Consider the following 57,671-nt stretch of genomic DNA (forward strand, 5'->3'; position numbering starts at 1 on the left):
GCCCAGGGTTGCGCCTGCCCGAATTCGGCCATGGCAAGACCCGGAAAACACCCTGCTTTGCCCATATCGCCGCCGCGATCAGGGGCGACAAAGCAAGGGTAGCGAGTTGAAGCTGATACCAAACTCCGGCGGTGCGGTTGTTTTGCCCCCACCCAGCCTGCACCGCCGGAAAACTCGCTGCAGCATCAGGCCCCCGTCCCGCGCCACTGGCAAGGGACGGGGGCTTACTTGCTTGCGCGGTCATGCCCCAGAACGCACGCGCCGCCCAGCCCGCGCCACCACATTCAGCGAAACGCGAACAAATCCGCGTCTGCATCCGGCTTGCCCGCGATCCGTGCCGCAATGATCTGCGCCGCGATCATCGAATAGGTGATTCCGTTGCCGCCAAAGCCCATGACGGAAAACACCCGCTCCATCCCCGGCACGGCGTCGATGATCGGCAGACCGTCGGTGGTGTTGCCAAAGGGCGCGGCCCAGGTATAGGCGGGCGTGCCGATGCGGATGCCGCAGACCTGCTCCAGCTTGGCGGCGATGCGGGCCATGTTCGCCGTCATCTTTGCCGGGTCTTTGAACGCCTCTGCGTCACCCTCATCCTCGCCGCCTGCGATGATGCGGCCATCGGGCGTGGTGCGGAAGTAAAGATAGGGCTCGGCCGCCTCCCACACCAGCATGTCATCCAGCCAGCCGGGCCGCGCCATGCCGGGATCCGAGGCCAGCGCCCATGTGGATATGATGCGATGCGCCCGCGACTGCATCTGCGGCAGAAATTCATATCCGGTGCAGAACACCACATGGCGGGCGGTAAAGATCTGGCCCCGGCGGGTGGCCAGCGCCACCCCTCCGGCCATTTCGGCCATATCCGTCACCTCGGCGGGCGATACCACCGTGGCACCGCGCGCCTGCGCCACCGCCAGCAACCCCGCCGTCAGTTGCGGCGGATTGGCCGAGGCCGAGGCGGATGACAGAATCGCACCCGTCCGGTCGATGCCGAAACGCGCCCGCAAGTCCGCCGCGTTCAGATACTCGCCCGCGATGCCCGCCGCAGTCCGCGCCTCCATTTCAACCTGCATGGCGCGCTGGCCCATCTCGTTGCCGGTCAGGTAAAGCGCCTGCTTGGGCTGCATCTGGCATTTCAGCTTCAGCCCCTTTGCCAGCGCCACCAGGTCATCCACCGCCCGCACCGAACGCCGCCAGGCGCGTTCGGCCTTGTCCAGCCCGATCTGGCGGGCCAGTTGGTGCAGCGGAATGTCGATCTCGTGCTGGATCATCGCGGTTGACGCCAGGCTTGACCCGCGCACCGGGGTGCGCCGGTCAAGGATCAGCACGCGCAGCTTGGCGCGCGTCAGTGCCTCGGCCATAAGCGCCCCGCTGATGCCGGTGCCCACAATGATGACATCCCAGTCCTTTTGCGGCGGCTGGCGGTCATGCTTTGCCGAAATATGCGGCGTTGCCGCCCAGAAGGGCCGGTCGGCATGCAGGCGGCGCTTGCGGGTGTCGGCATCGCTGCGGGATGGGGCTGCGGTCAAGGGAACCTCGATGTTGCACATGTGATGCCCCGCAACGCGGCGCGGCAAGGCCGGGTTCCTCTGGCGCGGATCAGGGGTTTGTCGCAGCCCCGAAACGTGACAGTTTGGCCCCGCAACGCCCCAGCCCGAAAGTGTGCCGTGCCGCCCGAAATCATTCCCTTCGACCTGCACCGCATGTTCATTGGCGATGCGCCCCCGCTGTTCCTGCTGGAAATCGCGGCCCGCACCCTGCTGATCTACCTTTATACGCTGCTGCTGTTGCGCTGGGTCGGCGGGCGCAGCGTGGCGCAGCTGTCGATCGTCGAATTCCTGATGGTCATCGCCTTGGGGTCGGCGGTAGGCGATTCGCTGTTCTACCCCGATGTGCCTTTGCTGCATGCCATGCTGGTCATCACGCTGGTGGTGCTGTTCGACAAGGCGATCGACGCCGCCAACCGGCGGTTCCGCAAGGTAAAGCGGGTGATCGACGGTCAGCCGGTCGCGGTGGTCGAGGATGGGCACATCCTGTGCGACGGCATAGCGACCCGCCGGATCGGCACAATGGAGCTGATGGAACTGCTGCGGATGCAGGGCATCGAAAACATGGGCCAGGTGCGCGTCGCCTATCTGGAGGCCAGCGGCCAGCTGTCGGTGTTTCAGGCGGATCAGCCGCAGCCGGGTCTGGCCATCGTGCCGCCGGTGGAATTCGGCTTTCCGCCCCCGGTGGCGGGGCAGCCCAGTTGCTGCGCCAATTGCGGGCTGATCCTTGAAAGCCACGGCACAGACCCCTGCCCCGCCTGCAAAGACACGGGCCGCACCCCCGCCACCACGGCGGCCTGACCCGCTTTTGCTTGCGCCCGGGCCGGAAACTTGGCAACGGAACGAAAAGCCAGCGGAGCCGCCATGACCGACGATCACCACCCCGATGATGACGCCCCCGCCAAGCCGGAAAAGGCAAAGCGCCCGCAGCAGGTCTACACGCTGGTGATCGAGGTGGGCCGCAAGGCCGGCGACGGGCTGCCCGACAAGGCCACCGGTGCCGCGCTGATGTGCTACGCCAGCGGCGTGGACGAGGCCGAGGCGGTGCGCGAAACCGTGGCGCTGCTGAAAGCCGCCGATCTGGCCCCGCTGGATGTGTCGGGCTATGGCACGCTGGAGGAACGACTGGCCGAGGGCGACGAGATCGACGCCGACGAACGCGCCCTCATGGACCGTGCGCTGGCCGAAAACTCGGTGGTCGTGGCGCAGATGACGCCGTTCTACGACTGATCCCACGCGGCCCTGACCCATGGCTGGCACCCGGGGCCGGTTGCCGGGGATGGGCAGTTTCGCTATGCCATGCGGCAATCCGCATCCCGAGAGAGGCCCCATGTCCGTCGATCCCGTTGTCCTGACCGCCGACCTGATCCGCTGCCCGTCCGTCACGCCCGCCGAAGGTGGCGCATTGGTGCTGCTGGAACGGCTGCTGTCCGGCGCGGGTTTTACCTGCACGCGGGTGGACCGGGGCGGCGTGGCCAATCTTTACGCCCGCTGGGGGCGGCAGGGGGCCAACAAGGCCTTCGGCTTCAACGGCCATACCGATGTGGTGCCGGTGGGCGATGCGGGCGCATGGACGCAAGACCCGTTCGGCGCGGCGGTGGTGGATGGCTGGATGTATGGCCGCGGGGCCACCGACATGAAATCGGGTGTCGCGGCCTTTGCCGCAGCGGCGGTCGATTTCGTGACCGACACGCCCCCTGATGGCGCGGTGATCCTGGCCATCACGGGTGATGAAGAGGGCGTGGCGGTGGATGGCACCGTGGCCTTGCTTGACTGGATGGCGCAGAACAACGAGGCGATGAGCGTCTGCCTAGTGGGCGAACCCACCTGCCCCGAGGTGCTGGGCGACATGATGAAGATCGGCCGGCGCGGCTCGATGACCGCGCATTTCGAGGCGCGCGGCGTGCAGGGGCATTCCGCCTATCCGCACCGCGCGAAAAACCCGGTCACGGCCATGGTGTGGTTGATGGACCGGCTGGCCGCGCATGAGCTTGACCGGGGGACGGATCATTTCGACGCCTCGACCCTGGCCATCACCACGGTCGATACCGGCAACGCCGCCACCAATGTCATCCCCGCCCAGTGCCGGGGCACGGTGAACATCCGCTTCAACGATATGCATACCGGGGCGTCATTGACCGCATGGTTGCAGGCCGAGGCGGCAAAAGTGCAGGCCGAAACCGGGGTCGAGATCACCCTCACCGCCAGCGTGTCAGGCGAGGCATTCCTCACGCCGCCCGGCCCGCTGTCCACTCTGATCGCCGATGCGGTGCAGGCGGAAACCGGGCTCAGGCCCCAGCCTTCGACCTCGGGCGGCACGTCGGATGCGCGGTTTGTCAAGGCGCTTTGCCCGGTGGTCGAATTCGGGCTGGTGGGCAAGACCATGCATCAGGTCGATGAAAGGGTAGAGGTGGCGCAGATCGTGGCGCTGAAGGCGATCTACGGCCGCCTCCTGCGCGCGTATTTCGCATGATCCAGATTGCGCTGACCGACGACATCGTCACCTGCCGCATGCTGCGCCGCGTGGTGTTCATCGAGGAACAGGGCGTGTCCGAGGCGGATGAGGTCGATGACCTTGACGGGCAGGCGCTTCACCTGCTGGCCACCGCCGCAGGCCGCCCCGTGGGCTCGGCCCGCCTGCTGACCGATGGCGCCACCAGCAAGATCGGTCGCGTCTGCGTGCTGGCCGACCTGCGCGGCACGGGCCTTGGCGCGGCGCTGATCCGCGCGGCGGTGGACCAGTTCCGCCAGACCCCCGGCATCACGCGGGTGAAACTGGGTGCCCAGACCCATGCGCTGGGATTCTATGAAAAGCTGGGTTTCGCGGCAACCGGGCCGGAATATCTGGATGCGGGCATCCTTCACCGCGACATGGTCTTGCTTCTCTGACCTTCGCCCCTCTTTCCAGACTCAAATATCCTCGGGGGGGTGCGGGGGGGCAGACAGCCCCCCCGCTTCCGCCATTTGCCCTACAGCAAGGCTTTCGGGATGACGCCCCCGACGCCCCATGCTAGGGGGTGGAAATGGATCAGATACCCTCAAAAGACCGGCTGCTGGCCTGGATCAGCGACAACCCCACCCTGACCGCAAAGCGCGACATCGCCCGCGCCTTCGGCATCAAGGGCAGCGCCGAACGCATCGAATTGAAACGCCTGCTGCGCGAGCTTGAGGCGGAAGGCGCAGTGGCGAAAAAGCACCGGACCTACCGCGATGCCAGCGCGCTGCCGCCGGTATCCATCGTGCAGGTGCTGGCGCCGGATGCCGAGGGCGATCTTTACGCCCGCCCGCTGGAATGGGATGGCGCGGGGCCCGAGCCGCGCATCCTGCTTGTCACCCGCAGCAGCGACCCGGCTTTGGGCGAGGGCGACCGCATCCTGGCGCGTCTGGCCGAGGTCACGGGCGAGGGCCACAGCCATGAGGGCCGCCTGATCCGCAAGATCGGGGTGAACCCGCTGAAACTGCTGGGCATCTTCCGCGCGGGGTCAGACGGCGGGCGGATCGTGCCGATCGACAAGGGCAGTGACAAGGAATGGTCGGTGCCCCGCGACATGACCGGCGGGGCCAGGGATGGCGAGTTGGTCGAGGCCGAACAGGCCGGGCCCAAACGCATGGGCCTGCCGGTGGCGCGCATCGTGGCGCGGCTGGGTGATCCGTCGGGGCCGCGCGCGGTGTCGATCATCGCCATCCATCAGCATGGCATACCCGACCAGTTCCCCGATGCGGTGATCGCCGAGGCCGACCGCGCCACCCCCGCGCCCATGGGTGCGCGCGAGGATCTTCGCGATCTGCCGCTGGTGACGATCGACCCGATCGATGCCCGCGACCGCGACGATGCCGTGCATGCCCATGCCGATACCGACCCCGCCAACCCCGGCGGCCATGTGGTCTGGGTGGCCATCGCCGATGTGGCGCATTATGTGCGCCCCGGTTCGGCGCTGGACCGCGAGGCGCGGAAACGCGGCAATTCCAGCTATTTCCCCGACCGCGTGGTGCCGATGCTGCCCGATGTGCTGTCGGGCGACCTGTGTTCGCTGCACGAGCATGTGGACCGCCCCTGCCTTGCCGTGCGCATGGTGCTGGATGCGCAGGGCAACAAACTGGCGCACCGGTTTACCCGGGGCATGATGCGCTCGGTCGCATCATTGCACTATGCCGAGGCGCAGGAGGCCATCGACGGCAACCCCAGCCCCCGCGCTGCGCCACTGGTAGAACCTGTGCTGCGCCCGCTTTACGCCGCCTATGCCGCGTTGAAACTGGCCCGCGCCGCCCGGCAGCCGCTGGAACTTGACCTGCCCGAACGCAAGATCATCCTGGCCGAGGATGGCACGGTGCAATCCGTCAGCTATTACGAACGTTTCGACGCGCACCGGCTGATCGAGGAATGCATGGTGCTGGCCAATGTGGCCGCCGCCGAGGAACTGATCCGCCTGAAACGCCCGCTCTTGTACCGCGTGCATGAGGAGCCCAGCCCCGAAAAGCTGGAGGCGCTGCGCGAGGTGGCCGAAGCCTCGGGTTTTGTGCTGGCCAAGGGGCAGGTGCTGAAAACCGCGCATCTGAACCGGCTGCTGGCACAGGCGCAGGGCACGGAGTTTGACGAGCTGATGAACATCACCACACTGCGGTCGATGACGCAGGCCTATTACAATGCCACGAATTTTGGACATTTCGGGCTGACCCTGCGGAACTATGCGCATTTCACCAGCCCGATCCGGCGCTATTCCGACCTGATCGTGCACCGTGCGCTGATTGCCGGGCATGGTTTCGGCGATGACGGCCTGTCGGCGCAGGACATCGAACAACTGGACGAGACAGCAAAACAGATCAGCGACACCGAGCGGCGCAGCATGATGGCCGAGCGTGACACGACCGACCGTTATCTGGCGGCCTTCCTGTCAGAACGGGTGGGCAGCGTGTTTTCGGGCCGCATATCCGGCGTGCAGCGGTTCGGCCTGTTCGTGAAGCTGGATGAAACCGGGGCGGATGGCCTGATACCGATCCGGTCGCTGGGGCGCGAGTTTTTTCATTTCGATGCCGACAGCCAGACGCTGATGGGGTCTGACACCGGCCTGACACTGGGCATCGGCCAGCGGGTGACGGTGCGGCTGGCCGAGGCTGTGCCCGTGACGGGCGGGCTGATGCTGGATCTGCTGGAGGTCGAGGACCGCAAGCTGCCCGGCGGCGCTTCGGCCAAACGGGGCCGCTTTGCACCGCGCAAACCCGCCAAGGCGGCGGCGCGCGATGCAAAGGTGAAACGCAAGGTGATCCGCACGCGGAAGTGACGTTTTTTCTGCGAAAGAACAGGTTTGCCTGATGCGGCAGTCTTGCGGCAGCGCGTGGTGACTATGTCGAGGCCTCCGGCGGGGATATTTACAGGCAGAAAATGCCGGGAAGGGCGGAGGGTCGCCGATCCGGCATCGTGGCGGAGCTCTGGCTTTGCCTGGGGCGGCAATCCGGCTAGACTTGCCGCCAGTCAAGAACAACGGGCGGTCAGGCGATGCGGTCATTCTGTCTTGGGCTGGGGGGTGTGGCCCTTGCAGCACTGGCCCTTCCGGCACTGGCCCGCGTCGCCGGGGCGGAAAGCGCCGTGCCGGCCGTGGTGCAGGGGGCGCCGGTGCAACAGGATACGAATCAGCCAACGCAGGAACAGCAACGCGGGCTTGAGGCGTGGCTGGCAGCGTTTCGCCCCCGCGCCATCGCCGAGGGCGTTTCGCCTGCGGTGCTGGACCGCGCCTTGCAGGGCGTGACCTATGACCCCGAGGTGATCCGCCGCGACCGCAATCAGGCCGAATTTACCCGCACCATCTGGGATTATCTTGATTCCGCCGCATCGGACAGCCGCATTGCCAACGGGCAGGCGGCGCTGGCGCGGCATGCAGGCCTGCTTGACGCCATCGAGGCGCGCTATGGTGTGCCCAAAGAGGTGGTCGTGGCGGTCTGGGGGCTGGAAAGCAGCTATGGCACCAACCGGGGCGACATGCCGCTGGTGCGCTCGCTGGCGACGCTGGCCTTTGACGGGCGGCGCGGCGCGTTTTTCGAGGAGCAACTGCTGGCGGCGCTGAAGATCCTGCAATCGGGCGATGTGACGGCCGACCGGCTGACCGGCAGCTGGGCCGGGGCGATGGGGCATACCCAGTTCATCCCCACATCCTATCTGGCTTTTGCGGTCGATTTCACCGGCGACGGGCGGCGCGACATCTGGTCGGACGATCCCGCCGATGCCCTGGCCTCCACCGCCGCCTATCTGGCGGCTTCGGGCTGGATGACGGGGCAGCCCTGGGGGGTCGAGGTGACGCTGCCCCACGATTTCGACTATGCCCAAAGCGGCAAGCGGGTGCAGAAACCGGTGGCCTACTGGCAGGCGCAGGGGCTGCGCCGCGCGGATGGTGGCGATCTGCCCGGGCAAGGACCGGCCTCGGTCCTGCTGCCGGGGGGCGCGCGGGGTGCGGCCTTTCTGATCTTCGGCAATTTCCGCGCCATAGCGCGCTACAATTCCGCCGATGCCTATGTGCTGGGCGTGGGGCATCTGGCCGACCGGCTGGCGGGCGGCACGCCGATCCGCGCAGTCTGGCCGCGCGAGGACCGCGCCCTGCTGGAGGCCGAGCGCGTGGAATTGCAGCAGCGCCTGACGGCGGCGGGGTTTGACACCGGCGTGGCGGATGGCAAGGTGGGGCCGAACACCATCGCGGCGCTGCAAGCCTGGCAACGCGCGCAGGGCCTGCCTGCCGACGGCTATGCCAGTATCGCGATCCTCAAACGCCTGCGCTGAACGCCGCCCCGCGATGACATTCGCGTGATACCCCTGCCTGTCGCGCAGGTTTTATCCCGGCTGTCACGCAGGCCCCTATACTGGCCCGACATTGTCCAGCGAGGAGCCAGATTGTGAAGATCACTGCCAAGACCATTGCCATTGCCCTGATCTGTGCCGGGGGCGTTTCCCTTGCCGCAGATGCGGTGGAACCCACCGTGAAAGCCCGTCAGGAACTGATGGGCGTAGTGGCCATGAACACCAAGGTTCTGGGCGACATGGCGGGGGGCAAGACCGCATTTGACGCCGCCGCCGCCGAAGCGGCGAAAACCGCTCTGGCCGCTGCCGCCGCCGAAATCCCCGCGAAATTCGAGCCGCAGGCCACCGACCCTGCCACCAAGGCAAAACCCGAGATCTGGACAAACTGGGCCGATTTCACCGCCAAGGGCGCCGCGTTGGGCACCGCTGCCACAGCCGTGGATGCCACAACGCTGGAAGGCGTGCAGGCCGGCATGGGTGCCATTGGCGAAACCTGCAAAAGCTGCCACAGCGCCTATCGCAGCTGACATGTGCTGCCGGGGCGCGTCTGCCGTTCCGGCGGACGCATCCCGGCGACCTGCCGGCGGATCAGCCGCAGGCAACGCGGCTGATCATCTCGGCCCGGTCAATCTCTATGTTCAGGCGCTCCGGCGAAAAATCCATTGTCACAGCCATGTCGGGGCGGATGATGCGGGTGGTCGCGGCAAAGCGCATGGTTTCCAGCACCGAGGCGGGCTGGCCGACAAGGTTTTGCAATGCGGCAGCGCCACAGGCGTTTTCCGGCAGGTCTGCGGGCGGGGCCGGGGGCGTTTCCATCTGGCAGGCAGCCAAGGCGGCGGCGGCAGTCATGGCAAGGGCAAGGCGCATCATGGGGTCGTCCTTTCAGTATTGTGCGGGGGTGTGGGGGGCTGCGGCCGCGATCAGCCGCAGGTCAGGGCGGTGATGCGGTCCCGCGCATCCAGCATCACGTTCAGCCGGGTGGCGCTGAAATCCTCGGTCACCGCGTCGCCGGGGCGGATCAGCCGCAGGCTGCCTGGCGGGCCGCTGGCTGGCAGAACACTGGCAGGCTGGCCTATCAGGTCTTGCATCGCGGCGGCACCGCAGGGCACGGGGTCAATGGTGCTGCCGGGCGACCGGACCGGCGCGGGCGGCGCACAGGCCACCAGCACAAGACAGGGCACAATCGGCAAGAGGCGCAACATCGGCACAGTTCCATCACGGGTGCCGACCAGCCTAGCGGCAGCCTGCGGTCGCGGCAAGCAATGGGCCGCAGCACGGGCAGAAACCGGCGCATCGGGGGCCGGGGCCACCCCAGATCAGCCGGCCCCTGCCTGAAATGCCGCACCATGCGGTGCAGGTGCTCCTGCCGTTTGCGACAGATCGGCCCTCGCCCATGCCGCAAGAACAGTTGCGGCCCGGCCCTGATTGCAGCAGTCTGCCACCAAACTGAAAAGGATCACCGCCCATGCGCACCCGTGCCGCCGTCGCCATCGCCCCCGGAAAACCGCTGGAAATCATGGAGGTGAACCTCGAAGACCCAAAGTTCGGCGAGGTTCTGGTGGAAATCAAGGCCACCGGCATCTGCCACACCGACGAATTCACCCTGTCGGGCGCCGACCCCGAGGGGCTGTTCCCCGCCATTCTGGGGCATGAGGGCGCGGGCGTGGTCATCGCCGTGGGTGAAGGTGTCACCAGCCTGAAGGTGGGCGATCACGTCATCCCGCTTTACACACCCGAATGCCGCCAGTGCCCGTCCTGCCTCAGCCAGAAAACCAACCTCTGCACCGCGATCCGCGCCACGCAGGGTCAGGGCCTGCTGCCCGATGGCACCACCCGGTTTTCCATGCTGGATGGCACGCCGATCCATCATTACATGGGCTGTTCCACCTTCGCCAACCATACGGTCGTGCCCGAAATCGCGCTGGCCAAGGTGCGGCAGGATGCCCCTTTCGACAAGATCTGCTACATCGGCTGCGGCGTCACCACCGGCATCGGCGCGGTCATCAACACGGCCAAGGTGGAAATCGGGGCAAAGGCCGTGGTCTTTGGCCTGGGCGGCATCGGGCTGAACGTGATCCAGGGCCTGCGGCTGGCCGGAGCCGACATGATCATCGGCGTCGATATCAACAATGACCGCAAGTCCTGGGGCGAACGCTTCGGCATGACCCATTTCGTGAACCCGAAAGAGATCGACGGCTCCATCGTCCAGCACATCGTCAACCTGACGAAAACCCCCTTCGACCAGATCGGCGGGGCGGACTATTCGTTCGACTGCACCGGCAACGTCAAGGTGATGCGCGACGCGCTGGAATGCACGCACCGCGGCTGGGGCGTATCCGTGGTGATCGGCGTGGCACCGGCGGGGGCCGAGATTCAGACGCGGCCGTTCCAGCTGGTCACAGGCCGGGTGTGGAAAGGCACGGCCTTTGGCGGCGCGCGTGGCCGCACCGATGTGCCGCAGATCGTGGATTGGTATATGGACGGCAAGATCGAGATCGACCCGATGATCACCCACACCCTGACGCTGGAAGACATCAACAAGGGCTTTGACCTGATGCATGCGGGCGAAAGCATCCGCAGCGTGGTGGTGTATTGATCGGATCGGGCGTACAGCACACCGGCTGCGCTGCACGCCCGGGTTGATTTTTTGTGAGGGATGAGGTATTTTAAAAACAGATTTTACAAGACTTCATTTTTCCGCGGATCAGCACATGACCGACACCCCACCCGATCTTGCGCGCGAAGCCATGGCTCTGGAACACCAGCGCGCGCTTTATCAAACGCGGATGGATTTCTGGAAGGTTGTGGCTGGCACCATGGTGGTCGGTGTCGCGGTTGCCTTGTTTCCCGTCATCCAGAAAGTGATGGAATCCTATTATCTGGTGCAGATCGAGCAAACCAAGGCGCTGTATCAGGAAAACATCGAAAAGACCAAGGCGGAGTCTCAGATCGCCGTGATAGAGCGCCAGAATGCGCTTGAACTTCAAAGGCTTGAAACTGAAGACGCCTATGAGCGGCAGCAACTTCAAACCAGTGCAGCATTCGAGGCCGAGCGCCTTGTCGATACACGGCTGGCCGAGAGCCGCGCCTTTCTGAACAACCAGGCCCTCGAGGGCCGCAGCGAGGATATCGAAACCCGCATCCGGCTGGCAGAATACTTTTCCTTTGTTGCCAGCACAGAGCCCGAGCGCAAGCAATGGACAGGCTTTCGTGAATATCTGGTGAATTTGCGTGACCGGCAGCAGGCCGAACGTGCAAAACTGCGCGCCATAGAACTGGACGAAACGAAGCCCCCGCTCGCACGGCTTCTGGCACAAGAGGGTATCGCCGTAATCGACCGTGAACTGACCCCCAGCGCGGTGGCACCGCAGGGGTCGGGGCTGAAGGAAGCGGTCCCGTTCGGCGCCCTTGGGCTGGACCGTCAGACGGTGAACGGCGATCTGCGGCCAGCGCAAAGGAATGTGCTGCTGCGGGTTTTCGGTGCGCCAAGCAGCAACCCGGGCCCGGTTTGCGCCATGCCGGACAACGAGGCGCTCAACGGGCAGATGGCAAGCGCCGAGCACAACGGATTGCGCGTGACACTGCTCAAACCTGCGGCTCAATCGCTTGAAAAGATACTGCGCGACATCGCGGCCGACAATTCAACCCTGCGCGATGCGCTTGGCTCGGCGGGCGGGCTTTGTGTGCGGCTGATCCGTGGCAGCGCCACCCAGATTTCCAACCACTCCTGGGGCCTTGCGATTGACCTTACCGTCGATGGACAACTGGATTTCTATGGCGACAACCGCGTTCAGCGCGGTCTGGCGCAGGCAGCACCCTATTTCATCCGCAACGGCTGGTATTGGGGCGCGGGTTTTGCACGCGAGGAATCGATGCATTTCGAAGTCAGCGCGCAGCTTCTGCAACGCTGGATCGACGAAGGCCAGGTTGTTTCCCGTTCGGCTGTGAACGACGATCCGGAACCCGATGCCGGCACGGTTCCGGCGCAGCCACAGGCCGAGGGTGATACCGCACCCGTCGCATCGCCCTGAGCATCGGCCAACCTGCTGCTGCCAGCCGGTTGCACGCTCCCGTCGCCCGAAATGCCGGATCACGGATTGTTCCCGCCACGCAGCCGGGGCATGATAGGCTTCACCCCGCGCCAGCGGCGTCAGCCCGGAAGGAACTCCATGCCAGAACCCCGCGCCCCGCGCCTTTGCGTGCTGATCGACGCCGACAATGTGCCTTCGGGCTATGCCGAGGCCATATTCAACGAGATCGCGGCCCTGGGCGAGGCCAGCGTCAGGCGCATCTATGGCGACTGGTCGGCGCAACGGCTGGCGGGCTGGGCGCGGCAGGTGGCGGCGCTGGGGCTGGTGGCCGACCAGCAGTTTTCCAACACCAAGGGCAAGAACGCCAGCGACATCGGCCTTGTGATCGCGGCGATGGATTTCCTGCATTCGGGCCTGTTCGACGGTTTCGTGCTGGTCAGTTCCGACAGCGATTTCACACGGCTGGCCGCGCGGGTGCGCGAACAGGGGCTGGATGTCTACGGCATCGGCGAAAAGAAAACGCCCGAGGCGTTCCGCATGGCCTGCAAGCGGTTCATCTATGTGGAAAATCTGGGCCTGGCCGAAGAACCGTCGCCCCCGCGCCGCACACCTGCGCCAACCGGCAGCGCCGATCCGGTGGCCGAGGCACCGCCCCGCCCCGCCAGCACCGCCAAGGAGGCCCCGGCCAAGGCCATCCCCTTGATCATCCAGGCGATGCGGGCGATCGACCCCGAGGGCGAATGGTATTCGCTGGGCCAGATCGGCCAGTATATCACCCAGGGCAACCCCGATTTCGACACCCGCACCTATGGTTCGGCAAAACTCTCCGACCTAGTGCGCAAGATCAGCCGGTTCGAGGTGAAACCCGGCCCCGGCGGGCAGTTGCTGGCCCGCGACGTGGCCTGAGCCCTACGACCGCGCATCAAGCCTGACGGTTCTCTTCGCTGCCCCCGCGACATCACCCGCAAGGGCGCAGGATCAGCCCCGGCCACCTGCCCGCCCCGCCCCCCGCGAAACCGCCCGGCAGGGCGGACAAGCGGCCCCATCAAACCGCCCTGCCCCCGCTTCCCCTTGGCCCGGCTTTGCGTTAAGCCCGTGGCGTTTGTATCCAAGGGGCGCGCGCCATGAAATTCACCCTGTCCTGGCTGAAGGATCACCTCGACACCGAGGCCCCGCTGGAGGCCATCCTCTACGCCCTCACCGATCTGGGGATGGAGGTGGAGGGCGTCGAAGACCCGGCGGCGAAACTGGGCGCCTTCCGCATCGCCCGCGTGCTGGAGGCCGTGCCCCACCCCAATGCCGACCGGCTGCGCCTATGCCGCGTCGAAACCTGGCCCGACGGCCCCGGTGGACGGGCAGAGGTGGTGCAGGTGGTCTGCGGCGCACCCAACGCCCGCACCGGGCTGGTGGGCGTGTTCGCCCCTGTGGGCACCCATGTGCCCGGCACCGGGGTTGATCTGAAACCCGGCGTGATACGGGGCGTGGAATCCAACGGCATGCTGTGTTCGGAACGCGAACTGATGCTGTCGGATGACCATGACGGCATCATCGACCTGCCCGCCGATGCGCCGCTGGGCGCGCGGTTCATCGACTACCGGGGTCTGAATGACCCGATGATCCACATCAAGATCACCCCCAACCGCCCCGATGCGCTGGGCGTGCGCGGCATCGCCCGCGATCTGGCGGCGCGCGGCCTGGGCAGTCTGAAACCGCTGGACATTCCGGCGATCACCGGGGCCTTCCCCTGCCCGATCAGCATCACCATCGCCCCCGCGCTGAAAACCAAAGGCTGCCCGATCTTCGCAGGCCGCCTGATCCGTGGCGTCACCAACGGCCCCTCGCCCGCGTGGCTGCAAACCCGGCTGCGCGCCATTGGCCTCAGGCCCATTTCGGCACTGGTGGACATCACCAATTTCTTCACCTTCGCGCTGAACCGGCCCCTGCATGTGTTCGACGCCGCCAAGGTGCAGGGCGGGTTGCGCATCCACCCGGCAGCGGGCGGCGAGGAACTGCTGGCGCTGGATGGCAAGACCTATGCCCTGCGCCCCGGCATGATGCTGATTTCCGACGACAACGGCCCGGAATCGTTGGCAGGCATCATGGGCGGCACGGCATCCGGCTGCACCGAGGCCACGACCGATGTGTTCCTGGAATCGGCGTATTGGGATCCGATCACCATCGCCACCACAGGCCGCGCGCTGCGCATCAATTCCGACGCGCGTTACCGGTTTGAACGCGGCATCGACCCGGCCTTCACCCTGCCGGGGCTGGATCTGGCCACCCAGATGGTGCTGGACCTTTGCGGTGGCGAGGCGTCCGATCTGGCGGTGGATGGTGCCGTGCCCGACACCACGCGCGCCTACCGGCTGGATCCGGCCCGCGTGGTCAGCCTTGTGGGCATGGACATTGCCGAGGCCACGCAACGCGCCACGCTGGCCGCCCTTGGCTTCACCCTGAACGGCGACATGGCCACGCCGCCCACCTGGCGGCCCGATGTTCTGGGCGAGGCCGATCTGGTCGAGGAGATCGCCCGCATCGCCTCCCTCAGCAAGCTCGAAGGCAAACCCCTGCCCCGCCGTCAGGCCGGGGTGCCGCAACCCGTGCTGACGCCCTTGCAGACCCGCGAGAAATCCGCACGCCGCACGCTGGCCGCGCTGGGTTACAACGAATGCGTCACCTACAGCTTCATCGACAGCACGGCGGCGGCGCTGTTCGGCGGCGGCACCGATGCCGTGCGGGTGGACAATCCGATTTCGTCGGAAATGACCCATCTGCGCCCCGATCTGCTGCCCGGCCTGCTGCGCGCCGCTGCCCGCAACCAGGCCCGCGGCTTTGCCGACATGGCTTTGTGCGAGATCGGCCCGGTGTTCGGCGGGGGTGAGCCCGGCGAACAGGCCCTGCATGCCACCGGCCTTTTGGTGGGCGCATCCGCCCCGCGCGATCCGCATGGTTCTCGCCGTCCGGTCGATCTGTTTGACGCCAAGGCCGATGCCGAGGCGGTGCTGGCCGCCATCGGTGCCCCCGCCCGCGTGCAGGTGACGCGCAAGGTGCCGGGCTGGTGGCACCCGGGCCGGTCGGGCGTGATCGGCCTTGGCCCCAATGTGTTGGCGACGTTTGGCGAGGTTCACCCCCGCGTGCTGGCCGCGATGGATGTCAAAGGCCCCGCCGTGGCCTTTACCCTGCTGATTGCCAACGTGCCGCTGCCCAAGGTGAAAACCCCCACGCGCCCCGCGCTGAAGCTGGCCGATCTGCAAGCGGTGGAACGTGATTTCGCCTTTGTCGTCGATGCGCAGACCGAGGCGCTGACCCTGGTGAACGCCGCACAGGGCGCCGACAAGGCCCTGATCGACACGGTGCGGGTGTTCGACCAGTTCACCGGCGACAAGGCCGAGGCGCAGATGGGTGCGGGCAAGAAATCGGTGGGCCTCACCGTGCGCCTGCAACCCGTGGAAAAAACCCTGACCGAGGCCGAGATCGAGGCCGTCTGCGCTAGGATCGTGGAAAAGGTCGCCAAGGCCACAGGCGCCGTGCTGCGAGGGTAAGGGGCTGTGCCGGCCGGGCCGGGGGTTTCACACCCCCGGACCCCCGTGGGATATTTATGTCTGGAAAGAGCAACGCGGAAGCTGACCCGGGGGCCATAGGTGCCCTCGTGCGTTTGCATGACTGTTTTCTGTTGCATGATGAGTGGTGGCGAGGGAGGGACTCGAACCCTCGACCCCACGATTATGAGTCGTGTGCTCTAACCAGCTGAGCTACCTCGCCACGTCGCGGCTAGCTATTCAAGCGGGCGCGGGGCGTCAAGCGGATTCTGCCGGTGTGGCTGCAAAGGCCGGTCGGGGGCCTGTGACATCTGCCTTGTCCTCTTGCCGGGCATGCGCGATGCGGGGGCGGCCGGCGGCGGTGGCGGTCAACGTGGCCTCGATGAACATGGCGCGGCCCTCGACCACCGCTTCGCGGATCTCGCGGCGGGTGGTGATGCGCAGCGCGTCGGCCCCCGCGCGTTCGGCCCCCGCGCGTTCGGCTCTTGCGCGGGCTTCAGCCACCAGTGCCGCCTCCATCGCATCCAGCGCCGCGTCGCGGTCGGGGAAATGCTGCAACCCGCCCGGGAAATGCGCGGTGAACCGCCCCTCGCCCGGGCTGCTGACCAGCCCCGTCGCCCGCTGCGTCACCAGCCCCACCACTGCGCCGATGGCATTGGCCACCCCGGCATGTTCCGGCAGGATCATGGCGCAGCCCAGCCGTTCGCCCACCGCGCCATAGTAATGCGGGGCCGATGCCCCCAGCCCGATCACCGGAATGCCCAGCCGCGCCGACACCTCTACCACGCCGCGGTGCTGCGCCAGACCGGCGCGCAGCAGGGGGTGGCGGGCCAGCGCCTCGGGCACCTCACCCGCAAAGCCCGGATCCTCGGCGAAGGCGGCTTCCAGCAGGCAATCCACTGTCTGCGCGGTCAGCTGCCCGATGATCTGCGTGGCCAGCGTGGCCGCGTCGGGGGCAAAACGCTCGCCCCGCCCGTTGCGGCGGCGGGCAAGCAGCCGCAGCGCCTTTTCCGAAGCCACCGCATCCCAGGCCCCCAGCCCGCCCGTCACATGGCTGGCATCCGACGGCGTGACGCCCGCCAGCATCACCAGCCCGCGCGCCACCAGCCGTTCCATCGCCGCCACCTCCAGCCGCGATGACAGGGCCGCACCCAGCGGCATCGGCGCGGTGATGCGGGCCAGCAGCGCCGCCTCGCGCGCCGAGAGGCCCCCGGCGTTGCCCGGCATCGGCAGCACGAAGCGCCCGTCATGTTCGCCCACCGCTTCACCCGCCAAGGCCCGGTCCAGCGCGGCATGCACCATCGCGCCATGGTCGGCGGCCATCAGCGCCACCGGGATCAGGCGGCGCGGGCCCAGCCGGAGGCCGCCTTCCAGCCCCTCCAGCAGATGCACCTCGCTGTCGCCGCCCAGCCCCGTGGTGCGCATCGCCACCGCCTCGACCATCGTGCGAAATCCGCCCACGCGCGCGCCCTGTGCGTCGATCTCGGGCAAACCGCCGCGCAGCAGCGCCACATCGGTGGTGGTGCCGCCGATGTCACTGACCAGCGCATCCGTGGCCCCTGTCAGCCAGCGCGCGCCCACGATGCTGGCGGCGGGGCCGCTGAGAATCGTCTCGATCGGCCGCTCGCGCACCATGGCGGCGGAAATCAGCGCCCCGTCGCCGCGCACCACCATCAAGGGGGCAGCGATGCCTATGGCTCCCAGATGCCCTTCGCAGGCTGCCACCAGCCGGTCGATCATGCCGATCAGCCGGGCGTTCAGCACCGCCGTCAGCGCCCGCTTCGGCCCGTTCAGATTGGCCGAAAGCTCGTGCGAGCAGGTCACGGGTCGCCCCGTCACCCGGCGGATCAGGTCGCGCGCCGCCAGTTCATGCGCGGGGTTGCGGGTGGCAAACCGCGCGGCCACGGCAAAGCCCATCACCTGCCCCGCCAGCGGGGCCACCGCGGCATCAAGCGCCGCCAGATCCAGCGGCGCCACTTCGCCGCCCGCATGGCTGTGCCCGCCGGGCAGCCGGATCACCGGATCGCCCGCCAAAGCCTCGGCCAGCCCGCCGCGCGTCAGATCATCGGCGTCAAAGCCGATGAACACCAGCGCCACGCGCCCGCCCTGCCCCTCGACCAGCGCATTGGTGGCCAGCGTGGTGGACAGCGACACCATGGCCACATCGCCCGCAGCCACGCCCGCGCCCGCCAGCGCCGCATCCACCGCCCGCCCGATGCCCAGGGCCAGATCGCCCCGCGTGGTCAAGGATTTGGCCGAACCGATCACCCGGTCGGCATCAGGATCGACGATCACCGCATCGGTATAGGTGCCGCCGGTATCGACCCCCAGCAACACCGCCCCGCCCTGCCATCCGCCGCCCGTATCCGCCATGCCCGTATCCGCCATGCCCATTCCCCCCCGCGCCGCCCTAGGTCAGCCCGCGCGGCCTGCGGCGGCGGTGCGCCGCAGGGATATGCAGCATGGCGCGGTATTTGGCCAGCGTGCGCCGGGCCAGCACGATGCCCTCGGCCCCCAGCGCCGCGACCAGCGCCGCATCGGTCAAGGGCTGCGCGGGATCTTCGGCGGCCACCAGTCGCGCCAGCATGGCCCGCACCGCCGCCCCCGACCGGGCGGCGTCACCCTCGCCCAGCCCCGAGGCGAACAGGCTGCGCAGCCACCATGTGCCGCGCGGCGTGTCCACCGCCGCCCCCGCCACCACCCGGCTGACCGTGCTTTCATGCAGTTCCAGCGCCCCGGCCAGCCCGGCCATGGTCATCGGCACCAGCGCGCCCAGCCCCTGATCCAGCGCGGCCTGCTGCCGTTCAAGCAGCGCCCGCGCCACGCGCAACAGCGTGGCGTTGCGCCCCTCGACCATCCGCCCCAGCATGCGCGCCTGCGCCCACAATGCGCGGTCCGCGGGTGCGGCGGGCCGCGTCACGGGCCGCTCGACCCGCAGCGCGGGCAGGGCCGAGCGGTTCAGCGCCACCTGCCAGCCTGCGGCAGTCCTGGTGGCGATCAGGTCAGGCTCGCGCAGCGGCGCCGCCCCCGGATCAAACTGCGCGCCGGGCTTGGGGTCAAACCGCCGGATCAGGCGCAGCCGGGCCAGCACCTCGGCCTCGGTCGTGGCGCAGATGCGGGCCAGCCGGGCAAACTCGCCCGCGCCGACCAGATCGAGATGCCCCAGAAGCCCGGCCAGCACCGGGTCAAGACAGCCCGCCTCCAACGCCTGCAAACGCAGGCATTCAGCCAGCGACCGGGCGAACAGGCCTGCCGGTTCGATGCGCTGCACCAGCGCCAGCACCCGCTCCACCTCGGCCAGCGGGGCAGGCAGCGCGGCGGCAATCGCAGGCAAGGGCTGGCCCAGCCAGCCCGAAGGCTCCAGCGCCTCGGCCAGCGCCAGCGCGATCTGCCGGTCGCGCGCCGTGGCCACCAGCCCCGGCAGGGCCGCCATCACATGCGCCATCAGGCTGGGGCCTGCGCTTGCGGCCTCGGGCATCGCAGCACCGCCCAGCCCCAGCGCCTGCGACCAGCGCGGCAGCCATTCGCCCGGCACGATCTGCGGCGGCTCCAGCGTCAGATGCGGGTTGTCGGCGGCCTGCCCCTCCAGATACCGCGTCAGGCCCGGCGCATCGAAGGCCAGCAGCCGGATCGCGGCATGCAGCCCGGTGTTCAGTTGCAGCCGCTGGGTCTGGGCGATGGAAATGCGCTGGCGGGATTTCATGGGCGGGATTTCATGGCGGGGCCTGCAACCGGGAACGGGGCGGGGTGCAGGCCTTTGCCCGGCCTTTTGCGCCCCCCGCCTGAACTGACACCGGGGCGGCGGGCTTGTCAAACCGGCCAGGGTCGCCGCTTCACGCAACTGTGCCATCCGACCCCTCGCGCTGCGGCGGGGCAACGGCTAAGCATCGGGGGTGCTTGCGTCCCGCCGCCGGGGGCCAGCCCCCGGACCCCCGGGATATTTGACCCAGCAAGAAATCCGCGCCGGAGATGCGATGCAGCCCTTTCCCCTGACCCGCGACCTTGTAATGATCGGCGGCGGCCATGCCCATGCCCTGATGCTGCGCATGTGGGGCATGAACCCTTTGCCCGGGGTGCGGGTCACGGTCATCAACCCCGGCCCGGTGGCCCCCTATACCGGCATGCTGCCCGGCCATGTCGCCGGGCACTACAGCCGCGACGAGCTGATGATTGATCTGGTGCGGCTGGCCCGCCACGCCGGGGCGCGGGTGATCCTGGGCCGCGCCGTGGGCATCGACCGGGCAGATCGGCGCGTGCTGCTGGCGGGGGGCGACGCGGTGGCCTATGACATCGCCTCGCTGGATGTGGGCATCACGTCGGACCTGCCAGATGTGCCGGGCTTTGCCGATCATGCGGTCGCGGCCAAACCGCTGGGCGGATATGCGGCCCGCTGGCAGGAATTCGTGGCGCAGGCCCGGCCCGCCCCCCGCGTCGTGATCATCGGCGCGGGCGTGGCGGGGGTGGAACTGGCGCTAGCCTCGGCCCACAGGCTGCAGTCGGGCGGGGCGGCACCGGATGTGACGGTGCTGGAGCGCAGCGCCCAGCCGCTGCCCGGCCTGGGGCGCGGGGCGCGTGCGGCGCTGCTGGCGCGGGTGCAGGCGCTGGGGGTGCGGATCGTGACCGGGGCGCAGGTGGCCCGGATCACCGCCAGCGGTGTGATCCTGGCCGATGGCCGCGAACTGCCGTCCGATTTCACGCTGGGGGCGGCGGGGGCGCAGCCGCAGGGCTGGCTGGCCACCACCCGGCTGGATCTGACCAATGGCTTTGTCGCGGTCGGCCCCACGCTGCAATCCAGTGACCCCGCGATCTTTGCCGTGGGCGATTGCGCGCACATGGCCCATGCCCCGCGCCCCAAGGCCGGGGTCTTTGCCGTGCGCCAGGCCCCGGTGCTGCTGCACAACCTGCGGGTGGCCCTGTCAGAAAGCGGGCGCATGCGCCCATACCACCCGCAGCGCGACTATCTGAAACTCGTCTCGACCGGCGGCAAGGCGGCGGTGGCCGACAAATTCGGCCTCAGGCTGGAGGGTGCATGGCTCTGGCGCTGGAAAGACCGGATCGACCGGCGCTTCATGGCGAAATTCGCGGCCTACCCCGCCATGCCCTCCCCGCCCCTGCCTCCGGCCCGTGCCGCCGGTCTGGCCGAGGCATTGGGCGCAAAGCCGCTGTGCGGCGGTTGCGGGGCCAAGGTGGGGGCGGCCGACCTTGCCACCGCTCTGGCCCGCCTGCCGCCACCGCAACGGCCCGAAGTCCTTTCCGGCCCCGGTGACGATGCGGCGGTGCTGCGCGTGCCGGGCGGCATGCCCGGCGACGTTCAGGTCATCACCACAGACCACCTGCGCGCCTTCACCCATGACCCGGCGCTGATGTCCCGCATCGCGGCGGTGCATGCCTTGGGTGACATCTGGGCCATGGGTGCCGCGCCGCAGGTGGCACTGGCCCAGGTGATCCTGCCCCGCATGGCCCCGCGCATGCAGGCGGAAACATTGCGCGAGATCATGGCGGCGGCAAGCGACGTGTTCACCGCCGCCGGGGCCGATGTAGTGGGCGGGCATACATCGGTGGGGGACGAGCTGACGCTGGGCTTCACCGTCACCGGCCTTGCGCCCCGCATCATCGCCAAAGGGGGCGCGCGGCCCGGCGATGCGCTGATCCTGACCAAGGCGCTTGGCACCGGCACCATTCTGGCCGCCGAAATGGCGCAGGCCAGATTGCCCGGCCTGCTGCTGGGCGAATGCGTCACCACCGCCTTCACGCAGATGTGCCGCCCGCTTGGCCCCGCATCGGCGATCCTCACCCGCCAAGCCCATGCCATGACCGATGTCACCGGCTTCGGCCTCGCCGGGCACCTTCTCGAAATGCTGGCCGCCTCCGGCACCGCCGCCACGCTGAACCTCTCCGCCATCCCCCTCTTGCCGGGGGCCGAGGCGTTGGCGGCGGCGGGCCATGGCTCCAGCCTCGCCCCGGCCAACCGCGCCGCCACCGCCCCCCGGATGACGTTCACCGATAGCGCCCGCGCCGCCCTGCTGTTCGACCCGCAGACCGCAGGCGGCCTTCTGGCCGCCGTGCCGGGCGATCAGGCCGATGCCCTGCTGCGCGCACTCTACGACGCGGGCGAGATTGCCGCGATCATAGGCACCGTCACATCCGGCGCTGTCTGGCTGACCGTCCAAGATTGACCGCTGTGCGATTTGAGCGCTCCCGCCCCACCCGTTTCTTGCTGGCCCAAATATCCCCGCCGGAGGCCTCCGCCGCCAGCCACCGGCACCGTCAGCCGACCATCCGCCCAAGCGCCGCCACGGCCCGCGTGGCCAGCGCCTCCAGATCAGCCGGGGCAAGGCCCGCAGCCTCCACCACCTCCCGCCGCCCATCGGCAGACCGGCTTCGGCTTTTGGCATAGCGGGGGTCATAGTGCTGCGCCATCAGCGCCGCCGCCAGCGGCTCATGCGCGCCTGCCGCCGCCATGGCCTGCCATTCGGCAATCACCGTCGCGGCATGGGCCGGGCGCAGCCGGTCGATCACTCCGGCCAGCCGCGCCGGATCGGCCAGCAGGTCGGCATAGGCGCGACACAGATAGCCGGCCCGCGCCTCCAGCGGTGCCGCAATCTCCAGCCGGGGGGCGGCCTGCATGGCCTTCCACAAGGGCGCGGGCAGGCGCAGGTTGCCAACCTTGCTTGATTCCGCCTCGACCACCACGGGGCGCGCGGGGTCAAGCCCCGCCAGCGCCATGGCCAGACGCCCCTCGAACGCGCGCTGCGCGGGCTGGCCGCCCGGCATCGCCCCGAACAGCGACCCGCGATGGTTTGCCAGCCCCTCCAGATCAATCACCTGTGCGCCCCGCGCCGCCATCAGCGCCAAGAGTTCGGTCTTGGCGCTGCCGGTATTGCCGTCCAGCACCACCACCGGCGCGGGCACCGGCGCGTCATGCACCGCCGCCACCACCAGCCCGCGCCAAGCCTTGTAGCCGCCCGCCACCGTCTCCACCCGCCAGCCGATCTGGGAAAGGATCGAGGCGAAGGAGCCTGACCTTTGTCCGCCCCGCCAGCAGTAGACCAGCGGTCGCCAGCCGCCGGGCTTGTCGGCCAAGGGCCCCTCCAGATGCGCCGCGGCATTGCGCGCCACCAGCGCCGCCCCCAGCTTTCGCGCCGTGAACGGGTTGACCTGCTTGTAGACCGTGCCGACCCGCGCGCGTTCGGCATCGTCCAGCACCGGCAGGCTGATGGCACCGGGAATGTGATCCTCGGCCCATTCGGCGGGGGCGCGCACGTCGATGATGTCATCGAAACCCAGCGCGGCAATGTCGGTCAGTGCCGTCAGCGTCACCGCCATGGCGATGCCTGATCCGTCTGCATGCGCCGTGCATCGCCCGTAGACGCGCTGTGCATCGCCCTCACAACCCCGCCTCCAGCCGGTCCACCAGTGCGGCCAGCATCGCCTCGCAACGCGCCAGTTGTTCCACAGTCACATACTCGTCAGGCTTGTGCCCCTGCGCCATCGACCCCGGCCCGCAGATCACCGTGGGTATGCCCAGCCGCTGGTGGAACAGCCCGCCCTCGGTGCCGAAGGCCACCTTGATCGTGCCATTCGCCCCGATTAGCCCCTTGACGAAATTCACCACCCCGGCATCGGATGGTGTGCCCAGCCCCGGGTAATCCCACAGCCGTTCCACCGCGATCGCCGCCTCGGGGAAATCGCGGCGCAGGGGGGCCACCACCCGTTCAGCCGCCGCCCGCATGCCCGCGATCAGCGCATCTGTATCCTCATCCGCCAGCGCGCGGATCTCGAAATCCAGCACGCAGGCATTGGGCACGATGTTCACTTGCACACCGCCGTTGAACTTGCCCACGTGCACCGTCGAATAGGGCACGTCATAATCGCCGTCACGCAGGCCGCTTTCGGCCAGCCGCGCCTGCAAGTCCCTCAATTCCCTCATGAAATCTGCACCCAGATGCAGCGCGTTCAGCGCCAGTGGGGCCAGCGCCGAATGCCCCTCGCGCCCGGTGCAGGTGGCGCGCAGGGCGATCTTGCCCTTGTGGCCGGTGGCCACCTGCATCGCCGTAGGCTCCCCCACGATGCACATCGCGGGCTGAAAGGGGGCGCTGGCCATCAGGTCGATCAGCGACCGCACGCCCAGACAGCCCACCTCCTCGTCATGGCTCAGCGCCAGATGCAGGGGGGTGCGTAGCGGGCGGCGCGCGGCGGCCAGCATCGCCGCCACCGCGCAAGCCACAAAGCCCTTCATGTCGGTGGTGCCGCGCCCGTAAAGCCGCCCCGCCTCTTCGGTCAGCGCGAAAGGCGGGCGCGTCCAGGCCTGCCCCTCGACCGGCACCACATCGGTATGGCCCGACAGCATGACCCCCGGCACGCCCTGCGGCCCCGCCGTGGCATAGAGGTTGGCCTTGGTGCCCGTGGCATCGGGCACCACCACCGCCGCGATCCCCGCCCCGGCCAGCAGGTCGCGCACGAAATGGATCAGCGCCAGATTGGGCCGGTCGCTGACCGTGTCAAACGCCACAAGTTGCTGAAGAATATCGCGCATCTGCATGTGTTTACCCTTTGCCGCCCGGCCACCCGCCGCCCACCACCAAAACCCAAATCCCGCCCCGCCGGAAGGGCGGAAACGCCCGGCGGGTGACGGAATTTGTCATCACAAACAGGCTTCCCAAACAGGCAAAGCGATGCAAATCTTGGCATATTCCGCCCCGGCGTCCGGGGCAACAACCGACAGGATGACCCATGACACTGAAATTCCTTTCCGCAGCCCTTGCAACCTCGGCGCTGGTGGCTCTGTCTGCCCCGGTTTTCGCGCAGGAGGCTGACAAGTCCGGCACCAACATCGACGCCGCAGGCACAGGCACCAAGGGCGGCGTGGCGCAACTGGCGCTGGCGCAGGATCTTTACGCGCTGGGCATGGCCAGCAAGGATGCGCTGACCGTGCTGACCGCCGCCAAACTGGCCGCTGCGGTCGAAGTGAAGGATGTCGAACAGAAAAAGGAAACCAAGGCGGGCGAGACTGCCGAAGAGGCCGATGTGGCCGATGCCCCGGTCGATGCGGCGGCGATGATGGCCTCGGCCAAGGAACTGGCCGCCGATGACGAGACGCTGATCGGCCTGATCGCCGATGCCGAGGCCGAAGGATCGCGCGGGCGGATCGGCGGCGCGTCGCGCACCCTCAGCCGTCTGCCCGGTGGCCATACCGATACGTGGGAAGTGCCGTTCTACGGCAATTCGCTGGCCGAACTGGCGGTTGTGGGCGATGGCGATGCCAATCTGGACGTGCTGGTGACGGATGAGAACGGCAACACGATCTGCTTCGATGTCAGCTATTCCGACAAGGTGTATTGCGATTTCGTTCCTGCCTGGAACGGCTATTTCTATGTCACCGTGCAGAACATGGGCGCGCGGCGCAACAGCTATTACCTGCTGACCAACTGACCCGGTGCCAGCGCCCGGGGCTCTGCCCCGGACCCCGGGATACTTAGAGACAGAAAATGAAGGGGCGCTTCCGCCGCAACGGGAGCGCCCTTATTCCTGCGCGCGCAGAACCTGCGCGGGCCGCGCCGCCAAAGGGCGCAGCGCAAAGGCGAGGCCAGCCAGCAGCGTGGCCAGCACACCCCCAGCCACGATGGCAATGGCCGACCAGGGTTCGAACGCATAGTCCGCCTCCATCACGAAGGTCATCACCGCCCATCCGGCGATGCCGCCCGCCACGATGGCCACCAGCCCCGCCGCCGCCCCCAGCATCGCCGAGCGCAGGGCAAAGCTGAGCAGGATGCGCCCCCGCGTGGCCCCCAGCGTTTTCAGCACCGCCGCCTCATAGACACGCGCGCGTTCGCCCGCCGCCGCAGCGCCGATCAGCACCACGAAACCCGTCACCAGCGTGGCCGCCGCCGCCCAGGCGGTTGCCGTGGCGATGGCGGTCAATGCCTCGGTCACGCGGTCGATGGCATCACGCACGCGGATCGCGGTGATATTGGGGTAAGCGCCCGCGGTGTCACGCAAGATCGCCGCCTCGGCCTGTTCCTCGGCATAGACGGTGGCGATGAACGTATGCGGCGCACCGGCCAGCGCCGACGGGTTCATGGACATGACAAAGCCCATGCCGGCGGTGGAAAAATCAACCACGCGGAAGCTGGTTATTTCCGCCTCGATGTCGCGGCCAAGGATGTTCACCGTCACACGGTCGCCCAGTTTCAGGCCGATCTCGGCGGCTTCCTCGGCCGCGAAGGACACCTGCGGCGGGCCGGTGTAATCGGCGGGCCACCATGCGCCTTCTGTCACGGTGGCGTTTTCGGGCGGGGCGGCGGAATAGGTCACGCCGCGGTCGCCGCGCACCACCCAATGTTCGCCCGCCACCTCGCGCGCGGGGCGGCCGTTGATCTGGGTGATGACCCCGCGCAGCATCGGCGCGTTTTCCACCTTGCTGACGGCGGGGTCGTTTTTCACCCGGTCCAGAAAGCCCGCGATCTGGTCATTCTGGATATCGACAAAGAAATAGCTGGGCGCGCGAGCGGGCAGGTCGCGGTCAATCGCCGCGCGCAGGTTGGCGTCGATCTGGCCCACTGCCGCCAGCACCGACAGGCCAAGGCCCAGCGACAGGATCACCGAGGCCGCCTCTTCCCGGGGTCCGCCAATCGCACCCAGCGCCAGCCGCAGCGCGGTGCGGCCCCGCACCCACAGGCTGCGCGCGCCGACCCGGGCCGCGCGCCGCAGGCCCATCGCGGCCAGCACCAGCACCAAGAGCGCCGCGATGATGCCGCCGGCGCTGCCCAATGCCAGCAGCGCCACGCCGGAAAACAGCACGGCCCCGCCCACCAGCAGCAGAGCCAGCACCGCCAGCGCCAGCAGATAACCCCAGCGTGGCAGCCCGCCACTGGCGGCAGCCCCGCGATACAGCGCCGCCGCTCGCACCCCTTCGGTGCGCGCCAGCGGCCAGAGCGTGAACAGCAGCGCCGTCACGATGCCGTAAAACGCGGCCTCGGCCAGCGGCAGCGGATAGAGCGCAAAGACCACCGGAAGGGGCAGCGACGCCGCGATCACCGGGGCCAGCAGCAGCGGCACCCCTGCCCCGATCACCAGCCCCAGCACCACGCCCAGCAGCGTCAGCACGCCGATCTGGATCAGATAGACCTGAAAGATCGTTCCACCCGTCGCCCCCAGCGTTTTCAGCGTGGCGATGGTGGCAATCTTTCCCTCCAGATAGGCGCGCACGGCGGCAGACACGCCCACGCCGCCCACGGCCAGCCCGGCCAGACCCACCAGCACCAGAAAAGACCCGATGCGTTCCACGAACATCTCGATCCCCGGGGTGGCACGGCGGCTGTCAGACCAGCGCATGCCGGAATCGCGGTAGGCGGCCTCGGCCTGATCCTCCAGCGCCGCCAGATCTGCGCCGGGGGGCAGATCCAGCCGGTAGGCGGATTCGAACAGCGTGCCCGGCTCCAGCAGGCCAGACCCTGCCAGCCCCGCCGTGGTGACAATGGTGCGCGGGCCCAGCGAAAAGCCGCCCGTGGCGCTGTCAGGCTCGCGCAGCAGCACGGCACCCAGCCGGAAATCCTGAACCCCCAGCCGGAACGTGTCGCCGGGGGCCAGACCCAGCCGGTCCACCAGCACCTTGTCCATCACCGCGCCGGGCAGGCCGCCTGACCCGGCCAAGGCCCGGGCCAAGGGCACGTCACCCTCCAGCCCCACCTCACCCACCAGCGGATAGGCGTCATCGACACCCTTGACCTGTGACAGCGCGCGGGCCTCCCCCACCGTGACCATGGAACGGAAATCGACCACCTCTGACACCCGCGTGGCGATCGAGGCCATATAGGCGCGTTCGTCATCTGTGGCGAAACGATAGGTGAATTCCATCTGCGCATCGCCGCCCAGCAACACCGCGCCCTGATCCGCCAGCCCCGAAGTGATGGCCGAGCGCACCATGCCCACGGCGGTGATCGCCGCAACGCCCAGCGCCAGACAGGCCAGAAACACCCGGAACCCCGCCAGCCCGCCACGCAATTCGCGCCGCGCCAGCCGTGCCGCCACGGCCAGCGTCACGTGCGGCCTCCGGCGGTTGGCACCCCAAAATCCTTCGAAGGGTTTTGCAGATTCTTAATGAAAAATCTGGTCATCACGCCGCCCTCCGCGCGTCAACCACCAGCCCGTCGGCCAGCCGCACCACCCGGTCGCAGCGCGCGGCAAGATCGGGGGCATGTGTTACCAGCACCAGCGTGGCGCCGTGCCGGTCGCGCAGGCCGAACAGCAGATCCATGATCGCGGCGCCGTTCGCACCGTCCAGATTGCCCGTCGGTTCATCCGCCAGCAAGATCGCCGGGCGGGGCGCCGCCGCGCGAGCCAGCGCCACCCGCTGCTGCTCGCCCCCCGACATTTGGCGCGGGTAATGGTCGATGCGCGCGCCCAGCCCCACGGCGCGCAATTCGGCCTCGGCGCGGGGGAAGGCATCGGCCACACCGGCCAGTTCCAGCGGCACGGCCACATTCTCCAGCGCGGTCATTGTGGGGATCAGGTGGAAAGACTGGAACACCACACCCATATTCCCCCTGCGGAACCGGGCCAGCGCATCTTCACCCATCGCGGTCAGATCCTGCCCCAAAGCCGTGACAGACCCGGAGGTGGCCCGTTCCAGCCCCCCCATCAGCATGAGGAGCGATGATTTGCCCGACCCCGACGGCCCCACCAGCCCCACAGTCTCGCCCCGCGTGACATTCAGCGTGATGCCGCGCAAAATCTCTACCGGCCCGGCATTGCCCGCAAGGGTCAGCCGCGCGTCGTTCAGCGCCAGAATCGGATCGCCCATGGTTTCTGCTCTCGTTGCCTGCCTTGCCACTGGATATGGGGCGGGGCGCGCGCTTCGCAACGGGGCTGCGGCATTGGTTTTTCTGGTGCTGCCGGTTCTGGCGGAGCCTGTGACGGTCGTGGCGCTGGGTGACAGCCTGACGCAAGGCTATGGATTGCCCGAGGATCAGGGTTTTGTGCCGCAGTTGCAGGGCTGGCTGGATGCGCAGGGGGCCGATGCCGTGGTGCTGAACGCGGGCGTGTCGGGCGATACGACGGCGGGCGGGCTTGCCCGGCTGGACTGGGCGCTGACACCCGAAACCGATGCGCTGATCGTGAACCTTGGCGGCAATGACATGCTGCGCGGCATTGACCCCGCGACCAGCCGCGCGAACCTTGAGGCGATCCTGCAAAAGGCGCAGGCGCGCGGCCTGCCGGTGTTGCTGGTGGGCCTGCGCGCGCCGGGCAATTACGGGCCGGAGTTCAAGGAAGCTTTCGACGCGATGTATCCCGATCTGGCCGCGCAATATGGGGCCGCGCTGGAGCTGAACTTCTTCATCCCGCTGATCGACCAGACCACCCGTCTGCTGAACCCCGATGACATGCAGTCTGACGGTATCCACCCCAGCGCCAGCGGCGTGGCCAAGGTGGTGGAGGCGTTGGGGCCGAAGGTGCTGGATCTGCTGGCGAAAGTGCCGGGCTAGGCTATCGCCTCTGGCGTTTCCCGGCGAGCGCAGACCTATTCCAGCACCTTGGGCGCGTCGGGGTTCAGGAATTCGGCCTCGATCATCACCTCTACCCTGTCACCCACGCCCATGGTGGTGCCCGGCGCGGGAATGCCCGCCGTCAGGCCGAAATCCGACCGCAGCAGGCTGCCTTCCGCCGAAAAGCCGATGCGCGCACCGGCGTCCAGCGGATGCCCGGCATAGCCCCCGTTGAAGGTGACATTCAGCGTCACGGGTTTTGTCACCCCGCGCAGCGTCAGGTCGCCAGTGACATCGGCGGTCTGCGGGCCGGTCTGCTTTACCGCGGTGCTGGCGAAGGTGATCTGCGGAAAGGCCGCCGCATCCAGAAAATCCGGGCCGGTGAGGATGGCGTTGAAATCGAAACTGGCGTCGGGGTAATGCGTTTCCAGCGAGGCCGTATCGACCGTGGCTGTCACCGACATGCTTTCGGGGGCGGCGGGGTCAAACACCAGCGCCGCATCGAACCGGGTAAACAGCGCGGTATAGCGCGAAAACCCCAGATGGTTGACGCGGAACAGGAGCCGCCCGTGCGCCAGGTCCAGCGCATAGTTTCCCGCCGGGGCATCTGATGCGCCCTGCGCAATGGCCGGTTGTGCCCCCATCCCCGCCAGCAGCGCCAGCATTGCAATTGTCCTGCCGATCACGTCTGCCTCCATCACTTAGTAATTTCACTAACCATTGCCTTGCCTGCCCGCAAAGTCAACCATTTCCCCTTCTCATGGACTTTGCGGGCGGCTGGTTGATCGGCGAGTGAACGGTGTCAGCGGTTCCGGCCTCATGCCGGGCATTTTTCTGCGCCGCAGACGGCGGGAAATCTCTGCCGCGCTCTGGCATCCGCGCCGGATTTGCGCTCATGGTAGCGCAACCGATGGAGGCCCCATGTCTGCCCTGATCCCCCGCCTGACTGACCTGCTTGGCCCCGCCCATGTGCTGACCGGTGACGCCACGGCGCGGCATGCAAAGGACTGGACCGGCAAGTTCACCTCCCGCCCGCTGGCGGTGGTGCGGCCCGGTTCAACCGCCGAGGTCGCGGCGGTATTGCGGCTGGCGGCTGCGGCGGGCGTGGCCGTGGTGCCTTGCGGCGGTTTGACCGGCATCACAGGCGCGGTGATGAACGACGGCGCGCTGATGCTGAGCCTGGAACGGATGAACCGCATCCGCGAACTGCGCCCCGAGGCGCGGCTGGCGGTGGTCGAGGCCGGGGTGGTGCTGCAATCGCTGCACGACGCTGCCGAGGCGCAGGGCCTGTATTTCCCGCTGTGGTTCGGCGCGCGGGGCTCGGCGATGATCGGCGGCGTGCTGTCAACCAATGCGGGCGGGTCGAACGTGCTGCGCTATGGGTCCACCCGCGCGCTGTGTCTGGGGCTGGAGGTGGTTCTGGCGGACGGGCGCGTGCTGAACCTGATGTCGGAACTGCACAAGGACAATTCCGGCTATGATCTGAAGAACCTGTTCATCGGGGCCGAGGGCACGTTGGGCGTGATCACCGCCGCCGTGATGAAACTGGTGCCGCGCCCGCGCGCCTATGCCACAGCCACGCTGGCCGCCCGCAGCCTGCCCGATGCGCTAGCCCTGCTGAACCGGTTGCAAGAGGTGTCTGGCGGCGCGGTAGAGGCCTTCGAATACATGCCCGACACCTATATGCGGCAGTTGGAACGGGTGCGCCCCGACCTGAAATCGCCCTTTGCCATTCCCCATGCGGTCAACATCCTTGTGGAACTGGGGGCCACGGCCCCGCGCGATGCGGCGGCGCAGCCTGACGGGTCCACCCCCGTGACCACGCTGCTGGAAGAGACTTTAGCGGCCATGATGGAACAGGGGCTGATCCTTGACGCCGTGGTGGCGCAGAACGAGGGCCAGCGCCGCAAGATGTGGGAACGGCGCGAGGCGGCGGCCGAGGCCACCTATGCCCGCAAACCCGTGATCGACACCGATGTGGCGCTGCCGCTGCATCTGGTGGATGCCGCGATGACGGCGTTTCACGCCCGCCTGCCCGCGATCGACCAAGCTGCCGAGACGTTTACCGTGGGCCATCTGGGTGACGGCAACCTGCATTTCAGCGTCTATCCCACGCGCGACGACCCCGCGCTGGCCGCAAGGGTGGTGGAGATGGTCGAGGATGTGGTGGCCGAACTGGGTGGCAGCTTTTCCGCCGAACATGGCGTGGGCCTGTCGAAACGCCCCTCGATGGCGCGGCGCAAGGATGCGGTGGCGCTGGATGTGATGCGCGCACTCAAGGCCGCGCTCGACCCCGGCAACCTGATGAACCCCGGCAAGGTGCTGCCCGACCGCGCATAGGACGGGCAGTCTGCCCATCCCTCCCCCGACCACCCGCACCTGAAAGCCCATCCGATGCCCGTCCTGCGCCTGATCTGGCACGACCCCACCCTGCGGCTGGTCACGCTGGCCTTTGCGCTGCTGGGGGCCTTTGCCTGCACCTTTGCCCCGTATCAGTCACTGATCGCGGTGGAACGGCTGGGGCTTTCGGATGCCGCTTATGCGCTGGTGCTGGTGCTGGCTTCGGTGCTGGGGGTCAGCGGTGCGATTGCGGCGGGCATCATCACCGACCAGCGCGCCAACCGCCGCCAGATGGCGCTGGGGGCGGCGATTCTGTCACTGGCGGGCACGGCGCTGATGTGGGCGGCCCCCGGGCCATGGGGGTTCGTGCTGGCGCATGCGGTGATCCTGCCGCTGGGGGGCAGCCTGTTCGGCCAGATCTTCGCGCTGTCGCGGCTGGCGGCGGGTGCCTATCCGGCGCAGCGTGATTCGATCCAGTCGGCGGTGCGGGCGGTGTTCGCGCTGCCGTTCGTCATCGTGCTGCCGCTGTGGTCGCTGGCGTTCAGCGCGGGCGTGGGGGTGATGGCGGTCTATCCCGCAGCGACCCTGCTGGCACTGGGGCTGCTGGCGCTGATCTGGCGGTTCTGGCCGCAGGATGGCCGCACAGTCTGGGCCGACCCGAAATCCGGCCTCAGTTTCGTGCAGTCGCTGGCCGAGATGGCCAACCGCCGCGTGCTGATCCGCGTGGTGCTGCTGGGCGCGGTGAATACCGCCGTGGCGCTGTATATGGTGCTGATCGGGCTGGTGTTTCACGACACTCCGGGCCGGGACGAGGCGGATGTGGCGTTGTTCGTGGGGCTGGTGGCGGGGCTGGAGGTGCCCTTCATGCTGGCCATGCCGCTGGCGCTTCGGCTGGCGTGCAAGACGGTGCTGATTGCGGCGGGGGCGGCGCTTTATGCCGCGTATCTGATCGCGCTGCCGCTGCTGGCGGCGTCGCCGCTGGTCTGGTTGCTGACGCTGCCCTGCGCCATTGGCGGGGCGGCGATACTGGCGCTGCCGATTGCCTATCTGCAAGACCTGATGGCGGCACGTCCAGGGGCCGGATCATCCCTGATGGCGTTGCAACGGGTGGTGGGCGACGGGTTCTGCGCCACGGCCTTTGCCATCGGCACCTTCGCCTCGGGCTATGGGCTGGCGGCGGTGCTGGGCGGGGCCTGCACTTTGGCGGGTGGTCTGGGGCTGCTGTGGGTGGACCGGCGGCGCGGGCAGCGGGCGCAGGCGGTGGTCTGACGCCCGGCCTCAGCCAAAGAAATCAGCCGGGGCCTGCCCCAGCAATTCCGCCGCCAGCGCCTGCCCCAAGGCCGCACCATCGGCCACCGGCCCGCGCAAATCCCCGGCAATCGCTGCCGTGCCGTCAGGCCGCAATATCTCGCCCCGCAGCCACAGATCAGCACCGTCGATCACCGCCAGCCCGGCGATCGGCGTCTGGCATGATCCGTCAAGCCGCAACAGATAGGCCCGTTCCGCCGCCAGCCGCAGGCCCGTGGGGCCGTCGTGAATGGCCGCCAGCATCGCCTCGGCCCGCGCGTCGCCGATGCGCCGCTCGATGCCTATCGCCCCCTGCGCCACGGCGGGCAGCATGTCTTCGGGGTCGATGGCCACCTGCGAAACCTGCATGCCCAGCCGGTTCAGCCCGGCCATCGCCAGAAAGGTTGCCACCGCCACGCCATCGCCCAGCTTTTTCATCCGGGTCTGCACGTTGCCGCGAAATTCGACCACCTGCAAATCCGGCCTGCGGTGCAAAAGCTGCGCGCGCCTGCGCAAAGATGATGACCCCACCACCGCCCCCTGCGGCAAATCCGCCAGCGCACCCACCAGGGGCGACACGAACGCATCGCGCACATCCTCACGCGGCAGATAGGTGTCAAGGCACAGCCCGTCAGGTTGCAGCGTCGGCATGTCCTTCATCGAATGCACGGCAATGTCAATGTGGCCGTCAAGCAGCGCATCCTCGATCTCGCGCGTGAACAGGCCCTTGCCGCCGATGTCTTTCAGCGCCTTGTCCTGTATCTGGTCGCCCGTCACCTTGATGACCACGATGGCAAACGCCGCCTCGGGCAAGTGAAAGGCCGCCATCAGCCGCGCGCGGGTCTCATGCGCCTGCGCCAGTGCAAGGGGCGAGCCCCGGGTGCCGATGTTCAGGGGTTCCGACGGGGTGGGAAGGGCATATGTCATGCGCCCAGACTTACCTATGTCCAATTCGCCTGACAACTCCCGTATTGACAAGCGGCGCCTGCCTTGGGAACGAAGGGCATCAAGGGGAGAGAAGCGAATGACCAAGACCATCCTGCGCGCGCTGAACGGCGAAGTGCTGCCCACGCCGCCGATCTGGATGATGCGTCAGGCCGGCCGCTATCTGCCCGAATACCGCGCCACCCGGGCGCAGGCGGGCGATTTCCTGTCGCTGTGCTACAACCCGGAACTGGCGGCAGAGGTGACGTTGCAACCGATCCGACGCTACGGCTTTGACGCGGCGATCCTGTTTGCCGACATCCTGCTGCTGCCGCAGGCGCTGGGGGCCGATCTGTGGTTTTCCACCGGCGAGGGGCCGCGCCTGTCAACCATCACCGACATGGCCGGGGTGCAGGCGCTGAAACCCGTGGGGGCGATCCACGACACGCTGTCGCCGATCTATGAAACCGTGCGGATTCTGGCCCGCGAACTGCCGGGCGAAACCACACTGATCGGTTTCGCCGGTGCGCCCTGGACCGTTGCCACCTATATGGTCGCAGGCCGTGGCACCCCCGATCAGGCCCCGGCGCATCTGCTGAAAGACACCGACCGCCCGGCGTTTCAGGCGCTGATCGACCGCATCACCGAAGGCACCATCGAATACCTGTCGATGCAGGTGCAGGCGGGGGCCGAGGTGATAAAGCTGTTCGATTCATGGGCCGGGTCTCTCAAGGGTCAGGATTTCACCGATTTTGCGGTGAAACCCGCCGCCACGATCATCGCCGCGCTGAAGGCCCGCCACCCCGGCCTGCCGATCATCGCCTTCCCGCGAGAGGGGGGCGAGGGCTATATCGGTTTTGCCAGGGCCACCGGCGCCGATTGCGTGGCCATCGACAATTCGGTGACGCCGGAATGGGCGGCGGAACATGTGCAGGTCACGGGCTGCGTGCAGGGCAACCTTGCCCCGCATCACATGGTGGAAGGCGGCCCGGCGCTGGATGACGCCGCCCGCCGCGTGGTGAAAGCCTTTGGCAAAGGCCCGCATATCTTCAACCTGGGCCATGGCATCACGCCCGAGGCGAACCCCGACAACGTGCAGCGGATGATCGACGTGGTGCGCGAAGGCGCGGCATAGGCGCGCAACCGCCACTGTCGCGCGGCTGTGACTGGCACGCCATTGCTGCCCCGCCCGTGACCTGACAGGCTTGCGGCCATGTCACACCGCGCCCGTCTTGCCATGCCCGCACTTGCCATGCCCGCCCTTGCCCTGCTGCTGGCGTTTGCCCTGGCCCCGGCGGCGCAGGCCAAACCACAGGCCTGCCTCACCTCGCTGGAGGGGTTTGCCGTGCCGCTGGCCTATGACACCAGCGACCCGCAGCTGAAGGAAAACCGCACGATGCGCGAGCGGGTGTTCGGCGGCCCGGGCGATGTGACCTGCCCCGGCTATGTCACCCTGCGGCACCTGACGCCGGGCCTCAGCGATACCGAACGCGCGGTGTTCTGCCTGCAATTCGACGGGCAGGCGAAAACCTACACCGGATTTGCCGAGGGGCCGCGCGATGCCTATGTGGCCTGCGCCAGACCCACATCAGGGTTTTGCGAAAGGGTCAACACCACCGCCGAGGTTGCCCTGACGATCGCGGGCTATGGGGCCACCGCCGCAGGCCGTGCCGCACGCGACAGCGCTGCCGAGGCGGCAGGAGCGGTGATCCTGACCGGCTCCACCGCCAGCGTCTCAGCCACGCTCAGCAGCCTCGGGGCCTCGGCCATGTCGGTGCTGTCGGCCCCCGCCACGCTGACCGCCGCCGTTGTGACGGTGGTGGCGGTGGGCGGCGCGGTCTATGTGTGCAGCGAATAGGCGCGCGGCCTCATTTCGGGCTTTCCCTGTGTCTCTTTCCAGACAAAAATATCCCACGGGGGTCCGGGGGTGTGAAACCCCCGGCGGCCTGACAAGCCAGATAACCCCTGCAAAAAAGGCCCGCCCCATGCCGCTTCGCTTTACCCTGCGCCAGCTGGAATATCTCGTCGCCGTCGGCGACGCGGGGTCCATCGCACTGGCGGCGGAGCGGATCAATGTCTCCTCCCCCTCGATTTCCACCGCCATCGCGCAGCTGGAGGCCGAGTTCGGCCTGCCGCTGTTCGTGCGCCGCCATGCGCATGGGCTGGCGCTGACCACCGGCGGGCGGCGGTTTGTCGAACAGGCGCGGGCGGTGTTGCAGGCGGCGGGGCGGCTGAACGATCTGGCCAATGACATCACCGGGCAGGTGCGCGGGCCGCTGAACGTGGGCTGTCTGACCACATTCGCGCAGATCCTGCTGCCCCGGCTCAGGCGCGGCTTTGTTACCGCCCACCCCGACGTGACCTTCCGGCAGTATGAGCGGGATCAGGCAGGCATTTTCGACGGGCTGCGGGATGCCACGCTGGATGTAGCCCTGACCTATGATCTGGACATTCCGCCCGACCTGCGCTTCATCGCGTTGCAGGCGCTGCCGCCCTATGCGGTGCTGGCGCCCTCGCATCCGCTGGCGGGGCGGGAATCGGTGGCTCTTGCCGATCTGGCGCCGCATCCGATGGTGCTGCTGGACCTGCCGTTCAGCACCGAATACTTCCTGTCGTTCTTCACCAGTGCCCGGCTGCGCCCGGTGATCGCCGAACGCACCCGCGACATGGCGGTGATGCGGGGGCTGGTGGCAAACGGCTTTGGCTATTCCATCGCCAATATCCGCCCGGTGACAGATGTGGCCCCCGATGGCAGCCGCCTGGCCATCGTGCCGCTGACCGGGGCGCTGCGGCCCATGCAGCTGGGGCTGGCCCTGCCCGAAGGGGCCGAGGCCTCGCAGACCATCCGGGCCTTTGTAGGCCATTGCCGGGGCAGCATTGCCCCCGGGGCGGCCTGACGCTCAGGTCTTCAGCGCGAACCACAGCGCCACACCGGCCAGCGCCACGGCCAGCACCCGCCGCAGGATGCGGCTGCGCGTGGGATCATCCAGCACCAGTTGGGCCAAAGACGCCAGCGCCACGATGGCCAGATGCACCGCAGTCGCCACGCCCACATGCACCGCCGACAGCGTGACCGCCTGCACCGCCCCGGCCGCCACCGGCAGAAACCCCGGCAGAACGGCCACATAGAACACCGCCGCCTTGGGGTTCAGCAGATTCGTCACCAGCCCGCGACGGAAGTAAAGCGCAAGGGTTGACCCCCGCGCGGCATGCTCCACCGCCTCGTCCGCGCCGCGCCAGCCATCCCAGGCCAGCCACAGCAGATAGGCCACCCCGCCCCAGCGCAGCGCCTGATACAGCAGGGGCTGCGCGGCAATCACCGTGGCCAGCCCCAGCGCCGCAAACAGCCCCACCACCGCCAGCCCCAGCGCCACCCCGGCCACGGCGGCAAAGCCGGGCCTGCGCCCCTCGGTCGCGGCGATCATCGCCAGATAGGCCATGTTCGGCCCCGGCGTCAGTTCGATGATCAAGGAGGTCAGCGCAAAGCCCGCCAACGTTTCCGTGGCGAGCCCGGCAATCATCAGGTGTTGCCCGTCACACCCATTTCGCCATGGGTGGCAGGCTCATCAGCACGGCATTGGCATCATGGCCGGTTTCCAGCCCGAATTTGGTGCCCCGGTCGTAGACCAGGTTGTATTCGGCATAAAGCCCGCGATGCACAAGCTGCGCGTCCTTGTCGGCCTCGGTCCAGGCCGTGTCGCGGCGGCGTTCCACCGGGGGCAGATAGGCGGGCAGGAAGGCGCGGCCCACATCCTGGGTAAAGGCGAAATCCGCCGCCCAGTCGCCGGTGTTCAGATCGTCATAGAATATGCCGCCCACGCCGCGCGCCCGCCCCCGGTGCGTTACAAAGAAATACTCGTCGGCCCAGGCCTTGAACCGCGCATAATAGTCGGGCGCATGCGCGTCGCAGGCGACCTGCATCGCGGCGTGGAAATGCGCGGTATCCTCGGGGTATTCCAGACAGGGGTTCAGGTCGGCCCCGCCGCCGAACCACCAGGCATGCGGGGTCCAGAACATGCGGGTGTTCATGTGGACCGCAGGGGCATGCGGGTTTTGCATATGCGCGACAAGGCTGATGCCCGATGCCCAGAAACGCGGGTCTTCGGCCATGCCGGGCACACCGCGCGCGGCCATGGCGCGTTGCGCCTTTTCCCCCAGCGCACCGTGGACGGTCGAGATGTTCACCCCCACCTTTTCAAACACCCGCCCGCCGCGCATCACGGCCATTTCGCCGCCGCCGCCATCACCCTCGCGGTGGGTCTGGCTGATCGCAAAGCGGCCCGGCGGCAGATGCGCAAAGGAGCCAGCCTGCAGGCCATCCTCCAGCCCTTCGAAGGCGGCAACAATCTGATCGCGCAGGCTGCGGAACCAGCCGCTTGCCTGCACCTTTTCTTCCTGGAACTCCTCGGTCATACCTAACCCTCGCGCAGTGTTTTCAGTCTGCTAGCAGCTTTGCGCCCACCGATCCAGCTTTGGCGGGGAAAAGTTTGCGCAGGCAGGCGGACAGGGATAGCGTGAACCAGAGAGGACCAACCATGCACCGCCCGCTTCTTGCAATTCTCGCGCTTGCGCTTGCCGCCTGTGGCACGCCGCAGGAAAACTGCATCCGCCGCGAAACCCGCGATCTGCGCGTGGTCGAGGATCTGATCGTGACGACGCAGGACAACCTGCGCCGGGGCTATGCGCTGGAAGAGATCACACGCACCCGGCCCGTGTGGGAAGAATGCTACCGCCCGGCCCCCAGCCCCACCCCCGGTGCCGCGCCCGAGCTGAAGCCCAGCCTGTGCCTGGAGGAGGAGACCTATACCGTCACCCGCCCCAAGGCCATCGACCTGAACGCCGAGGCGCGGACACTGGACAGCCTGAAGGCCAAGCGCAGCGCCCTGCTGCGGCAGGCGGAAGGGTCGATTGCCCAATGCCGGGCCCAATACCCGGAATAAGTCAGCGCCACCCACCGCAGCGACCCCGCGTCAATGCACCCGCCTTCAGTGCACCCGCCTTCAATGAACGGGGGCCTGCACCGGGTCGATCAGGCTGCGCCCGCCATCCAGCGTGACAATCTGCCCCGTCATGAAGGCCGCCGCATCCGAGGCCAGAAACTGCACGGTCTCCGCCAGTTCGCTGGCGGCCGCAATGCGCCCCATCGGCGTGCCTGCGGTGATCGCCACCCGGTAATCCGGCTTGTCCTTCAGCACGCCCTGCAGGCTGGCGCTCATCACCGAGCCGAAGGCCACGGCGTTCACCCTGATGCGTTTCGGTGCCAGCGCCACCGCCATCGAGCGGGTCATCTGGTCCAGTGCCGCACAGCTGATGGAATAGCCCAGCAGCGCCGCCTGCGTGCGATGCGCCGCGATCGACGACAGGTTGATGATGGACCCGATGCTGCCTGCCTGATCCTCGGCCTTGTCGGCCAGCGCGATCATGCGTTTTGCGGTCATCTGCGTCAGCCGCAGGCTGGTCAGCAGGTTTTGCTGAAGCAGGCTTTCCACCGCGTCATCCTCGGCGCACAAAGGGTCGGATACCGCGATCTGGCGGCTGGCGTTCACCAGAATATCCACCCGGTCAAACGCATCCATTGTGGCTGAAAGCAGGTTGGTGATCGTCAGCCTTTCGCGCAGATCACCGGCAAACAGCCGCACCTGGCCCTCGGCGCGGGCATCCTCGCCCACTTCGGCGGTCAGCCGGTCTTCGTCCATGTCGGCGAACATCACATTCGCCCCCTTGTCCACAAAATGCCGGGCGATGGCGAGGCCGATGCCATTGGCAGCACCGGTCACGATGGCGGTCTTGCCGGTAATGGAAAGCGACATCCGGTTGTCCTGTCTTGATAAGGGTCAGCGGCGGGCCCGTTGGGGCCGGGCCGCACGGATCACACGAAAGGCGGAATCGCCGCCGATCTCTTCCACCTCGGTGAACAGCGTGGTCAACGTGGCAGCATAGGGCAGGTGCCGGTTTGCCACCAGCCACAACGTGCCACCCGGCTGCAACATGCGCGCCGCCGCCTGCACAAAGCCCATGCCGATGGCAGGATCAGCCTCGCGCGCCGCATGAAACGGCGGATTGCATACAACCGCATCCACCGCGCGGGCCGGGTGGAACTGCATGGCATCGGCCCAGTGGAATCGCGCGCGTTCATCGGTGATGTTCAGGCGCGCGCATTCCAGCGCCGCCGCCTCGGCCTCGACCAGATCCAGCTTTTTCACGCCGCTGCGGGCCAACACGGCGCGGCTGAGATAGCCCCAGCCCGCGCCCAGATCAACAACATGCCCGGGTATGCGGTCTGGCAGCGCCTGCGCCAGCAGCACCGATCCCCGGTCGGGGCCATCAGCGGAAAACACGCCGGGCAGAGTCTGAAACCCGCCGTCGATGGTTGTGGGCTGCGCCGCCCAATCCTCCAGCCCCGGCCCCGATACGTCAGGCCCGGCGGCAAAGGTGAACAGCCGGCCATGCGCCTTTGACAGCGCCTCGGACACGGGGCGCAGGGCGCGCAACTCCTTGTAGACCGCATCCACGCCATCGGTTTTCTGCCCGTCCACGATCACTGGGCCGCCGGGGGCCACCTGCGCCGCCGCAGCCGCCAGCAGGGCCCGCGCCTCGGCCTTGGCGCGGGGCAGGCAGACCATGGCGGCGGCATAGGGGCCTGCCCCCGCCACAGCCACGGCATAGCCCTGCGCCGCGAAATGGTCATGGTCCGGCTTGAACCCCTGCACCACGCGCACGCGGTCTTGCGGGAACATCGACAGATCGTCACCGATATGCGGGCGGAAGATCGCCAAGGGGCCGTCACCGGGCAGCACGACGGCTCCGGTTTCCAGCGCAAGGGTCAGGCGGGATGATCGCATGGGCGGCTGCCGGGGCAGCCCTATTCCTTTTCCAGGGGCAGGAGAGGAATCATTCCTTTTCCATCGTGCATTGCAGCGGGTGCTGGTGGCGGCGGGCAAAATCCATCACCTGCGCCACCTTGGTTTCCGCCACTTCGAAGGAAAACACCCCCACCACCGCCAGCCCCTTCTTGTGGACCGTCAGCATGATTTCAAACGCCTGGGCATGGTTCAGGCCAAAGAACCGTTCCAGCACATGCACGACAAATTCCATCGGGGTGTAATCGTCGTTCAGCAGCATGACCTTGTAGAGCGGCGGGCGCTGCGTCTTGCTGCGGGTCTTGGTCAGAAGCGACGTGTCATCGCCCGGCCCGCCGGTCTTGTCAGACATCTGAACGGGGCGAAGGGTCACGGTCACGGCTCCTGTCGGCTGCGGATTCGGGGAAAGCATCAGGCCACACAATATAGCGGTTTTTCCCGGCGGGAAAAGGGGCGGCAGCGGGGGCTTTCGGCAGGGGGCTTGCACAGGCCGCGCAAAGCAAGAAGATGACGCCGAACGGAGGCTGCCATGACCCTGACAACCATAGGCTTCGACGCAGATGACACGCTGTGGCAGAACGAGGCGTTTTTTCGCCTGACGCAGGACAGGTTTTGCGACCTGCTGGCCAGCTATGCCGCCCCGGGCCACCTGCACGACCGGTTGCTGGCCGCCGAGCGGCGCAATCTGGGCCACTACGGCTTCGGGGTGAAGGGTTTCGTGCTGTCAATGATCGAAACCGCCATCGAGGTGACGGATGGCCGCGTGCCCGCCGGGGTCATCGGCGAGATCATGGCGGCGGGGCGCGAAATGCTGGAACACCCGATCGAACTGCTGCCGCATGCCCGCGACGCCGTGCAGGCGCTGGCGGGCGATTTCCGGGTGCTGCTGATAACCAAGGGCGACCTTCTGGACCAGGAACGCAAGCTGGCCCAGTCGGGGCTGGGCGATCTGTTCCACGGGGTCGAGATCGTGTCAGACAAGACGCCCCCGGTCTATGCCGCGATCTTTGCGCGCCACGGGCAGGGGGCCAGCCGCGCGCTGATGGTGGGCAATTCGCTGAAATCCGATGTGCTGCCGGTGATCGCGGCGGGTGGGCACGGGGTTTATGTGCCGCATGGTCTGACTTGGGCGCTGGAACACGCCGATGCGCCCGCTGGCCACCCGCGCTTTCACGAGTTGCACGATCTGGGCGGTCTGCCCGCATTGGTCGATGCGCTGGTCGCGGGCGATCAATAGCTAGCGTGCTGTCGCCAAGGCGACGCTAGATTTGCCAGAGTTACATCAAATACCCTTGCAAAGCTGTTGAAATTAGGGGGTTTTCCTGAATCGCATGCTGTGTTACCCTTATCTTCGAGCAGAATGAAGCCCCACAAAAAAATCAGGGGCGGGACGAGGCAGGAAGAAGGACATAGCGACGTGGCATCGCTTCTGGGGCAGTTTGTCCGCAAAACCCTATTCATGGCCGTATTGGGCCTCGCAGCCGCTTGCAGCACCCCGGAACCGTCGGGGGCAGCACCCTATGCCGCCGTGGTGATGGATGCGCGCACCGGCGAAATCTTGCACAGCAACAATGGCGATGCGCGGCTGCACCCCGCATCGCTGACCAAGATGCTGACGCTGTATATCGCCTTCGAGGCGATCCAGCGCGGCGAGATCAGCCTTGATACGATGGTCACGGTGTCGAAAAACGCCGCCGCCGAGCCGCCCTCGAAACTGGGGCTGCGCGCAGGGCAAAAGATTGCGCTGCGCCACCTGATCCGGGCGGCGGCGGTGAAATCGGCCAATGACGCGGCCACTGCCATAGGCGAGGCTGTGGCGGGTTCCGAGGCGCAATTCGCGGCGCGGATGAACCGCACTGCCAAGGCCATCGGCATGAAAAGCTCCACTTTCAAGAATGCTCACGGGCTGACCGCCAGCGGCCACCTGTCCACAGCGCGCGACATGACGGTGATGGGGCGGCGGCTGTTCTTCGATTACCCGCAGTATTACAACATCTTCTCGCGCCGCACCGCCGATGCGGGCATCGCCGAGGTGGCCAATACCAACCGCCGTTTCCTTGACAACTACAAGGGCGCTGACGGCATCAAGACCGGCTACACCAATGCGGCGGGCTTCAACCTGACGGCATCGGCGGAACGCGGCAACAAGCGCATCATCGCCACGGTGTTCGGCGGACAATCCACCGCGCACCGCAACGCCAAGATGGCCGAACTGCTGAACCTGGGCTTTGGCGAGGCACCGAACAATGCGCGGGTCAAAAAGCCCGGTGCGCCGGTTTATGACGCGGCAAATGACGTGGTGGCTGCGGCACCCGAAGCGGCACCTGATGCCGCAGGCGGGCGCAGCGCGGGCAAGACCATCCGCGTCGCCGGTGCCGTGACGAAATCGCTGCGGCCCAAGACCCGCCCGGGCCAGGCCGCTGCGGCAGGCGAAGTGGTGCTGGCGATGAAAGACAGCATCGCCGGCGCGGTGGCCGAGGCTGCGGCCCCGGTCGTGGTGGCCGAGGTCACGCCGGAACCCACGCCCGATGCCGCCAGCATCGTGAGCCTGTCGGCAGGCGTGACGTCGCTGCCCGAACCCAAGATCCGGCCGACTGCGCCCGTTGAACGTGTGGCCGCCGTCGCGCCGCAGCCGGCGGTGGTGGTGGCCGAAAAGATGCCGGTGCCCACCGAACCCGAGGTGATCACCCGGCTGTCCACCTCGGGCGGGCGGCATTGGGGCGTGAATGTGGGGCGCTTCCCGTCGCGGTCAGTGGCGGAACGCACGCTGATGAAGATCGCGCTGGCCGAAAATGCCACGCTGAACGACGGGCTGCGCAAGATCGTGCAACGCGGCGGCGGCTATGACGCCAATTTCATGGGTCTGACGCAGGATCAGGCCGATCTGGCCTGCCGCCGGTTGCAGGCCCGCGCCGTGCAGTGCTTTGCCATCGGGCCGTGATCGCCTGATCGGGCCGCTCATCCGCCCTGACGGGCAACTTCGCATTATGCATGCGAAGAATGCCCGTCAGGAAAGGCTGGCCCGGGAAGGATGTGCAGCCGCTCAGGGGGTGCCCTGCCGCCTGCCCCCGCCTTCGACAAAATCCAGCATGCGCGGCAGGCAGGTGCTGCGCAGGTCATAGTTCTGAACGATGGTCTGGCGGGCCGCAGTGCGCAGCGGCAGGAACCGCGCAGGTTCAGCCAGCGCCGCGATCAGGGCCGCAGACCAACCCGGCACATCGAAGAAATCCACCAGCGTGCCATTTACCCCGTCGGTGATCAGTTCCTGCACCGGCGCGGTGCGTGACCCGATGACATGGGCCCCCGCCGACATCGCTTCCAGCATCGACCAGGACAGCACGAAGGGATAGGTCAGATAGGCATGCGCCCGGCTGATCTGCATCAGCGAGGTAAAGACCGCATAAGGCACCTTGCCCAGAAAATGCACACGGCTGAGATCAAGCCGGTCCTGCACCTCGGCCAGATAGATGTCCTTCCAGCTTTTCTTGTCAGGGGCCGCGCGGCCATAGCTGACCTCGTTGCCGCCCACGATCATCACCTGCGCCTGTGGCCGCGCGGCCAGAACCGCAGGCAAGGCGCGCATGAACGTGTGATAGCCCCGGTAGGGTTCGAGATTGCGGTTCACGAAGGTCAGCACCTCGTCGCCCGCGCGCAGCACGCGGCCGTCGGGCAGGGTGACAGCCGCCGCCGGGTTGGGTGCCATGGCTGCGGTATCCACCCCGTCATGGATGACCGAAATCCGCTCGCGCAGCGCGGGCGGATAGGTGCTGGCCTGCCAGCGGGTCGGCGACAGCCCGGCATCAGCATGCAGCATCGCCTGCCCCAGATGGGCCGCCCTGCCCTGTGAGATCATCACCTGATCGAAACTCGGCTGATCAAACTCCGGGTCAAAGCCCACGTCCTGCCCGCGCCCGGAATAGTAGAATTCGGCATAGACCAGCATCCGCGCCTCGGGCCAGACCTCTTTCAGGAACAGCGTCTCGCCCCAGCCGGAATGGCCGAACACCACATCCGGGATATAGCCCTTTTGCCGCAGTTGCATGGTTGCGCGGGCGACGACAACGCCCCGGTCGCTCATCAGGGTAAAGTTGCGGCCCAGACGCGCGACCGCGGGGTCAAGTGTGACCTCCTTGTAGCGGTAGCGCAGGGTCTGCGTGTCGGATTTGCGGGTGTTCACCTCGTCGGTCAGTGCGATGCAATGATGGCCACGCGCCTGCAGCGCCGGGGCCAGATGCAGAAACTGGCCCGGAAAATTCTGATGCACGAACAATATTCTCACGCGACGGCTCCGTCAGACGGCGGGGGGCGCGGCCGGGCCGAATGCGGCGGCCATCAGCGCCCTTGTATAGTCGGATTGCGGGTTGGCGAATAGGGTGGCACTGGGGCCCGCCTCGACCACATCGCCATTTTTCATCACCATCACCCTGTGCGACAGCGCGCGCACCACGCGCAGATCGTGGCTGATGAACAGATAGGCCAGCCCATGTTTGCGCTGCAAGTCGCGCAAGAGGTCAACGATCTGCACCTGCACCGTCATGTCCAGCGCCGATGTCGGCTCGTCCAGCACCACCAGTTTCGGGCGCAGGATCATGGCGCGGGCGATGGCGATGCGCTGCCGCTGCCCGCCGGAAAACTCATGCGGATACCGGGCCATGGCGGCAGGATCGAGGCCCACCTCGGTCATGATTTCGGCCACCATCGTGCGGCGGTCGCGCCCCGGTTCCACACCATGCACGCCCAGCCCTTCGGCGATGATTTCCTCCACCGTCATGCGGGGGGAAAGGCTGCCGAAGGGATCCTGGAACACCACCTGCATGTTGCGGCGCAGGTCGCGCATCTGCCGGTTGCCCCAGCCCTGCACATCCTGCCCCAGAAACACGATCGGCCCCTTGGCCGGGATCAGCCGCAGGATGGCCAACGCCAGCGTGGTCTTGCCTGACCCGCTTTCGCCCACGATACCCAGCGTTTCGCCGGCCCGCACCGTCAGGCTGGCATCATTCACCGCCTTTACATGGTCCACCGTGCGGCGCAAAAGCCCGCGCTGGATGGGGAACCAGACGCGCAGATGGTCGGTGCGGATGATTTCGGGCGCATCGGCGGGCACCGGGTTTGGCCCGCCCTTGGCCTCGGCCGCCAGCAGCTTTTGCGTGTAGGGGTGCTGCGGGTTGGCGAATACCGCCGCCGCTGGCCCCTGTTCCACGATATGCCCGTTCTGCATCACGCAGACCCGGTCGGCGATGCGCCGCACCACGCCAAGATCATGGGTGATGAACAAAAGGCTCAGCCCCTCGCGCGCCTTCAGATCGGCCAGCAGATCGAGGATCTGCGCCTGAATGGTCACGTCCAGCGCGGTGGTGGGTTCATCGGCGATCAGCAGTTCCGGCCCGTTGGCCAGCGCCATGGCGATCATCACCCGCTGGCGCTGCCCGCCCGACAGTTGATGCGGATAGGCGTCAAGGCGGCTTTCGGGGTCACGTATGCCGACCTTGTGCAAAAGGTCCAGAATGCGCGCCCGTGCCGTGTCGCCCTTCAGGCCCTGATGCAGGGCAAGGCTTTCGGCCAGTTGTTTTTCAATGGTGTGCAGCGGGTTGAGGCTGGTCATCGGCTCTTGAAAGATAAAGCTGATGTCGTTGCCACGGACCTTGCGCAAGGCGGGTTCCGCAGCCCCCACCATTTCGGCCCCGTTGTAGCGCACCGATCCCGATACGTCGGCGCTGTCGGGCAGCAGGGCCACGGTGGACAGCGCCGTCACCGATTTGCCCGAACCGGATTCCCCCACCAGAGCAACGGTTTCGCCCTTGCCCACGGTAAAGCTGACACCCTTCACCGCCTCGATCAGCCGCCCGTCCTGCCGGAAGCGGATGGTCAGATCCTTGACCTCCAGCACGGTTTTCGGCGTGGTCACAGGCCCTGTCATCGGAAGGTCTTTCGCGGGTCAAAGGCGTCGCGCACGCCCTCGAATATGAACACCATCAGGCTGAGCATGATGGCAAAGGCAAAGAACGCGGTGAATCCCAGCCACGGCGCCTGCAAGTTCTGCTTGGCCTGCAATGTCAATTCGCCCAGCGAAGGGGCGGATGACGGCAGGCCGAACCCCAGATAATCCAGCGTGGCCAAAGACCCGACGGCCCCGGTGATGATGAAGGGCAGCAGCGTCAGCGTGGCCACCATGGCATTGGGCAGCACATGGCGGAACATGATCACCCGGTCGCTGACGCCCAAGGCCCGCGCCGCCCGCACATACTCAAAATTCCGCGCGCGCAGGAATTCGGCCCGGATCACGCCCACCAGCCCGGTCCAGCCAAACAGCACCGTCAGCCCCACCAGCAGCCAGAAGTTCATCTGCCAGATCGCCGCCACGATGATGATGACATAAAGGCTGGGGGTGGAGCCCCAAAGCTCGATGATCCGCTGGAACACAAGGTCTGTCAGCCCGCCGAAATAGCCCTGCACCGCCCCCGCCGCGATGCCGATCACGGATGTCAGCAAGGTGGTGATCAGCGCGAAGGCCACCGACAGCCGGAACCCATAGATCACCCGCGCCAGCACATCGCGCGACGTGTCATCGGTGCCCAGCCAGTTCTGCGCATCGGGCGCACCCGGGGCCACGCCGCGTTTGTCCACGATGGTGGTGTAGCTGTAGGGGATAGGCGGCCACAGCATCCAGCCTGTTTCAACCGGCTCGCCCCGCACCGTGCCGCCGCGCGCTTCCTCCAGCACGCCCTCGGGGTCATCCCAGCACGCCTCGGACCCCGCCGCCACGATCAGGCATTGCACCTCGGGGTCGCGGTAGCCGGCCTCGGTCTGGAAGTCGCCACCGAACGCGGTTTCCGGGTAGAACCGCGCGATTGGCATGTAATATTCGCCCCTGTATTGCACCAGCAGCGGGCGGTCATTGGCCAGAAGCTCGGCAAACAGCGACAGGCCGAACAGCAGCGCAAACAGCCACAAAGACCAGAAGGCCCGGCGATTCGCCTTGAAATTGCGCCAGCGGCGCTGGTTCAGCGGGGAAAGCGCCATCAGCCGCGCCCCTCGAAATCAATGCGCGGGTCGATCCAGATATACATCAGGTCGGACAATATCCCCATCAAGAGCCCCATCAGACCGAACACGAACAGGGTGCCAAAGATCACCGGGTAATCGCGCGCCACCGCCGCCTCGAACCCCATGCGGCCCAGACCATCCAGCGAGAATATCGTCTCGATGATCAGGCTGCCGCCAAAGAAGATCGACACGAACACCGCCGGAAAGCCCGCGATCACGATCAGCATGGCGTTGCGGAACACATGGCCATAAAGCACCGCGCCCTCGGACAGGCCCTTGGCGCGGGCGGTCATCACATATTGCTTCTTTATCTCGTCCAGAAAGCTGTTCTTGGTCAGCAGGGTCAGCGTGGCGAAACTGGCGATGGTGGATGCGATGACCGGCAGCGTGATGTGCCAAATGTAATCGCCCGCCTTGCCCAAGGGGCTGAGACTGTCGAAATTGTCCGATGTCAGGCCGCGCAGCGGGAACCACTGATAGTAGGATCCCCCGGCAAACAGCACCAGCAGCAGAATGGCGAACAGGAACCCCGGGATGGCATAGGCCACGATGATCACCGCCGATGTCCATGTGTCAAACGATGTGCCGTCGCGCACCGCCTTGCGGATGCCCAGCGGGATCGACACCATGTATGCGATCAGCGTGGACCACAGGCCCAGCGTGATGCTGACCGGCATCTTTTCCAGCACCAGATCCACCACGGTGATCGACCGGAAATAGCTTTCGCCGAAATCGAAGGTCAGATAGCGGCCCATCATGATGAAGAACCGTTCATACCACGGGATCATCTCTTTCACGCATTCGGGCGAGGCGATGCTGGGCGTGCCGGTGAACCCTTCTGCGCAGACGATGCGGGCAAAGCCGAACTGCCGTTCCAGATCGGCGATGAATTCGGGCGGCAAACCGCGCGATCCGATATAGGCCTCGTCGCCGCCCACGCCCTGCTGCCCGCCGCCGCCCGCGTCGCCACCGCCAGCGATGGTTTCAAACACGTCGCCGCCACCCTCCAGCCGGGCCAGAACCTGTTCCACGGGGCCGCCGGGCACGAATTGCGTCAGCGCAAAGTTGATGACCATGATGCCGATCAATGTCGGGATGATCAGCAACAACCGCCTTAAAATATAGGCACCCATCGGGTTCGACTGCCCTTTCTGCTGCCGCGCTGCGGCCTGACCTGAAATGCCCGTGACTTAGCGCAGCACGCCCGCCGCTTTCAAGGCGTCGGCCTTTTCGGGGTTGAACCACCAGAAATCCATCTCGCCCAAAGCATAGGGCGGCAGGGTTTCGGGGTGTTCGAACATGTCGTAATAGGCGACGGTATGGGTGTTCTTGTTCCAGCCCGGCACCCAGAACCGTTCGGCGCGCAACACGCGGTCCATCGCCTTTGTCGCCACGGTCAGCGCATCATTGCTGTCGGCGGCCAGCACCACTTCGGTCATCCGGTCCACCGCCGGGCTTTTCAGCCCCATCATGTTGAAGCTGGACACATCAGCGGTTGCCGACCCGTAGAACTGCTTCAGCTCCGACCCCGAGATATAGCTGGTGCGGGCAAAGCCTGTGGTGATGTCGAAGTCATACTTCGGCGGGCGGGTGCGGTCTTCCATCTGGGCATTGTCCACCCGGGTCATCAGGGCATCAACGCCCAGCGCGCGCAGGTTTTCGACAAAGGGGTTCAGGATGCGGTCAAAGCTTTGGCTGTCGTTCAGAAACTCCACCCGCAGGGTCTGGCCTGCCGCGTTGCGGCGCATGCCGTCGCTGCCCACGGCCCAGCCCGCCTCGTCCAGCAGGGCCGAGGCGCGGCGCAGGTTGCCCCGATCAAGCTGGCGTTCGCCCGACATGGGCGCACCCACGGGTTCATCCGTCAGGATCGACGCGGGCAGCAGCCCCTCATCCACCAAGGATTGCAGCAGGGCGGCCTCTTCGGGCGGGGTCGGGCCCATGGCCTCCAGATAGCTGTTGTCCCAGAACGAATCCACCCGGTCATAGATGCCGTAAAACAGCGTGGCATTTGACCATTCAAAGTTGAACATCAACCCGATCGCCTCGCGCACGCGGGGATCGGCAAATTTCTCGCGCCGCAAGTTGAACAGGAAGCCCTGCCCGGTGGCCTTGCTGCCATTGGGCAATTCCACCTTCAGCACCTGACCGTTCGTCACCGCCGGAAAATCATAGCCGGTGGCCCAGCTGATCGACGACGCCTCGTTGCGGAACGTATAGCTGCCAGCCTTGAACCCCTCAAAGGCCGCGTTGTAGTCGGCGTAGTATTCGATGCGGATCGTGTCGAAATTGCCGGTGCCCTTGCTGATCGGCAGATCGCGGCCCCAGTAATCAGGGTTGCGCTTGTAAACCAGCGTCTGCCCCACATTCATGCGGTCCAGCAGATAGGCGCCGGAGCCCAGAAACGGCTCCAGGCTCGCCTCTTCCAGATCGCGGTTGTTCGCCTCGTAATGCGCCTTTGACAGCACGGGCAGGCCGCCCACCGATTGCGGCAGATCGCGGGTCGGGATGCCGGTCTTGAAGGTGAACTTCACCCGGTGCGGGCCCAGAATCTCGGCCCCCTCCACCTCGGTGGCAAAGACGGTGCGGAAATCGGTCAGGCCCTTGGCAAGGAAGGTTTCATAGGAAAACACCACATCCTCGGCGGTCAGCGGGCTGCCATCGGAAAACCGCGCCTCGGGCCGCAGGTTGAAGATCACCCAACTGCGGTCCTCGGGGTATTCAAGCGTCTCGCACAGCAGGCAATAGCTGGCCCCGATCTCATCCGATGTGCCGGTCAGGATCGGTTCATACATCACCGACGACAACGCGCCCGCCCGGCCCTTGACCGAATAGGGGTTCATCGAATCAAACCCGCCAAAGGCCCATTGGGATATCTCGCCACCCTTGGGCGCGTCGGGGTTCACATAATCCAGATGCGGAAAATCGGCGGGGTATTTCAACTCGCCAAAGGTGGAAATGCCATGCGCCACGATAACCGCAGGATCCTGCGCACGGGCCAGCGTCGCAAAGGTGGCCAGCCCCAGCATCGCCAGACCCGCCAGCATCCAGCCTTTGCCCGCGCTGCGCGGAACTGCCTGAACCTGAACCCTTGCCCTGCCGTGCTTGTGCATTCCGTCAACTCCCCAACCTGTCCGGCTTATGCCGTGTCTTTGCCAAGTTATGCTAAACACCGGCCTTGTCGATGCATCAAGTTGTGAATGCATGCGACCTGCGGTCACAAATGCGAAAGGCCGCCCGGGAAAGGGGCGGCCCTGTGCATTTCGTGGTCTGTGGCAGGCCTGCGCCGATATCACGGCTGCGTGGCAAGCCATGCGATAAGGTTGGCACGCTCTTGCGGGTTGGGCAGGCCAGCAAAGCTCATCTTCGTGCCGGGCGCATAGCCGCGCGGGTTCAGCAGAAACGCGTCCAGCTCTTCGCCTGTCCAGGCCTTGTCAGCCATGCCCGCCAGCACGTCGGAATAGCCAAAGCCGGCCGAAGCCGCGATGGGCCGGTCAACCACGCCGTTCAGATGCGGGCCGGTGCCATCGGTGCCATCCATCTTGTGGCAGGCCCTGCACTTGTTAAACACCGACTCGCCCGCGCCTGCATCGGCCGCTGCCAGCAATTCGGCAAAGGGCACGGCTTCTTCTTCGGGGGCGGCCTCTTCGGCACCGGTGTCGATCACATAGGCCTGTTCCTCGGACCCATGCCCGCCGCCGGTGTGATACAGCGTTTCCGCAGCCCAGGCCCCCAGCAGAAACACCAGCAAAGACCCGCAGGCCGCACCAAGAACCTTTGTTGCAGTCATCGTGTCGAACATGTCGGGTCCACCTCTGGCATCTGTGCTTGCGCGGTTATCTACCCGCTTCCCCCGCCCGGTTTCAAGGTGTAGTAGCGCGACCATTCGCCCCGCCCGGGGCCTTTTTGCAATCGGAGCATGACGATGACCGGTCGGATAGCCTTTCAGGGCGAATTGGGGGCCTATTCGCACCAGGCCTGCCAGCAGGCCCGCCCGGACATGGAACCCGTTCCCAGCACCACTTTCGAGGATGTGGTGGACAAGGTGGCGCGCCGCGAGGTTGATCTGGGCATGCTGGCGGTCGAAAATTCGACCTACGGGCGCGTGGCCGATGTGCACAGCCTGCTGCCCCGGTCAGGTCTGCATATCGTGGACGAGGCCTTTGTGCGCGTGCATGTCAACCTGCTGGGCGTTCCGGGTGCAAAGCTGGCCGATGTGCGCGAGGCGCATGGCCATGTTGTGATCCTGCCGCAATGCGCGGGCTTCCTGCGGACCCATGGCATTGCGGGCAAGGTCAGCTCCGACAACGCCCGCGCGGCGCGCGAAGTGGCCGAGGGTGGCGACCCGTCAAAGGCCGCGCTGGCCAGCGAGCTTGCCGCGTCGATCTACAGCCTTGACGTGCTGGCCCGGCATATCGAGGATCAGGCCAACAACACTACCCGCTTTCTGGTGATGGCGCGCGAGGCCGACCATACGCGGCGCGGCGCGGGCAAGATGGTGACGACCTTCACCTTCCGCGTGCGCAACATCCCGGCGGCGCTTTATAAGGCGATGGGCGGCTTTGCCACCAATGGCGTGAACATGACCAAGCTGGAAAGCTACATGGTGGGCGGGTCGTTCGTCGCCACCGAATTCTATGCCGACATCGAGGGGCATCCCGACGACGCCCCCGTGGCCCGCGCGCTGGACGAACTGCGCTATTTCACCACGCATGTGGAGGTGCTGGGGGTGTATCCGGCGGATCCGGGGCGGGGCTAGGCTGCCCTGAAAGAGCGGCTTTTGCCGCGGCCACCTCAGCCTGGCCCTTGGCAGGCATGAACGGCGATCCGCTGCGCCAGTTCGGGGATAATGCCAGCCGGAATTTCGTGGCCGATGCCGGGCAGAATGACCAGCGTGGCCCCGGCAATGCCACCGGCAATCGCACGGCCATTTTCCGGCGGCAATATCGGGTCAACCTCACCATGAACCACCAGAACCGGGCAGGAGATTTCGCGGAAACGGCCCGCCCAGTCTTGCCTCATGGTCAGCGCGCCGTGGTTGAACATGCTGGCCGGGCTGTCGCTGCGCTCCAGCACCTGTGCAATCCGCGCTCGCGCGCGAACCTCGTCAAACGGGGCCGCGTTGCCTGCACACAGCCTGTCGCTTTCCAGCAGAAACGCCGCTACTGCTTGCGTATCCGACCAATCCAGCGTGCCAAGCGCGCCGAAATGGTCAAGAAACGCCTGCGATATATGGGGCAAAGGTGCCTCGTCCCAGCCAAGCGGCTCTGACGCGATCAGTGTCAGCGTCTGGATACGCGCAGGATGTGTGACCGCGACCATCTGCGCGATGTATCCGCCCAGCGACATGCCAACCAGATGCGCCCGGGCAATCCCATAGCCATCCAGAATGGTAATCACATCATCCGCCATGTCTTCGACGGCATAATCCGCCCCGCCCGGGGCAAAGGTGGTTGATTGCCCGGTGTCACGATGATCGAAACGGATCACGAATAGGCCGCTGTCAGCCAGAGCCGCGCAAAGTTCGTCGGGCCACCCCAGCATCGAGGCTGTCGCCCCCATGACCAGCAGCATGGCCGGATTGCCCGCCTCGCCAAAGGATTGCGTCATCAGGGTGATGCCGTTGCTGGTGATCTGGCGCATCATCGTCATCTCCTCGCAGCGGGGCTGCGATACGCCCCCGCACTACCCCCGCAGACTGCGCTTATACCGATCCTCGATATCCGCCGCGATCAGGGCCACGCGGGATTCGAACCGTTTCGTCACCTTGGCCTTGGCCAGCCGCAGGGATTGCAGGAACAGCCGGGCGGCCAGGGTGCGGGGTTTCACCTCGGTCACGACGGTCACGCGGGTGCGGCGGGGGCCAAGCTCCACCAGGTCCAGATCAAGCGCGCCATCCACCGCCGTGCCCACGCCGGTGAATTCCAGCCTTTGCGGCCGGTCCAGCCGTTTCAGCGTTATCGCCATCTGCCGCCGCTTGCCCCGGAACGAGAAAGCCACCTGCCAGGCCATGCCCGGCCCGGTGCCGCGCGTGGCGTCGCTGCGCACCACCTCGGCCCCGCGGCGCAGGGCGGCGCGTTCCCAGCCGTCGAAATCCGCCAGCGCATCGAAGACAAAGGCCAGCGGCGCCTCGATATCTTCCTTCGCGTTGAGTTTCATGAATTCCCCTGTTCCGGCATGGTGTTGCACAGCATCCCACTGGCGGGACACGTTTCAGTTGTCACCTCAATCCAGCCGATCCGCAAGCCAGTTGGCAATCAGAAAATGCGCAATCGCACCTTTCCTTGCAGGCCTGATGCGCGGATGCTGACCGGCCATCACCGTGACCATCTCTTCGCGCGTCACCCACAGGGCATCTTCCAGTTCCACCGGGTCCAGCGTGATGGCCCGCCCCTGTGCATCACCCTGGCAGCCGATCATCAAGGATGCCGGAAACGGCCAGGGCTGGCTGGCCAGATAGCGCACGTCACCCACCACCACGCCGCTTTCCTCAAACACCTCGCGGCGCACGGCGGCCTCGATCGTCTCGCCCGGTTCCACAAAACCCGCCAGACAGGAATACATGCCCTCGGGCCAGCCGGGCGAACGGCCCAGCAATGCCGCATTGCCCTGCGTCACCAGCATGATTACCACCGGGTCGGTGCGGGGGAAATGCTGGGCACCGCAGGCGGGGCAGCCGCGCTGCCAGCCCGCGTTGCGCATCTGCGACGCAGCACCGCAGGTCGAACAAAAGCCGTGGCTGCGGTGCCATTGCAGCACGGCCTTGGCCATGGCGGCCAGTTCGGCCTCACGCGCGCTCAGCGCCACCATCACGCCGCGCAATTCGGCAAAGCCATGGGCATCGGGCAAGGCCGGGTGACGCTGCACCGAGGGGTCAAAGAACCCGGCATGAACCGCTTCTGCACCCGCCTCGGGCGACCAGTCTGAAACATCGGTGGCAAAGCGGGGCACACCGTCATCCAGCCCCAGAAACACCGCATCGCCGCCCTGCGCCAGCACCGGATGGCCGGGCGGCAGCCAGCCCAGCACATCGGGCCCGGCCAGCAGGGGCTTGCCGCGCCAGATCGGCAACACCTGGCCCGCAGCCCAGAGTTCCGCCATCGCCGCCGCATCGCCGCGCCGCTCTGCCGCGCGGTCCAGCCCCGATCCGCCGAAAGTCACCGTCTCTGCGCCGCGCATCTCTGTCTCCTGCTGCCCCGCCCCTTCTGGCATGCCGCTTGCTGCCGTGCAAACGCGGTCGGGGTGTAAACGCGAGTGGCGCGAAAATGCAACCAATACGGTATATTGCGGAACGATACTATCGCATGCTGGAAACCCGGCCCGCGCCCGCATAGGTTTGCATTGTCAGAACTTTGGCTCGATTTCTTTCACCGGCACGCGCCGGAAAGCCGCATCGGACGCAGGGCGCAGTTGAACGTGACGCAGGAATTTTCATTGCCGGACAGCGCAGGGCAAGTGCATCTGCGCATTCTGGCGACCAGCGATCTGCATGTGCAGGTGTTGCCCTATGACTATTATGCCGACCGCCCCGTAGACACACATGGTCTGGCCCGGACCGCCAGCCTGATTGCAGCGGCACGGGCCGAGGCAGCGAATTGCCTGCTGCTGGACAATGGCGATTTTCTGCAAGGCAACCCAATGGGCGATCTTTACTCCCGGCCTGGCCAACTTGCGCCGGGGCAGGTGCATCCCATCCTCGCCGCGATGAACCTGCTGGGCTATGATGCGGGCACACTGGGCAACCACGAGTTCAACTATGGGCTGGACTTCCTGCAAGGCGTGCTGAAGGGCGCGGGCTATCCACTGGTGTCGGCCAATATCGCACTTGGCGAGAATGACGCCCCTACCCTGCTGCCCCCCTATGTGCTGCTGGACCGGCAGGTTGCCGACGGCGCGGGCGCATCCCACAACCTGCGCATCGGAGTGATCGGCTTTGCACCGCCGCAGATCGTGCAGTGGGATCGCGCCCTGCTTGGCAACCAGTTGACCACAAGCGACATTGTCGAGAGCGCCGTCCGCTGGGTGCCGCAGATGCAGGCGGCGGGCTGCGACGTGATCGTTGCGCTGTCGCATTCCGGCATCGGCGGCTGTCACGCTGTGGCGGGGATGGAGAACGCCTCGACGGCACTGGCGGCCCTGCCGGGCATTGATGCGGTGGTGGCGGGCCACAGCCATCTGGTGTTTCCGGGGCCGGGCTTTGCCGGCCTGCCCGGCGTCGATCCGGTGGCGGGGCGCCTGTGCGGCAAGCCTGCGGTGATGCCGGGGTTCTGGGGGTCGCATCTGGGGGTGATCGACCTTGCCTTGCAGCGCGCCGGGGGGCGCTGGCAGGTGCAGGCGGGCCGCGCCACCACGCGCGCCATCTGGCAGCGCGGGGCCGACGGGCTGCCCCATGCCCAGAGCGATACCGATGCGGCGGTGGCCAGCGCGATGGCGGGCTATCATGCCGAGACACTGGCCTATGCCCGCAGCCCCGTTGGCCGCGCCAGCGCGCCGCTGAACAGCTTTTTTGCGCTGGTCACGCCGTCGCCCGCCGTGGCTGTGGTGGCCGAGGCGCAGGCCCGGCATGCGGCGGCCTGGCTGGCCGACATGCCCGAGGCGGGCTTGCCGCTGCTGTCGGCCGTGGCCCCGTTCAAGACCGGCGGGCGCGGCGGGCCGGAAAACTATACCGATGTGCCAGCGGGTGACATGGCCTTGCGCCACGCCGCAGATCTGTACATCTATCCCAACACCGTGGCCGTTCTGCGCCTGACCGGGGCCGAGGTGGCCGAATGGCTGGAGCGCGCGGCGGGCATCTTTCACCGCATCACGCCGGGCCTGCCGGACCAGCCGCTGATCGATCCTGATTTCCCCAGCTACAACTTCGATCTGATCCACGGGCTGTCCTTCACCATCGATCTGGCGCAGCCCGCGCGTTACCACCACGACGGGCGGCTGGCAGACCCTGCGGCGCAGCGCATCACCGGGCTGGCGTTCGGCGACGGGCCGGTGGATCCCTGCGCATCGTTCATTGTCGCCTCGAACAGCTACCGCGCAGCGGGCAGCGGCGGTTTTGCGGCACGCCCCGCCCTGCTGACCGGCACGACCAGCATCCGCGATACGCTGCTGGCCCATATCGCCGCGACAAATCCGCTGCCGCCGCCCGCCCCGCCCTTCTGGCGCTTTGCCCCGATGCCCGGCACCTCGGTGACATTCGACACCGCCCCTGCCGCGCGTGCCATGCTGGGCGATGTGCCGCATCTGGCGCTGACCGCGCTGGGTGACACCGCTGACGGGTTTGTGCGCTTTCGTCTGGCGCTGTGATCGGGTAAAGCCGCGCCGAACAGCAGCAAAGGGCAAACCATGTTCGACGCGGTGATCTTCGATCTGGACGGCACGCTTGTTGATACCGAAAGCCTGGCCCATGCGGCGGGCATGGCGGCCTTTGCAGCCCTTGGCGCGCCCGTTGACGAGGCGTTTCTGCACGGCATGGTGGGCAAGGACAACCCGACCGCCAACCGGCTGATCCGCGCGCGATTCCCCGATCTTGACATGGTGGCGCTGGATCAGCTGTGGTCGGCAGGCTATGACGCGCGGGCGGGGGGCGGCCTGCCGCTGCGCCCCGGCGCGGCAGAGCTTCTGGGCCGCATCACCCTGCCCAAGGCGCTGTGCACCTCCAGCCACCGGGCGTCGGCGGCGCATAAACTGGCCGTGACTGGGCTGGCGCATCACTTTGCGCATGTGGTGGTGCTGGAGGATGTGACCCGCCCCAAACCCGCGCCCGAACCCTATCTGTTGACGGCGGAACGGCTGGGCGTGGCCCCCGCCCGCTGTCTGGTGTTCGAGGACAGCGACACCGGC

The 57,671-nt window shown here is 67.0% G+C and carries 50 protein-coding genes and 1 tRNA gene (1 of these 51 cut by a window edge); 25 read left to right on the forward strand and 26 right to left on the reverse strand.

Translation table 11 applies throughout. The annotated features are described in order from the left end of the window. Positions 1-284: 284 nt before the first annotated feature. On the reverse strand, positions 285-1,574 hold the full coding sequence (locus tag GEU84_RS09785) for an NAD(P)/FAD-dependent oxidoreductase (RefSeq protein WP_241427639.1): 1,290 nt from the start codon (positions 1,572-1,574) through the stop codon (positions 285-287). A 90-nt stretch (positions 1,575-1,664) separates the two neighbouring features. Between GEU84_RS09785 and GEU84_RS09790 the strand changes: the two genes are divergently transcribed. The 7 genes from GEU84_RS09790 (at position 1,665) to GEU84_RS09820 (ending at position 8,855) form a co-directional block, all read left to right on the forward strand. Beyond that, positions 1,665-2,345 (forward strand): YetF domain-containing protein, encoded by a 681-nt coding sequence (locus GEU84_RS09790; RefSeq protein WP_174539753.1) that lies wholly within the window; start codon positions 1,665-1,667, stop codon positions 2,343-2,345. 63 nt (positions 2,346-2,408) lie between these two features. Next, the gene (locus tag GEU84_RS09795; protein ID WP_152825950.1) at positions 2,409-2,774 is read left to right on the forward strand and encodes a hypothetical protein; all 366 of its coding nucleotides are present in this window, start codon (positions 2,409-2,411) and stop codon (positions 2,772-2,774) included. A 100-nt stretch (positions 2,775-2,874) separates the two neighbouring features. Beyond that, positions 2,875-4,017, forward strand: coding sequence for a succinyl-diaminopimelate desuccinylase (dapE, locus tag GEU84_RS09800; protein WP_152825952.1), 1,143 nt, complete (start codon positions 2,875-2,877; stop codon positions 4,015-4,017). Next, positions 4,017-4,433, forward strand: coding sequence for a GNAT family N-acetyltransferase (locus GEU84_RS09805; protein WP_174539780.1), 417 nt, complete (start codon positions 4,017-4,019; stop codon positions 4,431-4,433). Before dapE ends, GEU84_RS09805 begins: the two co-directional genes overlap by 1 nt. Before the next feature lie 134 nt (positions 4,434-4,567). Continuing rightward, complete coding sequence (gene rnr / locus GEU84_RS09810) at positions 4,568-6,823, forward strand: ribonuclease R (RefSeq protein ID WP_152825956.1); 2,256 nt, start codon at positions 4,568-4,570, stop codon at positions 6,821-6,823. Between the two features lie 215 nt (positions 6,824-7,038). Next, positions 7,039-8,310 (forward strand): lytic murein transglycosylase, encoded by a 1,272-nt coding sequence (locus tag GEU84_RS09815; protein WP_152825958.1) that lies wholly within the window; start codon positions 7,039-7,041, stop codon positions 8,308-8,310. A gap of 113 nt (positions 8,311-8,423) precedes the next feature. Beyond that, positions 8,424-8,855 carry a cytochrome c gene (locus tag GEU84_RS09820; RefSeq protein WP_152825960.1) on the forward strand — a complete coding sequence of 144 codons (432 nt, stop codon included), beginning with the start codon at positions 8,424-8,426 and terminating at the stop codon, positions 8,853-8,855. 61 nt (positions 8,856-8,916) lie between these two features. On the opposite strand, the gene GEU84_RS09825 is transcribed toward GEU84_RS09820, so the two are convergent. Next, entirely contained in the window at positions 8,917-9,198 is a 282-nt protein-coding gene (locus GEU84_RS09825) for an I78 family peptidase inhibitor (RefSeq protein ID WP_152825962.1), read from the reverse strand. A 50-nt stretch (positions 9,199-9,248) separates the two neighbouring features. Beyond that, a complete protein-coding gene (locus tag GEU84_RS09830; RefSeq protein ID WP_241427640.1) occupies positions 9,249-9,530 on the reverse strand; it encodes an I78 family peptidase inhibitor in 282 nt (93 codons plus the stop codon). A 263-nt stretch (positions 9,531-9,793) separates the two neighbouring features. Between GEU84_RS09830 and GEU84_RS09835 the strand changes: the two genes are divergently transcribed. The 4 genes from GEU84_RS09835 to pheT all read left to right on the forward strand — a co-directional run bounded on the left by GEU84_RS09835 (position 9,794) and on the right by pheT (position 15,901). Further along, positions 9,794-10,924, forward strand: coding sequence for an S-(hydroxymethyl)glutathione dehydrogenase/class III alcohol dehydrogenase (locus GEU84_RS09835; protein WP_152825964.1), 1,131 nt, complete (start codon positions 9,794-9,796; stop codon positions 10,922-10,924). 115 nt (positions 10,925-11,039) lie between these two features. Next, positions 11,040-12,359 (forward strand): M15 family metallopeptidase, encoded by a 1,320-nt coding sequence (locus tag GEU84_RS09840; RefSeq protein WP_152825966.1) that lies wholly within the window; start codon positions 11,040-11,042, stop codon positions 12,357-12,359. 138 nt (positions 12,360-12,497) lie between these two features. After that, positions 12,498-13,265 (forward strand): NYN domain-containing protein, encoded by a 768-nt coding sequence (locus GEU84_RS09845; RefSeq protein WP_152825968.1) that lies wholly within the window; start codon positions 12,498-12,500, stop codon positions 13,263-13,265. Positions 13,266-13,483: 218 nt separating this feature from the next. Then, entirely contained in the window at positions 13,484-15,901 is a 2,418-nt protein-coding gene (gene pheT, locus GEU84_RS09850; RefSeq protein WP_152825970.1) for a phenylalanine--tRNA ligase subunit beta, read from the forward strand. 143 nt (positions 15,902-16,044) lie between these two features. On the opposite strand, the gene GEU84_RS09855 is transcribed toward pheT, so the two are convergent. The 3 genes from GEU84_RS09855 to rpoN form a co-directional block, all read right to left on the reverse strand. After that, positions 16,045-16,121, reverse strand: a tRNA-Met gene (locus GEU84_RS09855). 35 nt (positions 16,122-16,156) lie between these two features. Continuing rightward, positions 16,157-18,286 (reverse strand): hydantoinase/oxoprolinase family protein, encoded by a 2,130-nt coding sequence (locus tag GEU84_RS09860; protein WP_241427641.1) that lies wholly within the window; start codon positions 18,284-18,286, stop codon positions 16,157-16,159. 22 nt (positions 18,287-18,308) lie between these two features. Next, on the reverse strand, positions 18,309-19,601 hold the full coding sequence (gene rpoN / locus GEU84_RS09865) for an RNA polymerase factor sigma-54 (RefSeq protein WP_152825972.1): 1,293 nt from the start codon (positions 19,599-19,601) through the stop codon (positions 18,309-18,311). 271 nt (positions 19,602-19,872) lie between these two features. Here rpoN and selD point away from each other — a divergent pair, with 271 nt between their 5' ends. Then, entirely contained in the window at positions 19,873-22,074 is a 2,202-nt protein-coding gene (gene selD / locus GEU84_RS09870; protein ID WP_152825974.1) for a selenide, water dikinase SelD, read from the forward strand. Positions 22,075-22,165: 91 nt separating this feature from the next. Here the strand turns inward: selD and mnmH are convergent, their stop codons facing one another. Then, positions 22,166-23,224 carry a tRNA 2-selenouridine(34) synthase MnmH gene (mnmH, locus tag GEU84_RS09875; RefSeq protein ID WP_152825976.1) on the reverse strand — a complete coding sequence of 353 codons (1,059 nt, stop codon included), beginning with the start codon at positions 23,222-23,224 and terminating at the stop codon, positions 22,166-22,168. A 61-nt stretch (positions 23,225-23,285) separates the two neighbouring features. Continuing rightward, positions 23,286-24,440, reverse strand: coding sequence for an acetylornithine deacetylase (gene argE, locus GEU84_RS09880; RefSeq protein WP_174539754.1), 1,155 nt, complete (start codon positions 24,438-24,440; stop codon positions 23,286-23,288). Positions 24,441-24,631: 191 nt separating this feature from the next. On the opposite strand from argE, the gene GEU84_RS09885 reads away from it, so the two are divergent. Next, the gene (locus GEU84_RS09885; protein WP_152825978.1) at positions 24,632-25,330 is read left to right on the forward strand and encodes a hypothetical protein; all 699 of its coding nucleotides are present in this window, start codon (positions 24,632-24,634) and stop codon (positions 25,328-25,330) included. 90 nt (positions 25,331-25,420) lie between these two features. Here GEU84_RS09885 and GEU84_RS09890 read toward each other — a convergent pair whose 3' ends face one another. Together GEU84_RS09890 and GEU84_RS09895 are read right to left on the reverse strand one after the other, a co-directional pair. Then, on the reverse strand, positions 25,421-27,934 hold the full coding sequence (locus tag GEU84_RS09890) for an ABC transporter permease (RefSeq protein ID WP_152826426.1): 2,514 nt from the start codon (positions 27,932-27,934) through the stop codon (positions 25,421-25,423). Between the two features lie 79 nt (positions 27,935-28,013). Continuing rightward, a complete protein-coding gene (locus tag GEU84_RS09895) occupies positions 28,014-28,700 on the reverse strand; it encodes an ABC transporter ATP-binding protein (RefSeq protein WP_152825980.1) in 687 nt (228 codons plus the stop codon). Here GEU84_RS09895 and GEU84_RS09900 point away from each other — a divergent pair. After that, complete coding sequence (locus GEU84_RS09900; RefSeq protein ID WP_152825982.1) at positions 28,699-29,382, forward strand: arylesterase; 684 nt, start codon at positions 28,699-28,701, stop codon at positions 29,380-29,382. The two genes, GEU84_RS09895 and GEU84_RS09900, sit on opposite strands and share 2 nt — an antisense overlap. A 35-nt stretch (positions 29,383-29,417) precedes the next feature. Here GEU84_RS09900 and GEU84_RS09905 read toward each other — a convergent pair whose 3' ends face one another. After that, positions 29,418-30,068 carry a YceI family protein gene (locus tag GEU84_RS09905; protein ID WP_217438551.1) on the reverse strand — a complete coding sequence of 217 codons (651 nt, stop codon included), beginning with the start codon at positions 30,066-30,068 and terminating at the stop codon, positions 29,418-29,420. 235 nt (positions 30,069-30,303) lie between these two features. On the opposite strand from GEU84_RS09905, the gene GEU84_RS09910 reads away from it, so the two are divergent. Both GEU84_RS09910 and GEU84_RS09915 read left to right on the forward strand, forming a co-directional pair. After that, a complete protein-coding gene (locus GEU84_RS09910) occupies positions 30,304-31,722 on the forward strand; it encodes an FAD-binding oxidoreductase (protein WP_152825986.1) in 1,419 nt (472 codons plus the stop codon). A gap of 39 nt (positions 31,723-31,761) precedes the next feature. Further along, the gene (locus GEU84_RS09915; RefSeq protein ID WP_338144780.1) at positions 31,762-32,991 is read left to right on the forward strand and encodes an MFS transporter; all 1,230 of its coding nucleotides are present in this window, start codon (positions 31,762-31,764) and stop codon (positions 32,989-32,991) included. 9 nt (positions 32,992-33,000) lie between these two features. Here GEU84_RS09915 and hemC read toward each other — a convergent pair whose 3' ends face one another. Further along, complete coding sequence (gene hemC / locus GEU84_RS09920) at positions 33,001-33,936, reverse strand: hydroxymethylbilane synthase (protein ID WP_152825990.1); 936 nt, start codon at positions 33,934-33,936, stop codon at positions 33,001-33,003. Between the two features lie 97 nt (positions 33,937-34,033). Between hemC and hemE the strand changes: the two genes are divergently transcribed. The 3 genes from hemE to GEU84_RS09935 all read left to right on the forward strand — a co-directional run bounded on the left by hemE (position 34,034) and on the right by GEU84_RS09935 (position 36,830). Further along, entirely contained in the window at positions 34,034-35,068 is a 1,035-nt protein-coding gene (gene hemE, locus GEU84_RS09925; protein ID WP_152825992.1) for a uroporphyrinogen decarboxylase, read from the forward strand. Between the two features lie 78 nt (positions 35,069-35,146). Continuing rightward, positions 35,147-35,791, forward strand: coding sequence for a hypothetical protein (locus GEU84_RS09930; RefSeq protein WP_174539755.1), 645 nt, complete (start codon positions 35,147-35,149; stop codon positions 35,789-35,791). A gap of 127 nt (positions 35,792-35,918) precedes the next feature. Next, positions 35,919-36,830, forward strand: coding sequence for a LysR family transcriptional regulator (locus tag GEU84_RS09935; RefSeq protein WP_152825994.1), 912 nt, complete (start codon positions 35,919-35,921; stop codon positions 36,828-36,830). Positions 36,831-36,833: 3 nt separating this feature from the next. Here GEU84_RS09935 and GEU84_RS09940 read toward each other — a convergent pair whose 3' ends face one another. Both GEU84_RS09940 and hemF read right to left on the reverse strand, forming a co-directional pair. Then, positions 36,834-37,454, reverse strand: a complete 621-nt coding sequence (locus GEU84_RS09940; RefSeq protein WP_152825995.1) for a LysE family translocator — start codon at positions 37,452-37,454, stop codon at positions 36,834-36,836. A gap of 13 nt (positions 37,455-37,467) precedes the next feature. After that, positions 37,468-38,346 carry an oxygen-dependent coproporphyrinogen oxidase gene (gene hemF / locus GEU84_RS09945; RefSeq protein WP_152825997.1) on the reverse strand — a complete coding sequence of 293 codons (879 nt, stop codon included), beginning with the start codon at positions 38,344-38,346 and terminating at the stop codon, positions 37,468-37,470. 122 nt (positions 38,347-38,468) lie between these two features. On the opposite strand from hemF, the gene GEU84_RS09950 reads away from it, so the two are divergent. Further along, the gene (locus GEU84_RS09950) at positions 38,469-38,873 is read left to right on the forward strand and encodes a hypothetical protein (RefSeq protein WP_152825998.1); all 405 of its coding nucleotides are present in this window, start codon (positions 38,469-38,471) and stop codon (positions 38,871-38,873) included. 60 nt (positions 38,874-38,933) lie between these two features. On the opposite strand, the gene GEU84_RS09955 is transcribed toward GEU84_RS09950, so the two are convergent. From GEU84_RS09955 to clpS, 3 genes are read right to left on the reverse strand one after another with little or no spacing between them, the layout of a single operon-like run. Further along, positions 38,934-39,743 carry an SDR family NAD(P)-dependent oxidoreductase gene (locus tag GEU84_RS09955; RefSeq protein ID WP_152826001.1) on the reverse strand — a complete coding sequence of 270 codons (810 nt, stop codon included), beginning with the start codon at positions 39,741-39,743 and terminating at the stop codon, positions 38,934-38,936. A gap of 24 nt (positions 39,744-39,767) precedes the next feature. Further along, positions 39,768-40,775, reverse strand: coding sequence for a class I SAM-dependent methyltransferase (locus tag GEU84_RS09960; protein WP_152826003.1), 1,008 nt, complete (start codon positions 40,773-40,775; stop codon positions 39,768-39,770). A gap of 49 nt (positions 40,776-40,824) precedes the next feature. After that, positions 40,825-41,145 carry an ATP-dependent Clp protease adapter ClpS gene (clpS, locus tag GEU84_RS09965; protein ID WP_152826430.1) on the reverse strand — a complete coding sequence of 107 codons (321 nt, stop codon included), beginning with the start codon at positions 41,143-41,145 and terminating at the stop codon, positions 40,825-40,827. A 177-nt stretch (positions 41,146-41,322) separates the two neighbouring features. Between clpS and GEU84_RS09970 the strand changes: the two genes are divergently transcribed. After that, positions 41,323-42,030: an HAD family hydrolase gene (locus GEU84_RS09970; RefSeq protein ID WP_152826005.1), complete on the forward strand. Its 708-nt coding sequence runs from the start codon at positions 41,323-41,325 to the stop codon at positions 42,028-42,030. 180 nt (positions 42,031-42,210) lie between these two features. Continuing rightward, positions 42,211-43,734: a D-alanyl-D-alanine carboxypeptidase family protein gene (locus GEU84_RS09975; protein ID WP_420899279.1), complete on the forward strand. Its 1,524-nt coding sequence runs from the start codon at positions 42,211-42,213 to the stop codon at positions 43,732-43,734. A 102-nt stretch (positions 43,735-43,836) separates the two neighbouring features. Here the strand turns inward: GEU84_RS09975 and GEU84_RS09980 are convergent, their stop codons facing one another. From GEU84_RS09980 to GEU84_RS10005, 6 genes are all read right to left on the reverse strand, one after another. Then, on the reverse strand, positions 43,837-45,072 hold the full coding sequence (locus tag GEU84_RS09980) for a glycosyltransferase (protein ID WP_174539756.1): 1,236 nt from the start codon (positions 45,070-45,072) through the stop codon (positions 43,837-43,839). 12 nt (positions 45,073-45,084) lie between these two features. After that, positions 45,085-46,710 (reverse strand): ABC transporter ATP-binding protein, encoded by a 1,626-nt coding sequence (locus GEU84_RS09985; RefSeq protein WP_152826008.1) that lies wholly within the window; start codon positions 46,708-46,710, stop codon positions 45,085-45,087. After that, positions 46,707-47,813 (reverse strand): ABC transporter permease, encoded by a 1,107-nt coding sequence (locus tag GEU84_RS09990; RefSeq protein WP_152826010.1) that lies wholly within the window; start codon positions 47,811-47,813, stop codon positions 46,707-46,709. Before GEU84_RS09990 ends, GEU84_RS09985 begins: the two co-directional genes overlap by 4 nt. Continuing rightward, on the reverse strand, positions 47,813-48,970 hold the full coding sequence (locus GEU84_RS09995) for a microcin C ABC transporter permease YejB (RefSeq protein WP_152826011.1): 1,158 nt from the start codon (positions 48,968-48,970) through the stop codon (positions 47,813-47,815). The genes GEU84_RS09990 and GEU84_RS09995 overlap by 1 nt, the downstream gene beginning before the upstream one ends. Before the next feature lie 57 nt (positions 48,971-49,027). After that, entirely contained in the window at positions 49,028-50,947 is a 1,920-nt protein-coding gene (locus GEU84_RS10000) for an extracellular solute-binding protein (RefSeq protein WP_152826014.1), read from the reverse strand. A gap of 179 nt (positions 50,948-51,126) precedes the next feature. Continuing rightward, positions 51,127-51,636 (reverse strand): c-type cytochrome, encoded by a 510-nt coding sequence (locus GEU84_RS10005; RefSeq protein WP_152826016.1) that lies wholly within the window; start codon positions 51,634-51,636, stop codon positions 51,127-51,129. Positions 51,637-51,759: 123 nt separating this feature from the next. On the opposite strand from GEU84_RS10005, the gene GEU84_RS10010 reads away from it, so the two are divergent. After that, entirely contained in the window at positions 51,760-52,593 is an 834-nt protein-coding gene (locus GEU84_RS10010; protein ID WP_152826434.1) for a prephenate dehydratase, read from the forward strand. A 35-nt stretch (positions 52,594-52,628) separates the two neighbouring features. Here the strand turns inward: GEU84_RS10010 and GEU84_RS10015 are convergent, their stop codons facing one another. From GEU84_RS10015 to nudC, 3 genes are all read right to left on the reverse strand, one after another. Beyond that, complete coding sequence (locus GEU84_RS10015) at positions 52,629-53,480, reverse strand: alpha/beta fold hydrolase (protein ID WP_152826018.1); 852 nt, start codon at positions 53,478-53,480, stop codon at positions 52,629-52,631. A gap of 39 nt (positions 53,481-53,519) precedes the next feature. Continuing rightward, a complete protein-coding gene (locus GEU84_RS10020; protein ID WP_152826020.1) occupies positions 53,520-53,993 on the reverse strand; it encodes an SRPBCC family protein in 474 nt (157 codons plus the stop codon). Between the two features lie 66 nt (positions 53,994-54,059). Further along, positions 54,060-55,013 (reverse strand): NAD(+) diphosphatase, encoded by a 954-nt coding sequence (gene nudC, locus GEU84_RS10025; protein WP_152826021.1) that lies wholly within the window; start codon positions 55,011-55,013, stop codon positions 54,060-54,062. A 162-nt stretch (positions 55,014-55,175) separates the two neighbouring features. Here nudC and GEU84_RS10030 point away from each other — a divergent pair, with 162 nt between their 5' ends. After that, a complete protein-coding gene (locus tag GEU84_RS10030) occupies positions 55,176-57,134 on the forward strand; it encodes a bifunctional 2',3'-cyclic-nucleotide 2'-phosphodiesterase/3'-nucleotidase (RefSeq protein ID WP_241427642.1) in 1,959 nt (652 codons plus the stop codon). A 39-nt stretch (positions 57,135-57,173) separates the two neighbouring features. After that, positions 57,174-57,671: the 5' portion of an HAD family hydrolase gene (locus GEU84_RS10035; RefSeq protein WP_152826023.1), read on the forward strand. It continues 135 nt past the right edge of the window; the window shows 498 of its 633 coding nt (coding positions 1-498); its start codon is at positions 57,174-57,176; its stop codon lies off the right edge, out of view.

The sequence above is a fragment of the Fertoeibacter niger genome, assembly GCF_009380135.2.
GTDB lineage: Bacteria > Pseudomonadota > Alphaproteobacteria > Rhodobacterales > Rhodobacteraceae > Fertoeibacter > Fertoeibacter niger.

Coding starts and splice junctions, on each gene's coding strand:
- GEU84_RS09960 (WP_152826003.1), bottom strand. CDS start 40,775: ATGCGATCATCCCGCCTGACCCTTGCGCTGGAAACCGGAGCCGTCGTG.
- argE (WP_174539754.1), bottom strand. CDS start 24,440: ATGCAGATGCGCGATATTCTTCAGCAACTTGTGGCGTTTGACACGGTC.
- GEU84_RS10005 (WP_152826016.1), bottom strand. CDS start 51,636: ATGTTCGACACGATGACTGCAACAAAGGTTCTTGGTGCGGCCTGCGGG.
- GEU84_RS09995 (WP_152826011.1), bottom strand. CDS start 48,970: ATGGGTGCCTATATTTTAAGGCGGTTGTTGCTGATCATCCCGACATTG.
- clpS (WP_152826430.1), bottom strand. CDS start 41,145: ATGTCTGACAAGACCGGCGGGCCGGGCGATGACACGTCGCTTCTGACC.
- hemE (WP_152825992.1), top strand. CDS start 34,034: ATGACCAAGACCATCCTGCGCGCGCTGAACGGCGAAGTGCTGCCCACG.
- hemC (WP_152825990.1), bottom strand. CDS start 33,936: ATGACATATGCCCTTCCCACCCCGTCGGAACCCCTGAACATCGGCACC.
- GEU84_RS09950 (WP_152825998.1), top strand. CDS start 38,469: ATGCACCGCCCGCTTCTTGCAATTCTCGCGCTTGCGCTTGCCGCCTGT.
- GEU84_RS09930 (WP_174539755.1), top strand. CDS start 35,147: ATGTCACACCGCGCCCGTCTTGCCATGCCCGCACTTGCCATGCCCGCC.
- GEU84_RS09825 (WP_152825962.1), bottom strand. CDS start 9,198: ATGATGCGCCTTGCCCTTGCCATGACTGCCGCCGCCGCCTTGGCTGCC.
- GEU84_RS10010 (WP_152826434.1), top strand. CDS start 51,760: ATGACCGGTCGGATAGCCTTTCAGGGCGAATTGGGGGCCTATTCGCAC.
- GEU84_RS09835 (WP_152825964.1), top strand. CDS start 9,794: ATGCGCACCCGTGCCGCCGTCGCCATCGCCCCCGGAAAACCGCTGGAA.
- GEU84_RS10015 (WP_152826018.1), bottom strand. CDS start 53,480: ATGATGCGCCAGATCACCAGCAACGGCATCACCCTGATGACGCAATCC.
- rpoN (WP_152825972.1), bottom strand. CDS start 19,601: ATGAAATCCCGCCAGCGCATTTCCATCGCCCAGACCCAGCGGCTGCAA.
- GEU84_RS09815 (WP_152825958.1), top strand. CDS start 7,039: ATGCGGTCATTCTGTCTTGGGCTGGGGGGTGTGGCCCTTGCAGCACTG.
- GEU84_RS09910 (WP_152825986.1), top strand. CDS start 30,304: ATGTCTGCCCTGATCCCCCGCCTGACTGACCTGCTTGGCCCCGCCCAT.
- GEU84_RS09845 (WP_152825968.1), top strand. CDS start 12,498: ATGCCAGAACCCCGCGCCCCGCGCCTTTGCGTGCTGATCGACGCCGAC.
- GEU84_RS10000 (WP_152826014.1), bottom strand. CDS start 50,947: ATGCACAAGCACGGCAGGGCAAGGGTTCAGGTTCAGGCAGTTCCGCGC.
- hemF (WP_152825997.1), bottom strand. CDS start 38,346: ATGACCGAGGAGTTCCAGGAAGAAAAGGTGCAGGCAAGCGGCTGGTTC.
- GEU84_RS09935 (WP_152825994.1), top strand. CDS start 35,919: ATGCCGCTTCGCTTTACCCTGCGCCAGCTGGAATATCTCGTCGCCGTC.
- GEU84_RS09955 (WP_152826001.1), bottom strand. CDS start 39,743: ATGTCGCTTTCCATTACCGGCAAGACCGCCATCGTGACCGGTGCTGCC.
- GEU84_RS09885 (WP_152825978.1), top strand. CDS start 24,632: ATGACACTGAAATTCCTTTCCGCAGCCCTTGCAACCTCGGCGCTGGTG.
- GEU84_RS10020 (WP_152826020.1), bottom strand. CDS start 53,993: ATGAAACTCAACGCGAAGGAAGATATCGAGGCGCCGCTGGCCTTTGTC.
- rnr (WP_152825956.1), top strand. CDS start 4,568: ATGGATCAGATACCCTCAAAAGACCGGCTGCTGGCCTGGATCAGCGAC.
- GEU84_RS09940 (WP_152825995.1), bottom strand. CDS start 37,454: ATGATTGCCGGGCTCGCCACGGAAACGTTGGCGGGCTTTGCGCTGACC.
- GEU84_RS09860 (WP_241427641.1), bottom strand. CDS start 18,286: ATGGCGGATACGGGCATGGCGGATACGGGCGGCGGATGGCAGGGCGGG.
- GEU84_RS09985 (WP_152826008.1), bottom strand. CDS start 46,710: ATGACAGGGCCTGTGACCACGCCGAAAACCGTGCTGGAGGTCAAGGAT.
- GEU84_RS09795 (WP_152825950.1), top strand. CDS start 2,409: ATGACCGACGATCACCACCCCGATGATGACGCCCCCGCCAAGCCGGAA.
- dapE (WP_152825952.1), top strand. CDS start 2,875: ATGTCCGTCGATCCCGTTGTCCTGACCGCCGACCTGATCCGCTGCCCG.
- GEU84_RS09970 (WP_152826005.1), top strand. CDS start 41,323: ATGACCCTGACAACCATAGGCTTCGACGCAGATGACACGCTGTGGCAG.
- GEU84_RS09840 (WP_152825966.1), top strand. CDS start 11,040: ATGACCGACACCCCACCCGATCTTGCGCGCGAAGCCATGGCTCTGGAA.
- mnmH (WP_152825976.1), bottom strand. CDS start 23,224: ATGGCGGTGACGCTGACGGCACTGACCGACATTGCCGCGCTGGGTTTC.
- GEU84_RS09830 (WP_241427640.1), bottom strand. CDS start 9,530: ATGTTGCGCCTCTTGCCGATTGTGCCCTGTCTTGTGCTGGTGGCCTGT.
- GEU84_RS09990 (WP_152826010.1), bottom strand. CDS start 47,813: ATGGCGCTTTCCCCGCTGAACCAGCGCCGCTGGCGCAATTTCAAGGCG.
- GEU84_RS09895 (WP_152825980.1), bottom strand. CDS start 28,700: ATGGGCGATCCGATTCTGGCGCTGAACGACGCGCGGCTGACCCTTGCG.
- selD (WP_152825974.1), top strand. CDS start 19,873: ATGCAGCCCTTTCCCCTGACCCGCGACCTTGTAATGATCGGCGGCGGC.
- nudC (WP_152826021.1), bottom strand. CDS start 55,013: ATGCGCGGCGCAGAGACGGTGACTTTCGGCGGATCGGGGCTGGACCGC.
- pheT (WP_152825970.1), top strand. CDS start 13,484: ATGAAATTCACCCTGTCCTGGCTGAAGGATCACCTCGACACCGAGGCC.
- GEU84_RS09900 (WP_152825982.1), top strand. CDS start 28,699: ATGGTTTCTGCTCTCGTTGCCTGCCTTGCCACTGGATATGGGGCGGGG.